Below are 57671 nucleotides of genomic sequence, written 5' to 3'. Positions count from 1 at the left end.
CTACAGCTCCTGCGCAAATCTGCCCTCAAGGCGGCGGAATACAGTTTGGCCCAAAATCAAGAAAACCACTGAAATAAGCAATCCGACCGGGAGCCACAAGGAAATAAGGTGCTCCGGAAGAGGAGCGCTTTCAGGGGCTTTCTGCACAGCGGCGGTGGGGAACCAAAAAGCCGCGTGGAAAAGCTCGACTGCGATCGTCATAGGATTCAGCTGATAAAAGAAATAGAATGTTTCGCCCAAGCTGTCCCTCACAAGGTACCAGGCATATAGGACAGGAGACAGCCACGTGGCCATCATCAGCATAAGATCAACGATGTTTTCCGAATCACGAAACATTACATTGGCTGCGGCAAACAGCAGACCCAAGCCGAGCCCGAGCGCAGTAACGATCACAAATGCTCCTACAGCACCAAGCAACTGCACCAAGGTCGGAGACCAACCAAAGAAGAGACAGGCGACTAATAGGATCAGCAGTTGCGGAAGAAAATGAACTATCGCCACCCAAACGGAAGCGACTGGAAACAGCTCACGCGGAAGGAATATCTTCTTGACTAACGCTCCATTGGCGACAATTGACCTGGTCGCCTGCCCGAATGCCTCAGAGAAAAAATTAACTAGAATAATTCCAGAAAACATGTAAATCACAAAGTTCGGTTGCTTGTTGAGGCCCAGGAAGACACCAAGAGCAAAGTAAAAGACTATGAATTGAACTGCGGGCTTGACATAGCTCCAAAGCAGTCCGAGAACCGAGCTTCGGTAGCGTACCTTCAATTCCTTGCGAACAATCAGCTGAAGGAGCTCCCGGCGCCGAAGGACATCGATAAGTCCGCCGCCCTTATCAGGAGGCGTCAAGGTTGTAGCGCTCAAGCGTCCACTCCCCCACTTTCAATCGCAGCGCCGCTTTCATAGTGCGGCCGGATCTTGTTGTCGAACATGCTCAGCGCAGCCCCGATGGCCATGTGCATGTCCAGGTACTTGTAGGTGCCCAGGCGTCCGCCAAACAGGACGGCTTTCTCTGCAGCGGCAAGGTCCCGGTACTTGAGCAGCCGCTCCCGGTCGGCGGAGGTGTTCACCGGGTAGTAGGGCTCGTCCCCCTTCTCGGCGAACCGGGAGAATTCGCGCATGATGACCGTCTTCTCGGTCTGGTAGTCACGCTCGGGGTGGAAATGGCGTGGTTCGATCACGCGGGTGTAGGGGATGTCGGCGTCGTTGTAGTTCACCACGGACGTGCCCTGGAAGTCACCAACGTCCAGAACCTCTTCCTCAAAATCGATGGTGCGCCAGGAGAGGTCGCCTTCGGCGTAGTCGAAGTAGCGGTCCACAGGGCCCGTGTAGACCACCGGGATGTTCCCCACAACCTTGTTTTTGCTGTATTCATGCGACTCGTCGAAGAAGTCGGTATTCAGCCGCACTTCGATATTGGGGTGCTCTGCCATCTTTTCGATCCAGGCGGTGTAGCCGTTCGTGGGCAGGCCTTCGTACTTGTCATTGAAGTACCGGTTGTCGTAGTTGTAGCGCACCGGGAGCCGCGAGATGATGCCCGCGGGCAGGTCCTTGGGGTCCGTCTGCCACTGCTTCCCGGTGTAGTGCTTGATGAAGGCCTCGTACAGGGGGCGGCCGATCAGCTGGATGCCCTTGTCATTGAGGTTCTGGGGATCAGTTCCTGCAAGCTCGCCCGCCTGCTCCTGGATAAGGTCCCTCGCCTGGCCAGGGGTGAGGTTGGCGCGGAAGAACTGGTTGATGGTCGCGAGGTTGATCGGCAGGGAATAGACCTCGCCCTTGTGGACACCGTAGACCTTGTGCACGTAGTTGGTGAAGGTGGTGAACCTGTTGACGTACTCCCACACCCGCTCGTTGGATGTGTGGAAAAGGTGGGCGCCGTACCGGTGGATTTCAATACCGGTCTGCTCTTCCTTTTCGCTGTAGGCATTACCGCCGATGTGGTGGCGGCGGTCGAGGACAACCACCTTCAAGTCGAGCTCAGTAGCGGCCTGTTCTGCGATTGTCAGGCCAAAAAAGCCGGACCCTACGATGACAAGGTCAGCGGTCACAAAATCTCCTGGTTTGAATGCGGGCAGCGCAATGGTGCGCATTGTCTGCTGCTCTAGCCTACCCGAGGCACTACAGCGCACGTCGAATCCGGCACCCCTGTACCCCAGGGAAACGGGTTGTTTTACCCCTCCGCCAGGATGCCATCCTGCTCAACGTACCGGGCTCCGGTCCGGGGGCACACCCATTCCCCGCCCTCGTGCTGCAGCGGGTGGCCCGCCTTCCCAACCCAGCCAACACGCCGGGCGGGTACGCCCGCCACAAGGGCGAAGTCGGGCACATTTTTGGTGACAACAGCACCAGCGGCGACTGTTGCCCAAGCACCGATAGTCACCGGCGCGATGCACACTGCCCGGGCCCCGATTGCGGCACCTTCGCGGATAGTGACGCCGACTTTGTCCCAGTCGTCCTCTGTCTTCAGCCCGCCGTCGGGAGTCACTGCACGGGGGAAAACATCGTTGGTCAGCACCACCGCAGGGCCAATAAATACGCCGGCTTCCAGCACCGCCGGCTCGTACACCAGGGCATAGTTCTGGACCTTGCAGTTGTCGCCCAGCAAGGCACCTGGACCTATATAGGCCCCGCGGCCGATCACACAGTTCTCCCCCACCTGCGCGGACTCCCGGACCTGTGCCAAATGCCACACTTTTGTTCCGGCCCCGATGATGGCTTCCTCGGACACATCAGCGCTGTCTGCAACAGTGCTCACAGTGCCTCCTTCATAGCCGGGACCGCGAGTGCGGTCGAGTCTGTAGCGATCCTAACCGAGCCCCGACAGAGTTTGTCCACATACAGCAACTCGCTGGGGCGGCTGTGGCCGTCCACTGGCTAGCGTGGATTCAAAGGCCGTAAGGATCTGTAGGCATGAAATTGCATTGCACCCTCGTCCGCAGCCAGGAGTCCGGGCTGCCGGGCACACCCCTGGAACTGACCATCCAGGCTCCCGAAGGCACTGCCGGTGCCTCCATCCAAGGCGAACTGACGCGCCAGTTCGGCACAGGGGGCGTCTCGGTCAGCAGCAGGGCGCTTCAGTCACTCACGGTGGGCGAGCCGCCCTTAGTTAATGGCGCAGTTCTGGTCGAGGGGGCCGCCCTTGCTGGCGCACGTAAATTACGACGGCGGGCGCCCGCTGATGAGGCTTACCTCGCCCTGGCCGTTCACAGCGGCGTGGGCGCCGGCATCGTCGTACCGTTACGCCGCGGCTCATACACCCTCGGCAGGAGCGGTACCCGCATCGAGATCCCCGATCCCGAGCTCTCCCGTGAACACGCACGCCTCGATGTCAGCGAAACAGACATCATGATCATCGATCTGGACAGCGCGAACGGCATCGACGTCGACGACGTGAGGGTCAGGAATGCAGTCATTTCCACGGACTCGGTCATCCGCTGCGGGAATACAACAATGTCGCTGGTTCTGCTGGACCCGCCGGAAAGAGCACTCGACCACGCCGGGATGTCCACCCAGGAACCCCTCACCGTCACCGGCCGAACGGAGACAAGCAACCGGACAGTGCTCGTCCTGACGGCAGCCCTTCCGCTGCTGATCGGGGTGGGACTTGCCGTAGTAACGGGAATGTGGATGTTCCTCGCCTTTTCGGCCGCTTCAGCAGTATCCGTCCTCGTTCCCCTCGCCGCCGGGCGCCGCCAGCGCCGGGACCTCGCCACTTCTATTGCGGCTGCCGTGGACGAAGACCGGAAACGACGGTGCCTGGCGGGTCCGTCGCTTGCATGCCTGATGCTGGCCGCCCGCCAGAAGCAAGGCAGCCCAAAACAGGGCGGCCAAGAACAGGTCGGCGAGACACAGACTGCCTCCTCCGACGATGGCGCTGAGGAGGCTGGTGTGTGGCTGCGGCTTGGCGAGGCTTCCCAACCGGCGAACGTGAAAGTGGAGCGGGGGGACCCTTCCGCCGGCATTCCATCCGCGGGCATTGTTCCCGTCGCTTTGGATCCGGACATCGCCAGGACCACCTTCCGGGGACCGAAGGCCGTAGCCGACGGCCTGGTCCGTTCACTCGTCATGCAACTCTCCGGCTACCCCAGGGCCCGCAGCACACGCGTTCTCATCGTGGCGGACGCGGAGCGTCTTCCTCTAGCCGCCCGGTACCTGCCCGGCAGCACTCTCACCGCTTCCTCACATGGCGCATGCAGAATTTTGGCGGAGGGCTTTGGTCCCGCCCATCAGCATGGTGTCCTCATCATGCTCGGAACTTCGAGTGCTCAGGACGACGACGCGACATCCGCCATGGCGGCAGGGCTTGGCTGGCAGGTCCTTCAGTTCCTCCCTGCTGCCGGGGGAGGTGACCCCACTTGGGAGGTGGAGATTTCTGAGCGGACATCCATCCTTCGGGGCCCGGCAGGTGGGGTTGCCTTCGTCCCGGATCTCGCCCCGGAGTCAGTGTTCACCGATTTCTGCCGGAACCTCGCTGGGCAACCGGCCCCGCCGGACAAAGGATCCAAGACTGTCCCGGGCTGCTGCGCGCTCAGTGATCTCCTGCCGCTTTCCCCAGCCGGGGTCGCGGCCCGGTGGAATCAGAGCGCGCAAGCCGATGGATTGCCTGTGGCCATGGGAATCAGCGCCGCTGGAACGCATGGCTTGGACCTCGTCTCAGACGGCCCGCATCTGCTGGTCGCGGGAACCACGGGCTCGGGCAAGTCAGAACTGCTCCGCACGTTCGCCCTGGCATTGGCCCTCAGCCATCCGCCAGACCGCGTGAATTTCCTCTTTGTTGATTTCAAGGGCGGGTCCGGGCTTGGCCCTTTAACGGAACTCGTCCACTGCGTCGGGATGCTGACCGACCTGTCCACCTACGAGCTCGAACGGACCATGGCCTCGCTCAGGGCTGAGATCAGGTTGCGGGAGGAAGCTCTGGCTGCCGCCCAGGTGCCGGATCTCGCCTCGTACCGTTCCACCGAGGCTTCCCCCAGCTTTCCACTCCCCCACCTGGTGATTGTGATCGATGAATTCAGGATGCTGGTTGATGATGCGCCGGAGGTGCTGCGGGAATTGATGCGGATCGCAGCGATCGGGCGGTCGCTGGGGATCCACCTGGTAATGGCTACCCAGCGGCCGCAGGGAGCCGTCACAGCGGACATCCGGGCCAATGTCACCTCCAGCATCGCCCTTCGAGTGCAATCCGATATGGAGTCCTGCGACATCATCAACACCAAGGATGCAGCACGTATCAGCGTGGGTACGCCGGGACGGGCTTTTATGGCGCGGGGTACTGAAGCGCCGCAGGAATTCCAGACAGCGACAATCGGGACAGCCCGTGCCGGGCCTGGCTGGGCAGACGCTATCAAGGTGCAACACGCCGTGGACTGTTTCACACGGGATGGAACCAGTGATGCAGACGGAGAAAGCAGCGGGGACCAGCCGCCCGGGCAACAGACACCCGCCCAAGCTGCCCAACCGTTGGTGGCGATGGTGCAGGACCTGTGGCACGGCCGGAACGGACCGGCACCCCGGCTTCCGGTGGCCGCTCCCCTGCCTTCGAATCTGCCGGTTCCTGGCAGCAGACAGTCTGCAGGCCACCCCGGCAGCGGGAAAAACGCAGGATGGGCAATCGAACTCGGACTGATGGATCTGCCGGAAGACCAGAAGGTGGTTCCCCTCGTGTGGAAGCCCCCGGAGCACAGTCATCTGGCGCTGGTCGGCGGCCCGTCTTCAGGTGCGCTGGAGGCCCTTGGATTCGCCGTCTCCCAGATTGTCCTCCATCCGGTGGAAGCACACTGCTACCTGCTGGGCGCAGGCGGCGCTTTCCGTGGCCTTGCCGGCTCCGGTCGAATTGGAGCGCACGTAGGCCCGCACGAGCTCCGGCGGGCGGTCCGTGTGCTGGAGCGCCTGAAACAGGAGATGGCCCGGCGGTTAAGCGACGGTGGGATGAAGAGCGAGGTGCCATTGGTACTGGCTATTTCCGGATGGGGATCATGGATATCGGCCCTGCGGGCAGGACCCCTGGCCTGGGCCGAAGACCTCGTACAGGATCTGGCCCGGGACGGCAGCCGGGCGGACATTGTGGTGATGCTTGAGGGCGACAGGGAACTTGTCAGTTCCCGGACGTTCGCTTTGCTCGCGAACCGGCTATATTTCCCCACCGGATCCAATGCGGACAGCCGGATAGCGTGGCCACGCATGCCCGCTACAGCCGAGAATAAAGGACGGGCCGTGGCGTTCGGCGCCATCGCCGGCGGCGGCCCTGCAGTGAGCCAGCTGTACAACCCGGACCTGGAAACCTTGAGCAAGTGGGCCATGGCCCCAGGAAAGGCGCCCACAAGACGTCCCTTCCGCATCGAACCACTTCCTGCGCTGGTGCAGGCCACCAAGATCAGTTCCAGCGCAACGAGCAATCTGAGCAGCACCCCGGAGTCTCCAAAGCCGGCCAATAGTGCGACAGGCAACAACAACGGGGCAGGCAGCAAGGGCCAACCCTTGGTGATTGGTATCGGCGGGGATGAGCTCGAGCCAGCATCCATCAGCCTGCCGTACGGAGGCGTGCTCACAGTCCTGGGCGGACCCGGATCGGGGAAAACGAACCTCCTGCGCGCGCTGCCTCTGATGAATCCGGCACGCGGGCCATGGCTTTGCTGCGAGGCAGGTAGCGACGCCGCTGAGTACTGGCAGCAGTCGCTGGCGACGGCAGCAGCGGGCCGTGCACAACCAGGGACCTTGGCGCTGGTGGACGATGCCGATCTCTTATCCACCGAAACCCTGCAGTACCTGTCGGAACTGAACGCATTGGGCTGCGCGGTGGTGCTGACGGCCAACTACAGCCCCCTGCTCCTGCAGCGTGTGCCGCTGGTCATGAAGTCCCGCGCGTCCGGAACCGGCGTGCTATTGGCACCCCGTTCACTACTGGATGGTGACCTCTTTGGAACCAGGTTTGAAGTGGAGGCCCACCCAGTTCCCGGGAGAGGAGTGCTGATCTCCCGCGACGGGGCACGGAACGTCCAAGTCGGCTGGTCCGGCTGGAACCAGACCCATATGTAGTGCCGACCGCCAGCGCACGAACGCGGCATGCAACCCACATAAGGAGTCGAGCCAGTCAGAGGGCCGGCGTGGAACCGCCCGTGCGGGAAGCGAAGGTGATGAGCTTGTTCTGGAACAACAGCACAACGGCAGTGACGGCCGGAATCAGCATCGCCAGTCCAGCCACGGGAAGGCCGGCGCTCATTGTTGGGAAGCCGATGGTGAGGACAAACAACTGGGCCACCAGGGCAGCAGCCCTGGTCCACCGGTATCCGCGGTAGAGAAAAAGTGCCACCGCGTACAGCCAGGCCGAGAACGCCAGCAACAGCCCCAGCGTAAAGACGGCACCCCAGAACGACAGCACGGGGCTGCCCGCTGCAAGCTGGTAGCCGTACCAGGCGGCCGCGGCCAACAGGGCGGTTGCTTCGGCAGCGACAATCACTGCCACCACGAGCACCGCAGGCGGACGGGCCCCGCCACTCGGCTGTTCTGGCCCGGACCCCCCTGTTGGAGCCTGCGGGTCTACGGGGTTTTCCGGAGGTCTTGACACACTGGCACCCTACCGGACATAGTCGGACAGTGGTGAGGCCCAGTACCGCCACTGTGATGTATCGCTCAGCGTTCCGGGGATTTCAAGCCTTATTACCCCTTGTTTACACAGCGTTAACATGACAGGCTTGATTCAGATGACCAACGGGGCCCTGCCGGGCCCCTTTCCTTTGTAGCTACTAGTGAATAATTTCACAAAGGGCACTTCCCAGAAATGGAGCAACTGATCAGCATGGATTGGCGTAACCGCGCAGCGTGCCTCGAAAAGGACCCGGAACTGTTTTTCCCCGTTGGAAACACAGGCCCGGCACTCCTGCAGATCGAGGAAGCCAAGAGCGTCTGCCGCCGGTGTCCCGTAGTGGACACATGCCTGCAGTGGGCTCTCGAGTCGGGCCAGGATGCCGGTGTATGGGGCGGCATGAGCGAAGACGAGCGCCGGGCCCTGAAGCGCCGTGCAGCACGCGCCCGCCGCGCCTCCTGATCCCTCCAGGCACAACGGCTGGCTGAAAAAGCTTAACAAGAAGGCCCTGGCCGCAACCCGCAAAGGTTGCCGCCAGGGCCTTCTGCTGTCTCCTGCTACTTGGCCGGAAGGATCAGCCGGATCTGCACGGCGGTGCCGCCGCCTTCACGGGGAAGCCACTGGATGCTCCCGCCCAGCTCGCTGGTGACCAGCGTCCGCACGATCTGCAAACCGAGGCCCTCAACATGGGGAGTATCAGGAAGTCCCACCCCGTCGTCGGCAATGGTCACGGTGAGTTCCTCGCCGTCGTCGCCTTCGGAACGGTCGGCCAGCAGCCAGACAGTCCCGGTCCGCCCCTCCAGGCCATGCTCCACAGCATTGGTGACGAGTTCATTGATCACCAGCGCCAGCGGCGTGGCAAAATCACTCGGCAGTTCACCGAACATGCCCGAACGCTCGGTCCGGACCTGCTGGGACGGCGACGCCACTTCCGCGGAAAGCCTGAACTGCCGCCCGATCAGCTCGTCAAAGTCGACACTCTGCGTCAGGCCCTGGGACAGGGTTTCGTGAACCAGTGCGATGGTTGCTACCCGGCGCATCGCCTGTTCGAGCCCCTGCTTCGCCTCATCGCTCACCATCCGGCGGGACTGCATGCGCAACAGCGCGGCCACCGTCTGCAGGTTGTTCTTGACCCGGTGGTGGATTTCGCGGATGGTGGCGTCCTTTGTCACCAGCTCCATCTCGCGCCGCCGAAGCTCGGACACGTCGCGGCAGAGGACCAGCGCGCCGAAGCGCTGCTGCTCATCACGCAGCGGGATGGCCCGCAGTGACAGGCTTACGCCGCGGGACTCGATCTCGCTGCGCCACGGCATCCGTCCGGTTACTACCAGGGGCAAGGTTTCGTCCACCATGCGGCGGTCCTTGAGCAGGCTGGCGGTGACCTCGGCCAGGGAGCGCCCCTCCAGGGACTCCCCGTCACCGAGACGCCGGAAAGCGGACACGCCGTTGGGGCTGGCGTACTGCACCATGCCCTCGGCGTCCAGCCTGATGAGCCCGTCTCCAACCCGTGGTGCGCCGCGGCGGGAACCCGTGGGCGAGGCGAAGTCCGGCCACAGCCCCAAGGTCCCCATCCGCAGCAGGTCGTAGGCGCACTGCCGGTAGGTCAGTTCAAGCCTGGAGGGCATGCGTGAACTGGAAAGGTCCATGTGCGTGGTGACAACGGCCAGGGTCCGCCCGTTCCGGACCATGGGAACGGCTTCCACCCGGAGCGCCATTTCGCTGCTCCAGTTGGTTTCGCTGGAGCGCTCGATGGAGCGGCTGTTCCAGGCCTTGTCCACCAGCGGCTGGAGGTCCGAGCGGATGGGTTCGCCCACGAAGTCGCCATGGAACACCGTATGTGTGGTGGAAGGCCGGACGTGAGCCAGCGCCACATACCCGTGGTCAGGGTGGGGGAACCAGAGCGCCAGGTCGGCGAACGCCAGGTCCGCGACCATCTGCCAGTCCCCCACCAGGAGGTGCAGCCATTCGGCATCGCCCGGCCCGAAATCAGCATGTTCCCTGATAGGGTCCGTAAAGATTGCCACTGCACCTCCATTTGCGACGCAGCACCGGCTAGCGTCGGACGATTGACCTCAAGAGCCTCAATGCTACCGACAGTGAGGCCATATCGTCGGCCTCGAGGGCATTGACCTCATCGAACATGCTCTTCGCGCGGCCCAACTGCTCGGCGTTCTGCGCCTCCCAGTCCTTGAGCCGCGCCTCCGGTGAATCGGCCGCAGCGGTGGCGTCCAGCACCGCCGTCGTAATGTCCGAGACTGTGGAATACAAATCATCGCGCAAGGCAGCCCTGGCCAGCGCCTGCCACCGGTCCTGCCGCGGCAGGCTGCTGATCCGCTCCAGGAGCGAGTCAGCGTGGAACCGGTTGAAAACGGTGTAGTAGACCGCCGCGATCTCCTCCACAGGATTCCTGCGAACCCTCGCGATCTTCGCGATGTCCAGCAGCACAAAGCTCTCGAACAGCTCCGCCCAGCGCAGTGCCAGCCCCTCGGGAAGCTCCCACTCGCGGGCCGTGGAAAGCCAGCCGGCCACCCTGTTCCGGTCGTCCCCGCGCAGGTAATCCAGCAGGCGGGCCCGCATCGGGTCGACAAGGGGCTTGAATTCCTCCACAACGTCGGCGATAGGCCTGGCCACGCTGCCCTGTCCCAGCAACCACCGCACTGCCCGGTCCAGCAGCCGCCGGATGTCCAGGTGGACTGCGCTCCAGTGCTCGGTGGGGAACGACGCCGGCAGGCTGTTCAACTCCTCCACCATCGCATCGAGTTCGTAGACCTCACGCAGGGCGACGAAGGCCTTGGCTACCGCAACTTCAGAGGCCGATGTTTCTTCCATGGTCCGGAACGCGAACGTGATGCCGCCAAGGTTGATCATGTCGTTGGCCACTATCGTGGCGATGATCTCGCGGCGCAGCGGATGGGTATCCAGCTCCGCATCGAAGCGGTCCCGCAGCTGCTCCGGGAAGTAGGCCCGCAGCGTCTTCCGGAACCACGGGTCGTCGGCCAGGTCGCTGTCCCGCAGCGCTGAGGCCAGCTCGATTTTGGCGTACGCGGCCAGCACCGACAGTTCCGGAGAGGTCAGGCCCTGGCCCTGCTGCAGCCGTTCGTGCAGCTCCGCCGTGGTGGGCAGTGCCTCCAGCTCCCGGTTCAGGTCGGCCTTCTTCTCCAGCCAGTCCATCAGGCGCTCGTAGCTCGGGCTCCACTCGGCCACCCGGGTACGGTCGTTCAGCAGCAGGATGTTCTGGTCGATGTTGTCCTCAAGGACGAGGCGGCCCACCTCATCGGTCATCGATGCAAGGAAACCGGCGCGCTCTTCGGCGGACAGCTTCCCTGCAGCGACCATGCGGTCCACGAAGATCTTGATGTTGACCTCGTGGTCCGAGCAGTCAACGCCGGCGGAGTTGTCGATGGCATCGGTGTTGAGGATAACTCCCTGCAGTGCGGCCTCAATTCGGCCGCGCTGCGTCATGCCGAGGTTTCCGCCTTCGCCCACCACCTTGACGCGCAGGTCCTTGCCGTCCACGCGGATGGCGTCGTTGGCTTTGTCCCCCACCGCGGCGTTGGATTCGGTGCTCGCCTTGACGTAGGTTCCGATTCCGCCGTTGTACAGCAGGTCGGCAGGTGCCAGCAGGATGGCGCGGAGGAGTTCGGGCGGGCTGAGTTCAGTGGTGTCCGCGGGAAGTCCCAGGGCAGCCCGCACCTGCGCTGACACCGGAATCGACTTCGCCTGGCGCGGGAACACCCCGCCGCCTTCGCTGATGAGGGACTTGTTGTAGTCATCCCACGAAGACCTGGGCAGCTCGAACAACCGCTGCCGCTCCACGAACGAGGTCTCCTCATCCGGATTGGGGTCGAGGAAGACGTGGCGGTGGTCAAATGCCGCGATGAGCCTGATGTGCCTTGAGAGGAGCATGCCGTTACCGAACACGTCACCGGACATATCTCCTACACCCACCACGCTGAAGGGCTGGGTCTGCGTGTCCAGGTCCAGCTCGCTGAAGTGGCGCTTCACTGATTCCCAGGCGCCGCGGGCAGTAATGCCCATAGCCTTGTGGTCGTAGCCCACCGAGCCGCCGGAGGCAAAAGCGTCTCCGAGCCAGAAGCCGTATTCGGCGGCCAGCCCGTTCGCGATGTCCGAGAAGGTCGCGGTTCCCTTGTCCGCCGCCACCACGAGGTAGGAATCGTCGCCGTCGTGCCGTACAAGGTCCGACGGCGGCACGAGCCGCTCGTCGCCGCCCTCCGTCAGGAGGTTGTCAGTGAGGTCGAGCAGGCCGCGGATGAACGTCTTGTAGCTTTCGATGCCTTCGGCCATCCACGCGGAGCGGTCCACCGTGGGATCCGGGAGCTGTTTGGCGAAGAAGCCGCCCTTGGCCCCGGTAGGCACGATGACGGCGTTCTTGACCGTCTGCGCTTTCACCAGGCCAAGGACTTCGGTGCGGAAGTCCTCGCGCCGGTCGGACCAGCGCAGGCCGCCGCGGGCCACCTTGCCGAATCGAAGGTGGACGCCCTCGACGCGGGGGGCGTAGACCCAGATTTCGAACATGGGGCGCGGGAAGGGCAGCCCCTTGATCTGTGAGGGATCAAGCTTGAAGCTCAGGTGCGGCTTGTACTGGTAGAAGTTGGTCCGGAGCGTCGATTCGATCAGGTTGAGGAAGGTCCGCAGGACGCGGTCCGCATCCAGCGTGGCCACCTTTTCGATGGCCTCCGCCAGTTCTGCACGCACGGATGCCTGGGCCTCAACCCGCTGCTCTTCGCTTAGCGATGGATCGAAGCGGGCGGCGAAGAGCGCGCTGAGGCCCCTGGTGACGTCCGGGTTGGCGAGCAGCGTGTCAGCCATGAATCCGAAGGAATTGCTGTTGCCCATCTGGCGCATGTACCGGGCGTAAGCGCGCAGCACAGTGATCTGGCGCCACTGCAGTCCCTCCCGGAGGACCAGCCTGTCAAACGCGTCAGACTCGGCAGCGCCGGTCACCGCGGCACCGAAGGAATCGGCAAGAAGCTCATTGGTGGCCACCGGATCCACACCCGCCGGGTATTTCAGGCCGAGGTCGTACAGGAAGAAGTCCCGCCGGTCCGCGGTTTCGATCTCGAACGGGCGCTCGTCGAGCACCTCCAGGCCAAGGTTGTGGAAGAAGGGCAGGATCTGGCTCAAACTCTTTGGCTCCAGCATGTAGAGCTTGACCCGGGCGTCCTCCTCAAGCGTTGCCCCTGCCCCTTCGGGAAGGTAGACATGGACGCCGGGGCGTTCCTGCTTGGCGCCTGCCGTACGTTCCGCGGCCGCACCGTATTTTTCGAAACGGGCGATGTCCTCGAGGGCGTCCTCAACTTCATAGTCCACCCGGTAGCTCGCAGGAAAGGCTTCCGACCAGATGGCCGCCAGCTCCTTGGCCTCACCGACGTCCCGGCCTTCGCGCAGGACTTCAGCGATGCCTTCGCTCCAGGAGCGGGCGGCCAGCACGAGCCGCTTTTCCAGTTCCTCCGTGTTGACATGGCTGACGTCTGCACCCTTGGGCAGGCGGATGCGGAAGAAGAGCCGGGCGAGGGCGGACTCCGTCATGCGCGCTTCGTAGTCGATGGAGACGGCCTGGAAGGTTTCGCGCAGTTCCTGCTCGATCCGGAGCCGGACGTTGGTGGTGTACCTGTCCCGGGGAAGGTAGACGACCGCGGACATGAAGCGGCCATAGATGTCGGGACGCAGGAAGAGCCGGGTGCGCCGGCGTTCCTGCAGTTTCTGGATGCCCAGGGCCGTGGAAGCGAGGTCCGGAACTTCGATCTGGAAGAGTTCGTCCCTCGGGTATGTTTCCAGGATGCCCAGGAGGTCTTTGCCGGAGTGCGAGTCCGGCGGGAAGCCGGCACTGCTTAGGACGTCGTCGACCTTTTCCCGGACGATGGGAATGTTGCGGACGGACCCCGTGTAGGCACTGGTAGCGAAGAGGCCGATGAAGCGCTGCTCGCCATTAACATTGCCTGCGGCATCAAAACTCTTAATCCCGATGTAGTCAAGGTATGCCGAACGGTGGACGGTGGAACGCGAATTGGCCTTTGTGATGACAAGGGCACGCTTTTCACGTGCCTTTTTCCTGCCGGTGTCGGTCAGGTGCTGGATGTGCGGTGAGTCGGCGGATGCGCGCAACAGCCCCAGGCCGCTGTCTTCGCGCAGTTCCAGCACATCTTCCCCGTCCACGTTGACGAGGTCGTATTCCCGGTAGCCGAGGAAAGTAAAGTTGCCGTCATCGAGCCAGTGCAGGAGGTCCTGGGCCTGGCGCAGCTCGGCGATCTGGGCCGGGTTGGCCACCTTGTCCAGGTTCTCTGCGATCTCCAGCGCCTTCTGGCGCATCTTGGGCCAGTCTTCAACCGCGGCCCGGACGTCGTTCAGTACACGCTGCAAGCCTTCCAGGAGTGAGGCTTTGACTTCATCGGAGACACGGTTGATCTCGACGGCGATCCACGACTCCATATAAGAGGCGCTCTCACCCTGTGCAATGAGGCGGGACAGGCTGGGCATGGCGGCGGTGTCACCGCTGGAAATGCCGATATGGGAGGGGACTTTGTTGACCTTCACCAGCGCGCCGGTTTCCCTGTTGCGGGCCGCAACGAACAGCGGGTGTACCACCAGCCTGATGGCCGCGTGCTGGCGGACGAGTTCCGCGTTGACGGAATCGACGAGGAACGGCATGTCATCGGTGACTACGAAGACCACGCTGCTGTCTTCCTCATCATGGATGGCGATGTTCGCCTGGCCCGGCTTCCTGATGGAAGCGACGTTGCGGTGCCCCTCCGCCCTGGCGGTCAGCAGATCCCCGGTGTAGCTCCGGGCGTCCTCGTCAGCCAGGTGCTCATAGTAGTCCCCGAGAAAGCCTTCATGGCCTTCAATGGAAAGGGGCTGATCCTCCACGCTGGATCCAGACGACATCGACAAACGCCTCCATCACAAGTCTTCGCTGCATCGTCGCAGCTCTTACGGCGAGCCTAGTCCTTTAGTTTCCGCCGTGCTGTGGAAGAAAATACAGAGGTTTTCGTTGTTTGCTGGACAGGTGCACAAACGAGTTCGGCGATGGCGCGACGAAGCGGAGAATCCGGCGCCACCTCCAGCAACAGCGAACCACCAAGCAGCGCGGAATCGGCCGCCGCGGCGTCGTGTGGCAGGAAGGCCTTGAGTTCCGACGCCGGGCCGTAGCGTGCCCAGGCGTCCCGCAGTTGGCGCTCAGGGCCCCGGCCCACCGAGGAGGGTCGGACTTTATTCATCACGACGATGGGCGCGGACTGCGGCACCGCCTCCTCAAGCTCGGCAAGGCCGCGCACAAGCCGTGGCACACCCACAGGATCCGCTGCACCGACCGCATAGACGGTGTCCGCGAGCTCAAGCGAACGCAGGGTGGCTGCGTTCCGCCGGGGAGCCATGGTGTCAAAACTCAATTCCTCATCGGCTTCCAAGCAGAAGCCAGTGTCCACCACAACAACCTCTGCGATCTGCCTGGCACGCTCCAGCACCAAGGCAAGGGCCGGTGCCCGCAGCTCCGTCCATCGGTCCGCGCGGGTAATGCCGGTCAGTACGCGAAAAGAGCCCAGTTTCGTGGCAACGGGAGTGGCCACCTTCTTCAAGGCCTGGCTGTCCAGCAAGCCTTGGTCGGCCAGCCGGCAGGCCTGGGCCAGGCCGGCCGATTCGTCCATCAGGCCCAGCACCGCAGCAACGCTCGCCCCATAACTGTCAGCGTCCACGAGGAGAACCGATTTTCCCTCAGCGGCCAGTTCACCGGCAATGTTTGCGGCAAGGGTTGTCCGGCCGGGCGATCCTGCCGGGCCCCAGACCGCGATGATCTCTCCCGGCCCCGGCTCGTCGGGACTCCTTTCTGTGTCCAGCTCAACGGGGGCGAGGGCAGCACCAGGATCGGCAGCGGCGCTGCGGTAGGCTCCAACGCGCCCGCCACCGGTCAGCAGCGCCACCGCCTCGGCGATCCGTTCCGACAGCACCGCCGATTCCACCCCGGTCAGGGCTGAGGCCACTCCTATCCCCCGCAGCCTGGCGGCTTCCTCGGCCGAGTCGGTCAGGGCAATGACGGCTACGCCCACAGCGCCCAGCCGGTCCACGAGAGAGGCGGTGAGATCCTCCGAGCCGTCCGCTACTACCGCAGCGCGCGCCAGTCCGCTCTGGCACGCTGCCAGCAGTTCGGTGAGTTCAGTACACCTGCGCACTACCGTCACGGGTCCATGCAGGCGTTCCAGCCCGCCGACCAGGTCCTCGCGGCTCTGGCCAACAGTGACGACGGGAATGCTCATCGAGTGCCGCCCCCTGGATTCCAGACAACGGAAATTTTCGCTTCGTTGGCCTGCGCACCGAGCAGGGCGGGCATCTGGGTGTCTTCGACGAGAACCATCAACACCGTGGTCCGGGAGGATCCCAGGGTTGTAGTGCCCTCCGTGACCTCAGCAATCTCAGCGCCGGGCAACAAAAGCTTCGGCTCACTGAACCCATTCCGCGCATCAGGCTGGGCCACCCAGACATCCACCCTGGCGCCCGGGACCGCCTGGGCGGGCAACGTTTCTTCAATGGTGAGGGCAACCGGCTTGCGGTCAAGCTCATCCACTGCGCCCAGGCTTGCCCTGGGCACAAGTTGGTCCTTGCCGATCCGTTGGACGGCAACAACGCCTTCCGGCAACCCCGACTCGGCGGTGATGTACTGGGATTCAGTCTCACCCAGCCTCACCTTGGCCCGGACGACATTCTCCGACGTCAGCTTTTCACCCACGGCAATGCCGTCCCTGGCAGCGTAGACCTCCGTGGTCCGGTCCGCGCTGTCCACGAGAAAAACGACGCCTGCCACGGACGCCAGCACCAGGAGGACACCTGCCAGCAGGCGGGGGTCCTTCCAGGAAGGTCGTTTCAGCCTGGCAGCCGCAGCAGATGACTCAGGAACCATTACCTTTTCTCCCCCCAATGTGCACCGGGACTGCGCGGTGTGCCCGGACTCCCCATTGTTACCGCAGGGGCCCGGGAACGAAAGTCATAAATTCAAACAAGATCAAATTGTGGATAACGCCAGCAAAATGCACCTTGCGGTGGCAAAATAGGTCCATGCCCAGGTTTCTTACGCTCGCAGATGTCGCGGAACAGCTCCAGATCAATTCCCCGGCTGCGTACGCCCTGGTGCGCAGCGGCGAGCTCAAAGCCATCCAGGTGGGCGGCCGCGGCCAGTGGCGCGTCGAGGAAAAAATGCTTGAGCAGTACATCGAGGAACGCTATGCCGAGGCGAGCCGCATGATCCAGGAGTCCAAGTCCAAGTCGGTTTGACGTGGCCGGCGGCCGTTGCCGTCCGGGACATCTGGCACTCAGTCGGCTGTACGGGGCGACGTAATGGCTGCCAGGGCAGCAAAGGGAATGGTGGCAACGTGGCTGACCTGATGGCTGCGCCGCACCTCACCGGGGTTAACAACGGCAAGGTCGAGATAGTCCTTGCCGACACGGTCGATAACCCCAGCCAGCCGCGCAGACCCGGAAGTACTCCCGACGAGGACCGAGAGTACCGCACGGTCCCTGGCCATGCTGCGCAGGGCATGGGAAAGCCCCAATTTTCGCCGGACCGATGACGTTTCCGTGGTCGAGAACCTGCCCAGCCCCATGTACCGTGCAGCCGCTGCGTACGGAATAAGAGTTTGGTGCTGTCCTTCATTAAGAACCAGGGCATCGCCGCCAGCGTGCACGAGCATGCCTGAAAACGACTCCCCTGACGCCAGGTAAACCGTAAGCCGGCAACCCAACACCCCGCGCAGACGGTCCGCGAGTTCCAGGCTGACCATCTCTGCCCTGGCCCGCTCATTAATTTCCGCGTCGAGCGCCAGCCTGTCCGCCTCGGTGAATTGGCTTTCCAGGTCATTGAAGAGTGCATCCCAGCGCATTCGGCAAGCGTAGGGCCGCTCCACCGCCCGGTCAACGCAGGAACTTTTTTTCTCTCCAACGTCTGGACAAAGGAAGAATAGCCGGGGCAAACTAAGGCTTGTTGCATCAAACAACACCAAACTGCATCAAACAAGGACAGACATGCCAAAGCAAGCAGAAGCTACTAGTTGGACGGATACCCTTTGCGCGGCAGCAATACTCCTGCTGGGTGGCCTGCTGTGCTTGGTGGGGGCCGGCCTGCTGGAGCACTGGCAGGATTCCTCGGCACAGCGCCAGGAACTCCACGCGGAGGACCTGCTGGGCGCGGCGGCAGCTGCCGGCGGAGCCATTCTTGTGGGTTGGTGGATTCTGTCCCTGCTCCTGGCCGGAGCCACTGCGGTCCTTGACCGGGGCGGAAAAATCCGCGCTGCTGCGGTCACGCGCCGGCTGTCGCCTGCGTTTATGCAACGGCTTGTACTTGCTGCGCTGTCGGTCCAGCTGATGGCCGGCCCATCGGCGAACGCGGCTGCGACGGTTCCGGGACCGGAATGGGCTCCCACGCAGGACCTCGTTTCGTCCGCTCCGGCGGGTTCCGGAAACGTCACCGACCCGTCAACCTTTGCCGGAAGCGGAGCCGACGGGGCTCTGGAGCTTGCGCCGCTTGAAGAAGCTGTGAGGGACAAGGCATTACCTCCGTCCGATTTCGAGCCGGGCTGGCAGCCTGCAGCCCCTGTGGTCAGCCCAGGGCTGCTGGCGGCGCCGGCTGCGCGCAACTCCAGTGATGCCGGTACGGAGACCGTTGCAGTGCTGGCCGGCGACACCCTGTGGGACATCGCCGCATTGGCGATGGGGCCGGAGGCAACCGACGTGGAGATCGCCATGGCATGGCCCCGATGGTACGAGGCCAACCGTTCAGTTATCGGCCTGAATCCGGATGTGCTGCTTCCGGGACAAATCCTTCAGCCGCCAACCGCGGCATAACTACGGGCTGGGCTCTGAAGGATCCCGGCCGCCAATTAAGGGGAAAGCAATGACTGCAGTGACTCCGATCAGAGCCGGCCAGCAATCTGGAAGGGCTGAGAATATCCCGGGCCGCACTCGGGACTTAACGCCAAACCAAGCCGGAGCTCCTTCCGGATTGCGGGCCGTTGATGACCTGTCCGAGGTCCGCGCAGTCACCCGCGGGACGGTGCAGGCAGCCATGGAAGTGCTGGCGGGAATCCGCCCCATACACCAGCTGGCCCGTCGCCTCGATCCGCGGTGCCTGTCAGCGCTGCAACACCGTGCCTGCCTGATAAGACGCGAAGTCGCCCGGACGAACAATCCTGCGTTGGCGCGGCTGCACAGAAATTCCGTGGTCCGTTCGGTACGCGTTTGCGAAGTGGCTGAGGGGATTTATGAAGCGAGCGCCGTGGTGGTGGACGACGTCCGTGCCCGGGCTGTCGCTGTCCGCCTGGAACGGAGCAAGCAGGTATGGCGGGTCACTGAGCTTGTCATTGGCTGAGGGCATCATGCCTCTGAGCGAAACCGAACTGGGCTGGAACTGGAGCAGGGCCGGGAATCGCATTCCCGGCCCTGCTCCCTATTTCTCATTGCCCGCCGGCTCACACAGCCCGCGGCTAACGCTTCTTCTTCTTTGCGGGACGCTTGGCTGCATCCTGCGCAGCTGCCTTGGCCGGGTTTCCAGAACGGCCGGACTGCCGCGTCTCCACGCGGGTCTGCGTTCCGCCGCTTTCGCTCGGTGCGGTGTACTGCAGCTGGGCCGGCTGCGCCGGCGCTTCCAGGCCGGCGGCGCGCACCTGCGGCTCGACGTGCTCGGTGTGCCCGCCCTCGGCGTCGGCAACCACCACATCCTGGGCGGGGGTGACTTCCACTTCCAGGTTGAACAGGAAACCCACGCTTTCCTCGCGGATGGCCTCCATCATGCTCTGGAACATGGCGAAGCCCTCACGCTGGTACTCAACGAGCGGATCGCGCTGGGCCATGGCCCGCAGTCCGATTCCCTCCTTGAGGTAGTCCATCTCATAAAGGTGTTCCTGCCACTTACGGCCGATAACTGACAGCACCACCCGGCGCTCCAGCTCGCGCATGCTTTCGGAGCCAAGCGCCTCTTCCCGGGCCTGGTAGACCAGGCGAGCGTCGGACAGCAGCTCTTCCTTCAGCATCTCAACAGTGAGCCTGGACTTTCCGCCGGCTTCCTCGATGATCTCCTCCGGGGTGACACTGACCGGGTAGAGCGTCTTGAGGTTGGTCCAGAGCTGGTGGAAATCCCAGTCGTCGCCGTTGCCTTCGGCAGTCGCAGCGTCAATGAGCGCCGTGATGGTGTCCTCCACGAAGTACTGCACCTTTTCGTGCAGATCATCGCCTTCAAGGATGCGGCGGCGGTCGCCGTAGATGGCTTCGCGCTGGCGGTTGAGGACGTCGTCGTACTTCAGGACGTTTTTGCGCTGCTCAGCATTGCGGCCCTCCACCTGGCCCTGCGCGGAGGCGATGGCCCGCGAGACAAGCTTGGATTCCAGGGCGACGTCGTCCGGCACCGAGCTGTTCATCAGCCGTTCCGCAGCACCGGAGTTGAAGAGGCGCATCAGGTCGTCCGTCAGCGAGAGGTAGAACCTGGACTCGCCGGGGTCACCCTGGCGGCCGGAACGGCCGCGGAGCTGGTTGTCGATGCGGCGTGATTCGTGCCGCTCGGTACCCAGAACGTACAGGCCGCCGAGGTTCAGCACTTCCTCGTGTTCGTCCTTGACGGACTGCTTTGCAGCTTCCAGTGCCTCTGGCCAGGCGGACTCGTAGTCCTCAGAGTTCTCTTCCGGATCAAGCCCGCGCTTCGCCAACTCGGCCACTGCAGTGAATTCGGCGTTGCCGCCGAGCATGATGTCGGTACCGCGGCCGGCCATGTTCGTTGCCACGGTGACGGCGCCTTTGCGTCCGGCCTGGGCCACGATGGCAGCTTCGCGTGCGTGGTTCTTCGCGTTCAGGACCTCGTGGCGGATGCCTTCCTTGCCGAGGAGCCGGGACAGATATTCGCTCTTCTCGACGCTGGTGGTTCCCACGAGCACAGGCTGGCCCTTTTCGTGCCGCTCCGCGATGTCCTTAACGACGGCGTCGAACTTGACGGTCTCGTTCTTGAATACCAGGTCCGGCTGGTCGATCCGCTGCATGTCCCGGTTGGTGGGGATGGGCACCACGCCAAGCTTGTAGGTGCCCATGAATTCCGCGGCCTCGGTCTCGGCAGTACCGGTCATGCCCGAGAGCTTGTGGTACATACGGAAGTAGTTCTGCAGCGTCACCGTCGCCAGGGTCTGGTTTTCGGCCTTGATCTCGACACCTTCTTTGGCCTCGATGGCCTGGTGCATGCCCTCGTTGTAGCGGCGGCCTGCAAGGATACGGCCGGTGTGCTCGTCCACGATCAGGACCTCGCCGTCGAGGATGACGTAATCCTTGTCCCGCTTGAACAGTTCCTTGGCCTTGATGGCGTTGTTGAGGAACCCGATCAGGGGCGTGTTGGCGGACTCGTAGAGGTTCTCGACCCCGAGGTAGTCCTCGACTTTCTCGATGCCGCTTTCCAGGACGCCGACCGTGCGCTTCTTTTCGTCGACCTCGTAGTCCTTCTCCGGCTGCAGCCGCAGGACCACCTTGGCGAATTCGCTGTACCAGCGGTTGGTGTCGCCCTGCGCCGGACCGGAGATGATCAGCGGTGTCCTGGCCTCGTCAATGAGGATGGAGTCCACTTCGTCAACGATGGCGAAATGGTGCCCGCGCTGGACCAGTTCGGCTTTGTCCCACGCCATGTTGTCGCGGAGGTAGTCGAAGCCGAATTCGTTGTTGGTGCCGTACGTGATGTCGGCGGCGTACTGCTGGCGCCGGACCGAGGGATCCTGGTTCGACAGGATGCAGCCGCTGGTGAGGCCAAGGAAACGGTACACGCGGCCCATAAGGTCGGACTGGTATTCGGCCAGGTAGTCGTTCACAGTGACCACGTGGACACCCTTGCCGGTGAGGGCATTGAGGTAGGCGGGAGCAGTTGCCACCAGGGTCTTGCCTTCACCGGTTTTCATTTCCGCGATGTTGCCCAGGTGCAGCGCGGCGCCGCCCATCAGCTGGACATCGAAGTGGCGCATGCCCAAGGTTCGTGAGGACGCTTCCCGGACCGCGGCGAAGGCCTCCGGAAGCAGGTCGTCAAGCTTCTCGCCGTCCTGGTGGCGTTCGCGCAGGCGGTCCGTTTCCTCGCGGAGTTCGGCATCCGTGAACGTCTTGAATGAGTCTTCCAGGGCATTGATGGAGTCGGCATAGTTCCGCAGTTGCCGCAGGGTTTTTTTGTCACCCGTGCGGAGAAGTTTTTCGATAAGTGATGCCACGTGAAGATGCTCCCAGTCGTTGCCGCCGAATTCTGGCGTTTTTAGTCTACGGGAGAGACACCGGGCCGCTGGGTGTTTTCCCTCAGAGCGGAGCAACCAATCCGCCGGCCACGGAGTCGGCGAGTTCGCCGGCAAGGTCGCCCCGCGGGCAGATCTCCATGCCCGGCAGTCCCAGCCAGTCCGCCATCAAGCGAAGCTCTGCAGCGAGTTCGACGACGGTATCCGGCGGGGCACCAGGCTCGGCATAAGCGGATCGAACCAGCAGTTTGCCGCCTGCGCGGTCAGCCTTGAGGTCCACCCGTGCCACGATCCTGTCGCGCAGGAGGAAGGGCAGGACGTAGTATCCATACCGCCTTTTGGGTTCGGGAGTGTAGATCTCTATGCGGTAGTGGAAGCCGAACAGCTCCTCAAGCCGGCGCCGTTCAAAGACCAGGGAATCGAACGGGCTCAACAGTGCCCGGCCTGTCGCACGCCGCGGCAGCCTGGCCTCGGTGTGAAGGAACACTTCACGGTTCCAGCCGGCCACCGTCACAGGCACCAGCCTGCCCGAGTCCACGAGATGGTTTACTGCTGCCGCTGCGGCCTTGACCGGCGTGCGGAAATAATCAGCGAAACACCGCACGGTGCCGATGCCGTGGGCTTGCGCGGCGGCATCGATCAGCCGGTGCAGGGCCGGTTCGAGGTCGCGTTCCCCCGGTTCCCTGCCAGGAAGATTGGGCAGCACCTTCGCAGTGAGCGTGTACCTCCGCTCGAATTGCTCCGTCCTGGAGGCGGCTGAAACAACGCCCTCCTCAAACAGGTGCTCCAGTACCCTCTTGACCGCGCTCCAGTTCCAGCCCCAGTTGGCGTTCTGTTTTTCCTCCACGTGGCCGATGCGGTCGGCGATCTGGGCGGCAGTCAGCGGCCTCGCCGTTGCGAGCGTTGCCAGGATCCTGCCGGAGATAGTGGCGAGCAGGGCCGGATCCATGCTGTGGGCCCCCACCCAGGAACGTTTCTGCCACAGTCGCAGGTCGGCGAAGCGCTCCGGCCGGATGTAGCTGGCTTCGTGTGCCCAGTACTCCACCATGCGCCGCGGATGTGTGGCTGACATCCGCTGGAGGATGGTGCGGTCGTAATTCCCCAGCCGGGAGAAGAAAGGAAGGAAGTGGCTCCGGGCAAGGACATTGACGGAATCGATCTGGACCAGCTGGAGCCGGGCAAAAGTCCGGCCCACCGTCCGTGATGTCACGGGGCCGGCGGGCCGTCCTTTGTCGAGTCCCTGTGCTGCCAATGCGATCCGCCGGGCCTGGTCCAGGCTCAGCGTCGGCACATCAGTCCTCTCTGTGGATGGTGATTACCACCCTAGGCGTTGGCTGCAGCGTCGTCAGAACGGTACGCGAGGATTTTTTCTTCAACCACAGTGTCGCCCGGTTCGCATTCGTGGTCCAGGGTGATAACCCCGTAAGTCCAGCCGCGGCGCCGGTACACAACAGAGGGTGTATTCGTGGCCTTATCCACGAAAAGGTAGAAATCGTGGCCCACAAGTTCCATGTTGTCCACGGCATCATCGAGCGAAAGCGACGCGGCAGGGAAAACCTTGCGCCTGATCAGGACCGGCGAATCGCCGGCCGGAATGTCATTATCGACATCGTAGGGAGATTTCTCTGCGGGGGCCGGCGCGGTTTCGGTCCGGTGGCTCGCCTCGACATAAATCGGTTCGTGGGCGCTGGCGGGTTCCAGCGTGGCGGTGGCTTCACGGACCGCTTTGGGGGTGTGGCGTCCGTGGTGGACCTTCTTGCGGTCCTTGGCGCGGCGGAGCCGCTCGAGCAGCTTGTTGTATGCGAGGTCGAATGCAGCGAATTTATCAGCGGCACTTGCTTCGGCACGGATCACCGGCCCCCTGCCCAATACTGTCACTTCAACAGTCAGCTGGTCGCCGGTCTGCCGTGAGCTGGTCTCCTTTGAAACTTTGGCATCAACCCGCTGGACCTTGTCACCCAGCGACTCGATCTTTGAGATCTTCTCTCCGGCATATTCGCGGAACCGGTCTGAGACTGTCAGATTTCGTCCGCTGATCATAAACTCCATGGTGCCCTCCAAATGACTTCGGTGACACGACGGCAGCACTTCGCTGGGCCGATCTGATTGACAGTCGAGCCCCTTTCCGAGCCGCCATCGACAGGTACATTCTGTTCTTGGTACCCACCACCGACGTTAGTTCATAGCCATCGGTTATTCATCCTTTCGTGGTTTATTTTTTTCTAAGTCATGCCCCTCCCTGCGGGGTTCAGCGGATGCGGCGCCAGGTGCTGCGGAGTCCGGCGGGCGTGTCGCGGCGAGGACCACCGCGCCTGCCACTACGGCGCCTGCAGAGTGCAGCGCCCGCGCAGCTTCCGAAAGGGTTGCACCTGTGGTCAGGACGTCGTCGACAATAATGCAGCGGCGTCCGGCCAGCTGCGCCAGGGCGCGCCGGCGGACACGCATGGACCCCCGCACCCGCCTGGCACGGCCGCCGCGGTCCAGGCCTTTTTGGCCTCCGGGCAGCTGAAAAATTCCGGCACCGCTTTTTTCCAGCACGTTCAGCACGGGAAGCTCCGGGAGCTGCCGTGGCACCCTCCGCAGGAGCAGGTGGACCGGGCTGAAGCCGCGCTTCATGAAGGCAGCGTTGCTGGTGGGCACTGGCACCAGGCAGGTCTCCTGCATACCAGCCGCAGCTGTCCGGACAGCCCCACCGAGCGCCCGGCCCAGGCTGTTCCCGAGCCCATGCTGGCCGTGCCGTTTGAAAGACAGGAGGGCCTGCGCCAGCTCCTCCCTGTACACGCCGGCAGCCACCACCGGCAGCAGCACCGTCCCGCCGACGTCCATCAGGGCGGGAGCTCCTTGTTCAGCCCGGAAGGGCTGGTGTGTCAGTCGGCGGATGTTGCGGTCGCACGAAACACACAGCGCCCGGTCTTCGGCTCCGCAGCACACGCAGTCCACTGGAACCAACAGCGCCAGGAGATCGCCAAAAGCGCTTTCAGCCTGGTCCACCAGGCGCAGCAACGCGCTCCGGTGGTCCGACCGGTGCCTGGCGGGCCGCTCGGCGGACGGCATGAGGTCCGGATCGGTGCGGACGTTCCATGGTGGGCAGGCTGGGCCCGTGACGTTGCGACTCACCCGCCAAGCTTCTGACGCCAGGCCCCTGCACCACCACACGGTTAACAGGCTATGTGGACAGGGCCGGAAGGAAGGCGGGGATCAGCCGGGGAACGCTGGATCCACCGGGCCCTTGATCTGCGGCGACCAGCCGTTGCCCAGCCGCTGGAACACGCCCTCTCCGGACTGTGCGTAGATTTCCTCCGGGCCGTTTCCGGCACTGAGGGCAACCAGCCCCGGCCATGGTGCCAGCTGCTGCGGCTGCCCCGACGTCAGCGAGAGCAGTTCCGGCGTAACGTTCGAGCCGGCAGCCCCCTTCATCACGGCAACGGTGGTATCGGTGACCCAGACGCCCTGGTCCGGCCCGCTTTCGGTGGCCAAAGTAACAGGTGGCGTCAGCTCCCGGGGCGCCCCGTCACCGCCCCGGATGATGCCGGCAACCTGCACCCGGGTCTTGCCGTTCTGTTCGGAAATCACCAGCGCCCGGACCCCCTCGCGCGAAATCCGGACGTCCTTGACCGTCCGCCCTGCCAGCCAGGCCGGCGTCAGCGTGACTGAAGGCACGCTGGCGCCCTCAGCCACTCCTGTAGGCCGGAACGCCACAATTTCCGTTTCCCCCGAGGCGCCCGGTCCTGCCGACCACAGCCAGTCGTTCAGCCCGAAGGACGGCCGGGTCAGTGTGCTTCGCGTGGTCAGCGCCCTTGCAGGCTGGCCGGGACTGATGCTGTACAGGGTGGTGCGGCTCTCGTTGAGGAAGGCCGCCATCTGCGATGCGGGCGACTCGGCGGGGAACCGCGGAGTAAGGGAGGACACCGGCTGGATATCCGGCAGCGGCGATATTCTGTTGTTTTCGTAGCGGACCAGCTCGTTACCGCTGACCGCAATCTGTCGTGACGGCACACTCTTGTCCACTACCGGCGGCAGGACCGAGCCGTTGTCCTCCACCCGGACCAGGTCCTGGTTTGCGCGGAGCTCAACGTTGACTACGTCCGGCTGGCTGCGGAAGGTCAATGTCAGCTGCATCTGCATCCGCAGCCGGTCCTCGGGCGAGGTTTCCGTCAGTTCCTTGGCCGTCAGGTCCACCTGGGCTGCACCGGAGACAACGGGTACTGACTCCCGGGCCAGCTTGATCCCTGAGGGGAAGGCGCTGGCCACGGCGCCCCGCAGGTACGGCGCCGGCCCCGCGAGCAGCGCACTGGTCATCGCTTTGACGGTCTTGTTCTTGATAAACCAGCGCACGTCCGGTACCGCATACGTGAACGTGGGGTCATAGAAGTAGATGGGATACGCGCCGTAGATCACCTTAAAGGTTTCTTCGGCGATGGCTGTCCCGTCCGGCAGTGCCGAAATCCGCCACTGCCCGTCCACCAGGGTGACGGTGACGGGGATTTTTTCGATGGTTCCTTCCGGTGACTGCGTTGCTATCCCATCGGAATCCACGGTGTAAGCGACATCCAGCTCGTAGTTGTAGACGTTTTCCGCCTCGCCCGGCACTACCTTCGCTTCCCGGTAAACGAGGGCGCGCTGGTCCGGCTTCCACGAGACGGAGGAAGCCTGGGTCAGATACTGGCGCGCGACCGCGTAGTCGTCCTCGTAGCCGCTGCCGGCGCGGTAAAAGTAGTCAATGATGGTCTCCGGTGACGCGCCGGGTTGCGGCGCTGCCGGCAGGAACACCGGTGCGCTGAGGTTCCCGGCGCTGCCCTCGCTGCTTTTGCCCACCGGGCCGGACGTGGGAATCCGCGCGCAACCGGCCAACAGTGCCAGCAGGACCACCAGCAGCGAAGCGGCCAGCCTGGCCCTGGGCGGGGTACGGCCCGTCATGGAGTGTCCTTTGAGGCCGCCGGAGCAAGCGGAGTGCCGGCCTCAAGGACCAGCATGTTCCTGTTGTCTGTTTCGCCAGGGATGGTGATGTCCTCCGGTTCCAGCTGCACGGGCGACTTGTCGATTTCTTCCCCCTGGCGCAGCGGCAGTGTCAGCCTGAAGTTCGCACCGCTCCCCTTCTTGCCCCATGCCTGCAGCCACCCGTTATGGAGCTTGGTGTCCTCCATCGCGATGGAAAGCCCGAGGCCGCTGCCGCCGGTGGTGCGGGCACGGGCAGGGTCTGCGCGCCAGAACCTGTCAAAAACGCGCGCGGCTTCCGCGGGCGCCATGCCGATCCCGTGGTCGCGTACGGCAATGCCGACGGCGGTCTGGCTGGCTCCCACTGAGACCGTCACCGGCTTCCCTTCTCCATGTTCCACGGCGTTGAGTATGAGGTTTCGCAGGATGCGGTCGATCCGGCGGGCGTCCATTTCGACGATGATCGCGCCTGCCGGGGCGCTGAGGATGATCTTGGAGCCATATTCGGCCGCGACGGGGGTTGCACCTTCAATCACGTGGGCCACCACCTGCAGGATGTCTTCCGGCTCGGCATCGAGCATGGCCACGCCGGCGTCGAAGCGGGAAATTTCCAGCAGGTCCGAAAGGAGGGACTGGAACCGCTCCACCTGGTTGTACAGGAGTTCCGCCGAGCGCTTGTTGATGGGGTCGAAATCGTCCCGTGCGTCGTAGAGCACTTCCGCGGCCATCCGGACAGTGGTCAACGGTGTCCTCAGTTCATGCGAAACGTCGGAGACGAAGCGCTGCTGCATCTGGGACAGGGTAGCCAGCTGGGTGATCTGTTCCTGGAGGCTGGCAGCCATGTGGTTAAAGGAGGCACCAAGGCGTGCCACCTCGTCCTCGCCCCGGACCACCATCCGTTCCTGCAGCTGGCCGGCGGCGAGTTTTTCGGAGACCATCGCGGCATGGCTGACCGGGCTGACCACATTGCGTGTCACATACCAGGCGATGGCGCCGATCATCAGGACCAGCACCGCCCCGCCGGCCCACAGTACGCTCTGGATTTCATTCAGGGTCTGCTGGGCGGTGTTGAGGTCGTAGATCAGGTACAGCTCGTAGACGGTGCCATTAAAGGTCACCTTGTTTCCCACGGCGATGCCGGGGCGGTCCTCGGTGCCTACCGGGATAACGGTTGAGGCCCAGTACTGGTCTTTCCCGGATTCCTGGACGGCCTTGCGCAGTTCCGGCGGGATGACGCTGACGGTCAGCTGGTCCGATGCCCGTGATTCCACCCAGCGGTTCCGCGGCTTGGTCTGTTCGGGCATGGCCTCGAACACGTACCTCCGCTGGATCACCGAGCCCCGGCCCTCCACGGCGTTCAGTGTGTCGTACACCAGGGTGATCACGCTGGACTGGTCGGTGACCTGGGCGCCGTCGAACGTGTCCTGCACCTGCTTGACGTTGTAGCGCGTCTCGGACTCCGCCTGGGTCAGCCGCTCCTGGAAGAGGTTGTTGGCGATCTGGTTCGAAAGATAAGCGCCCACCACGGCAAAGGACGTGATGGCCAGGAGCAGGGTGGTCAGGACCGTGCGGAACTGCAGCGACCGGCGCCAGCGCCGGTGCAGCGCGCGCCCCATATACCTCAGGGCCGGGAGGAACTTCCGGAATCCGGTCCGCACCAGCCGGGCGACGCGCAGGCTGACAATCAGGGCACGGCGTTGCCAGATCCTGGCCAGGAAGGACAGCCGCTGGAAGCCTGCGGTGCGGGCATCGGTGTGTTCCGGAGCGTTGTGGTGCTCAGGGCGGTGGTTCCCGCCAGGCTGTTCGGGAAAACTTTCCGTGGCGGGTTCGTGTGCAGGTCCCCCGGGGGGAACTGCGGGGTCAGGCCCCTGCTTTGTAGCCGACACCACGCACCGTTAACACAACTTCCGGAGCTTCCGGATCCTGCTCGATTTTGGACCGGAGGCGCTGGACATGGACATTGACCAGCCGCGTGTCGGCGGCGTGGCGGTAGCCCCAGACCTGCTCGAGCAGCAGTTCGCGGGTGAACACCTGCCACGGTTTGCGGGCGAGGGCCACCAGGAGGTCGAACTCCAGAGGCGTCAGGGAAATCCGCTCATTGCCCCGGCTGACGGTGTGACCTGCGACGTCGATGGTGATGTCGGCGATTTTGAGGGTTTCCGGGGCCTTCTGGTCGCCTGGACGCAGCCGGGCGCGGACGCGCGCCACGAGCTCGGCCGGTTTGAAGGGCTTGGGCACGTAGTCGTCGGCGCCTGATTCAAGCCCGCGGACGACGTCGGAGGTGTCCGATTTGGCGGTCAGCATCACGATGGGCACGTCCGACTCCGAGCGGATCTGCCGGCAGACCTCGATACCGTCGACGCCGGGAAGCATCAGGTCCAGAAGGACAAGGTCAGGCCTGGATGAACGGAAAACGTCGAGTGCTTTGGCGCCGTCAGCGCAGAAGACTGGTTCGAAGCCGTCATTGCGAAGAACAATTCCAATCATCTCGGCCAGTGCTTCGTCGTCGTCTACCACCAGAATGCGTGCCTTCATAGTTATATATTCCCTTATCAGACAGGCTTTGTCCTGTTCAGGGCGTTGCGGCATGGCGGAATGCTAGGTAGCCGTGCCCACGGAACTATAGGCTGGGAGCATTGCCGGAGGTTCCCGGTGCCCACCGTTCTATCGCGGACCGGGCCTGGCGCTTCAGGCACTGCTGCAGGGGGAAGGAACACGGGTGTCAGAACAGGATCCGGGCGCGGAGCGGCCGCAGGGCTCCGGCGGGCAGCAGCCCGCATGGGGGCAGCCGCCCGAACAGGGTCAGCAGCCCCCGTGGGGCCAGCAACCGGGCTGGGGCGCGCCGCCGGCCTGGGGACAGCCGCAGGGGCAGCAGCACTGGGGTTCGCCCCGGCCGCCATACCCTGGCTCCGCCTACGGCCAGCCTGCTTATGGCCAGCCTCCCGCCAACCCCTACGGCCAGCCCCGCTACGTGGCGCCGCCCAAACCGGGGATCGTCCCGCTCCGCCCCCTGATGTTCGGTGAGATCCTGGATGGCTCATTCCAGACGATCAGACGGAACGCCAAGGCCATGCTCGGCGCTTCCCTCATTGCCCAGTCGTTCGCTGCGATCCTTGCCGCAGTGATTACTGCCGTCACCGCAACGTCCATGGTGTCCGTCGAAGCATGGGCGGAGAGCGCCAGCCCCGCCGACGTCGCCTCGTTGGGCCTGGGGTTCCTGGCCGCCGTCCTGCTGGTGTCTGTCCTGACCATGTTTATCTCGGCTGTCCTCCAGGGGGCCATGGTGGTGCCGGTGGCACGGTCCATCCTTAACCGCCCCACGGGTTTCCGGCAAATGTGGGTCCTGGCACGTTCGCGGGCCTGGGCCCTGATCCGCCTGGCGGCGCTGATGATGCTGGCCGGCATGCTGGCGCTGCTGCTGCCCGCAGCCCTTATGGTGGCGGTGATCGCCAGCGGGGAACGGGCCGGGATTTTCCTCCTCATTCCTATGATTCCTGCTGTTTTTGCCTTGCTTCTGTGGATCTATATCAAGCTGATGGTGGCGCCCGCCGCCGTCGTCATCGAAGAGCTGGGCGCGCTGGACGCCCTGCGGCGTTCGTGGTCGCTGACCCGCGCCAACTGGTGGCGGATCCTGGGTATCACCCTGGTGGTGGGCATCATGGTGGGCGTCATCGGGCAGGTGGTCATGATCCCGGTGGGCCTGCTGCCCTCGATGCTCTCCGGTTTCCTGTCCCCGCATGCCGGCAGCGAGCAGGAGATTACTATTGCAGTCGCCGTAGGGGTGGCCACTGCCGTCGTGGGCGCCCTGGTGGGGGCTGTGGGGTATGCCTTCCAGACGTCGGTGATGGCCTTGCTCTACATGGATCTGCGGATGCGCAAGGACGGCCTGGACATCGCGCTGCTCCGGCAGTTGGAAACCGGAGCAGATCCGGACGGCATACCGGGCCGCGGAATCCAGGCCATCAGGCCGGGACCGGTTCCCGGAACCGGACAGCCCGGGGTTTGGCCGGATGTCCGCTGAACCTCCTGTCCTGCCCTCGGCGGAGGAAGCCCGACGCTGGGCCGCGGAGGAGCTGGCCAAATCCGAATACCGGGAGGCCGAGCCCGGCTGGCTCGACTCGCTGTGGCGCAGCTTCCTGGACTGGTTGCAGTCCCTGGACGGACCGGCGGGTGCCGATGCACCCGTGCCCAGCCCCGTTATTGGGATTGTGATCGCCGCGGTCATCGCCGTCGCCGTGATCCTCGCCCGGCCCCGCCTGAACCCCAAGGCCCGGCAGGCCAAGGAAGTTTTCGAGCCGGACAGCGCACTCACTGCCGCGGACTACCGGCAGCGCGCTGACGCCGCGGCCGCGGCAGGAAACTGGGGGGACGCCGTCGTCGACCGCTTCCGTGCAGTGGTCCGCTCAGCGGAAGACCGCGTGCTGCTGGAACCCCAGCCGGGCCGGACCGCGGATGAAGCCGCCTTCGCCCTGTCCCGGCCCTTCCCGGCGGAGGCTGCGCGCCTGGACCAGGCCGCCAGGATCTTCGACGCAGTCCGCTACGGAAACTGGACACCGGGCAGTCCTGATTATGAGGCAATGACAAGACTGGACACAGATCTGCAGGCAGCCCGGCCTGCACGCGACGCAGCGCAGGACACGGCGGCGCTGCCATGACAGAAGCGCTGCCGGACGTCGGCGGACAACAACACGCTGTAGATCGAAGCACCAGCCAGGATTCCCGGTCCGCGGTGCGCAGGAACCCATTCCGCTGGCTCCGGCAGCACCGCGGCCTGGCCGCCCTGGCAGCCGTTGTGGCTGCTGCACTGGGCATGGTGATCTGGGGGCAGCTTGCGCCAAAGGGGGACGGTGTTTCCCTCTCCGTCCATAACCCGGGACCGTCGGGGGCGCGTGCCGTCAGCGAGATCCTCGGCCGGCACGGCGTGAACGTCAACGACGTCGACCGCTTCGAAGAGGCCATGGCGGCGTTGGCGGACAGCGACTTCCCCACCCTCCTGCTCTACGACAGGAACGGGTACCTGGATGACCAGCGGCTCTCTGAGCTGACCGGCGCCGCCCGGCGGGTGGTAGTGATTTCACCCCGCCTCCAGACGCTGGGAGCGCTGGACAGCGGCATCAGGCAGGCCGGTGTTGTGCCCGAATCGGCACCGGTACTTGAGCCGGATTGTTCCCTGCCTGATGCCGGGGCCGCCGGCCAGGTCACCGGAGCATCGGGCTTCGTGTACGACGGCGGGACGTCCTGTTACCGGCCCGCCGGCACCAGCGCCGGGCTACTGGCGGTCAGCGGCGATGGCCGCGTCACCGTCCTGGGCAGTACGGCTATCCTCAGCAACGAGAAGCTCGACGAACTGGGCAACGCCGCCCTGGCTCTCCGCACGCTCGGCAGCTCCGCGGACCTGGTGTGGTATCTCCCGTCCCTTGAGGATCTGGACACCACGGGTTCGCCGCAGACACTCAGTGAACTCGCTCCGGACTGGTCGCGCTTCATCGGGCTGTGGCTTGCCCTGGTGGCACTGGCGGCCATCGTGTGGCGGGGCCGGCGGCACGGACCGCTGGTATTCGAACCGCTGCCCGTGGTGGTCAAGGCAGTGGAAACAGCCGAAGGAAGGGCCCGGCTTTACCAGGATGCACGCGCCATCGAGCAGGCCAGGGATAACCTCCGTGCCGGCACACTGGTGCGGTTGGCCAGGAAGCTCCGCCTGGGTCCGGAAGCCACCGCTGATGAGGCCGCGGAGGCGGTGGCCCGGTTCCTGTCCCGGCCCTCCCCCGGCATCAAGGAGCTCCTGAATGAACGTCCGCGCACCGAGGCACGGCTTGTGGCCTGGGCGCAGGAACTGAACACCCTAGAGAAAGAGGTCAGTGACCGATGAGCGAACAAGGCATCGGGCCCCGGGTCCTTGATTCCACCGGGCAGGATTCTGCTGGAAACGATTCAGCCCGGCATGCTTCAGCCGGGCATGCCTCGGCTGGGCAGGATCCAGCGCGGCAGGCCCTCCTGGACGTACGCCATGAGGTGGCAAAGGCTGTGGTGGGGCAGGACGCGACCGTGACGGGCCTGCTGATCGCCCTGCTGTCACAGGGGCACGTGCTGCTGGAGGGTGTGCCCGGCGTGGCCAAGACCCTGTTGGTCCGTGCATTGTCCGCAGCCCTGAGCCTGGACACCAAGAGGGTACAGTTCACCCCCGATCTCATGCCCGGCGACGTCACCGGGTCCCTGGTCTACGACTCGCACACCTCAGAGTTCTCGTTCCGCGAGGGTCCCGTGTTCACCAACCTCCTGCTCGCCGACGAAATCAACCGTACGCCGCCTAAAACGCAGGCGTCACTGCTCGAGGCCATGGAGGAGCGGCAGGTCTCCGTGGACGGTGCCGCCCGCCCGCTGCCCGCACCGTTCCTGGTGGCAGCCACCCAAAATCCGGTGGAATACGAGGGAACCTATCCGCTCCCCGAGGCACAACTGGACCGGTTCCTGCTCAAGCTCACCATGCCGCTTCCGGAGCGCCGCGACGAGATGGAGGTCATCCGGCGGCATGCGGCGGGCTTTGATCCCCGCGACCTGGCGGCCGCCGGCGTCCGTGCCGTGGCGGGCGCCGCGGATCTGGAGCGGGCCCGGCAGGCGGTGGCCACCGTGGCAGTGGAACCCGAAATCATCGGCTATATCGTGGACCTGGTCCGGGCCACCCGTTCCGCGCCCTCGTTCCAGCTTGGCGTTTCGCCCCGGGGTGCCACGGCGCTGCTGAACACCTCCCGCGCCTGGGCCTGGCTCTCCGGACGGAGCTACGTCACCCCGGATGACGTCAAGGCCCTGGCCTTGCCCTGCTTGCGCCACCGGGTGGCACTGCAGCCGGAAGCGCAGATGGACGGGGTCCGCGTGGACGACGTGCTGGGCAGCATCCTGGCTTCCGTTCCCGTCCCCCGCTGATGGCCATCTCCGGACGCTTTGTCCTCCTGGTGCTGGTGGGACTGGTGCCGGTCCTGCTGCTTCCCGGCTGGGGAACGTTTCTACTAGTGGCCGGCAGCCTTTTAGCCCTGGCCGCCGTAGACCTGGTCCTGGCCGGTTCGCCGCGCCGGACCCGCATTGTTCGCCGGGACCCTGGCAATGTGACGTTGCATGGGACGGCGGAATCGGTACTTACTGTCTCGAACGACGGCGGGCGCCGGCTGCGCGGGAGCCTCCGGGATGCTTGGCAGCCATCGGCAGGGGCCCAAAATTCGTTGCAGGGTCTTGATGTTCCGGCGGGTGAGAGCCGACAGGTTACGGTACGCCTGCGGCCGGTCCGTCGCGGAGACCTCAAAGCCCCTCATGTCACCGTCCGCAGCTTAGGGCCGCTGCTGCTCGCAGCCCGCCAGCGGACCATCGAATGCCCGGGTCTGTTGCGGGTCCTGCCGCCCTTCCATTCACGGCGGCACCTGCCCTCCAAGCTGCGGAAGTTGCGCGAACTGGACGGCAAGGCTGCCGTGCAGATCAGGGGCGCGGGCACGGAGTTCGATTCCCTCCGCGATTATGTGCGCGGCGATGATGTGCGGTCCATCGACTGGCGTGCAACAGCCCGCCGGTCTGCCGTGGTGGTGCGCACTTGGCGGCCTGAACGCGACCGCCGCGTGGTGATGGTGCTGGATACCTCCCGGACGTCGGCGGCCCGGATCGGCGATGAGCCCCGGCTGGACACCGGCATGGAAGCAGCCCTCCTGCTGGGTGTCCTCGCCGAGCGGGGCGGAGACCGCGTGGACTTCCTGGCCTTCGACCGGCGGACCCGGGCACGGGCCGGATCAGCGGGGCAGGGGAACCTCCTGGGCCAACTGGTCCAGGCCATGGCCCCGCTGGAGGCTGAGCTCATCGAGCTGGACTGGCAGGCCATCCCGGCGCAGGTCCGGGCCGTGTCAGCGCACCGGTCCCTGGTGGTGCTGCTGACGTCGCTGGAAGGCGGCGCACCTGAAGAAGGCCTGATCCCCACCGCGATGCAACTCTCCCGTCAGCATGTTGTGGTGGTGGCAGCGGTGCGGGACCCGCAGCTCGGCCTGATGCTGCAGGAGCGTGACAATGCCGCCGGTGTCTTTCGGGCGGCCGCCGCCGAACGGTCGCTCCTGCAGCGGGCAGCAGTCACGGCCGAGCTTCGCCAGCACGGCGTGGAGGTGGTGGACGCAGAGCCGCTGGAGCTGCCGCCCCGGCTGGCCGACATGTACATCAGGCTTAAGGCGGCAGGTAGATTGTGAAAATCCAGCAGGCCGTTGTCCGGCCCCGTCACGAGGAGGTCCCTCTATGAGCGTTCCCATTTACCAGCAGGCCCTCGGTGCGGACTACGGCCGGCTGCAGCCCGAACTCCAGGAGTACTTTGCGCTCGCGCCGGGCTCCGGCCGGTACGGCGTGGGCGAAGGGATTTTCGATGTGGTGGGCTGCCGGCAGGACTGGCTGCGCCCGCTGCTTCGGCTCACCGGCAGTGAGGAAGCATTCTTTCCGGAGTACGGAGAGGGTATCCCCTTCAGGATCGAGAACCACGCCCATCAGGATCCTTTTGGCCGCTCCAGCCTGACGGCCCGCCGGGAAATCCGGTTTCCCGGGCGCACGCGGATCTTCCAGGACACCACCAGCGTGACCCGCCGGGCCGGCGCGCCCCAGCTGGTTGACTATGTGGGCCGGCTCCGGCGCTTGGTGACCGACCTGAACCTGAGCGTCACGCCGGAGGGACGGCTGCGGGGTGTGTCGGAATCCTCGCGGCTGTTTCTTGGCCCCCTGCGCATTCCCCTTCCCGCTGCACTGGATGCCAAGGCCTACGCGGAGCAGTGGTGGGACCCGGCAGAAGGCAGCAGCGGCAAGCACCGCATCCAGGTCAAGGTGATCCAGCCACAGATCGGACTGGTCCTGGTCTACGCCGGCAGCTTCGACTACAGGCTTCGCCCCTACACGGGCGGAAGCTCAGCGCAAAGCTTCCTGCCGCGCTATGCACAGCCGGACCGGTGGGAAAACCGGGTCTGACGCCCTAGCCCTGCGCCAGCTGGTTCAGACCGTCCGCCACCTGGGTCAGCCGGCCGAGGACCGATGTCGCGTCGGCCGGACTCCGGCTGGCAAGTCCGGACGAGGGTGTGACGCGGAGGGTGCTGATCCCCGCAGGGGACAGACCGAGCTGCCGCCACGGGCGCCACACTGCATCAACACAGTCAGCCACCCGGGGCAGCGACTTCCCCGAGACGTCCAATGCCCCGATCCACAAACGCTTGCCTGCTTCTGCCGCTCCGGCCAGCTGCTCCCACTGGCGCGACGTCAGTGCCCTTAGCGGAACGGCGATGCCGTCTGCTCCGGCGGCCAGGATCTGTTCGAACGGGGCCTCGACCTCGGGCACGGATATCACCACCTCCGCGGCGCCGGCATCCCGCAACGCGTCCAGCACCACGCGCCATGATTCCCGGGCCTCGGAGGACGGAACCGCCCGCAATGTGCGGTAGCCGCTGGAGGTGGGGATGGTGCCGGCCAGTACCGCCGCAATATCCGGCTCATCGATCTGGACCACCATCCGGGCACCGGGAACAGCCGCCGCCACGCGGGAGAGGTATTGTCCAACGCCGGCCGCAAGTGAGGCGGCAAGATCACGCCGGGCACCATAGTCGATGAGGGCGCGCTCGCCGTTATGCAGGTGAAGTCCGGCCGCCAGGCTGAGCGGCCCTACCACCTGCACTTTGATCTCGGCAGCCGCCTTGTCCTCAGCACCGGCCACATCGGCGAGGACGTTGATATCGGTAGCGAGGGCAGAAGCAGCGCGGCGGAAGTCCTTGCCGGGCCGGTCCACGAGGCGCCAACCGTAGGGCTGGACGTCGACAGCGAGTTCTTCCAGCAGGGTGGCCGTCCGCCCCAGGGCATCTGAACCGACACCCCGGTCCGGGAGTTCGGCCAGGAATGGAAGGTGCGGGCTGCCCAGTTCACCGCGGATGATCCTGGCTGCTTCCACCGGGTCCTCGCCCGGCCAGGGGCCCAGCCCGGTGGCCGTCACCTCCTGCGGCGGTGCCGCATCCGAGCCGGTTAACGTGCCGGATTCGTGCCGTTGCCCTGTCACGCGAGCGCTGATGCCTGCGGGTGCTGTCCGGAGGCGGCCTCGTGGTCTTCGGCGATCGCCTCGTGATGCCGGATGACCTCACCGATGATGAAGTTCAGGAACTTTTCCGCAAACGCGGGGTCCAGGTGCGCGTCTTCGGCCAGCCGGCGCAGCCTGGCGATCTGCGCCGCCTCGCGGCCGGGATCACCGGCGGGCAGCCGGTGGGCAGCCTTCAGGAAACCCACCTTCTGGGTTGCCTTGAAGCGCTCGGCCAGCAGGTAGACCAGCGTGGCGTCGATATTGTCGATGCTGGAACGGATGGACAGCAGTTCAGCCATCACCGACTTGTCCACCTGGCCGGCCAATGAGCTGGCTGAGGGATCGTAGTCGTCGGAGTCAGGAGCGTGAGGGTTGTGCTGCGTCATGGTTCAAGTCTATGGGCAGCCGAAGCAATCAACCGGGTGGCGCCGGTGCCGGCATTGCGCCGGCACCGGCACTTTCAGCTGATGAGGTCTCAGATGCCGAGCAGCGCCCTGTTTTCTTCGCGCCGCCTCGCCTGTTCCTGGGGGTCGGGAACCGGCAGGGATGCGATGAGCCGCCGCGTGTAGTCGTGCTGCGGGTTCCCCATCACCTGGCTGCCGATGCCCTGTTCCACCAGCCTGCCCTTATACAGCACGCCCACCCACTGGGACAGGATGTCCACTACCGCCAGGTCGTGGCTGATGAACAGGCAGGCAAAGCCGAACTCCTGCTGGATGTCCCGGAACAGCTCCAGAACCTTCGCCTGCACCGAAACGTCCAGGGCCGACGTCGGCTCATCAGCGATGAGCAGCCGCGGGTTGAGGCTCAGCGCCCGCGCCAGTGACGCCCGCTGGCGCTGGCCGCCCGAGAGTTCGTGCGGATACCGTCCCGCGTACGACGCCGGCAACTGGACTGATTCCAGCAGCTCGCCAACGCGTTTGCGCGCCTGCGCCGGGCTTGGCCTGGTGTGGATGACCATCGGTTCTGCGATGCACTCGCCGATAGTCAGTTGCGGGTTGAACGATGCGGCGGGGTCCTGGAACACGAAGCCGATGTCCTTGCGGAGCGGTTTGAAGGTCCGCTCCCGGAGGTTGAGCATTTCGTATCCGAGAACTTTCAGGCTGCCGCCCGTGGTCCGGTTCAGCCCGGCAATGGCCCGGCCGATGGTGGTTTTTCCGGAGCCGGATTCCCCCACCAGCCCGAAAACCTCGCCCCGGGACAGGGTGAAGCTGACACCATCCACGGCCTTGAATGCCGGTGTTCCCAACCGGCCCGGATACTCGATGGTCAGGTCGGTGGCTTCCACGAGGATTTCCTCATCCTGGTGGGCCCGGGTGGCCAGTCCCTCCGACGCCGAATTGTGCCCCAGGTGCGGCACCGCGGCCAGGAGCTTCCGGGTGTAATCCTCCCGGGGTTTGGCAAACAGGGTGCGGGCCGGAGCTTCCTCAACCACGTCACCCTGGTACATGACCACCACACGGTCGGCGAGGTCCGCCACCACTCCCATGTTGTGCGTGATCAGCACGATGGATGTACCGTACTTGTCGCGCAGGTCCCGCAGGAGCTCCAGGATCTCGGCCTGGACCGTGACATCCAGGGCAGTGGTGGGTTCATCAGCCACGATCAGGCCAGGGTTCAATGCCAGTGCCGCAGCTATGACCACCCGCTGCTTCTGCCCGCCGGAGAACTGGTGGGGGTAGTAGTTGACGCGGTGTTCGGGATCGGGGATACCTACCTTGCGCAGGGCGTCGATGGCGCGGGCCTTCGCGTCCTTGGCCGAAACCCGCTTTCCGCCGCCGCTGCCCGCATGGGCCCTGATGCCTTCGGCGATCTGCCAGCCCACGGTGAACACCGGATTCAGCGCGGTGGACGGCTCCTGGAAAACCATGGCAACGTCGCGGCCGCGGATCTGGCGCAGGCGCGCCGCGCTGACGCTGATCACGTTGGCCCCGTTGATGAGCACCGTGCCGGAGCTGGTGGCGGTCTCGGGGAGCAGGCCCAGGATCGTTTTGGCGGTGACCGTTTTGCCGGAGCCCGACTCTCCCACGATCGCCAGCACTTCGCCCTTCCTGACTTCGAGGCTGACGTCCTTGACTGCCTGGACATCGCCGGCATCGGTGGCGAAGGTAACTTTAAGGTGGTCGATGTCGAGAACGGGATGGCCGGCGCCGGCCTGATGGTCCGGGGACGGATTGATGTTGATGGTCATGAACTCCTCACTTCTGCCGCGAGGGCGGCATTCGCTCCGGTCACCGAGGAGGTGCCGCTGGCGCGTTTACGGCCCCGAAGCCGCGGATCGTTCAGGTCGTTGATGCTCTCACCCACCAGGGTCAGTCCCACCACTGTCAGCACGATGGCCAGGCCGGGGAATACGCCCGTCCACCAGATACCTGAAGATGCATCAGCAAGTGCCTTGTTGAGGTCGAATCCCCATTCGGCAGCGGAGCTCGGCTCGATGCCGAAGCCCAGGAAGCCCAGGCCGGCCAGGGTGAGGATAGCCTCGGAGGCGTTGAGGGTGAAGATCAGGGGCAGGGTCCTGGTGGCATTGGCCAAAATGTGCCGGCCGATGATCCTTGCACTGGATGCACCCACCACCTGGGCCGATTCAACGAACGGTTCAGCCTTGAGCCGGATGGTTTCGGCACGGATCACCCGGAAATACTGCGGGACGAACACTGCCGTGATCGCTAGCCCGCAGGCGAGGATTCCGCCCCAGAATCCGGACTGGCCCTTGTTGATCGCAATGGACATAACGATCGCCACAAGGAGGGTGGGGAAAGCGTAGATGGCGTCGGCGATGACCACCAGGACACGGTCCAGCCAGCCGCCAACGTAGCCGCTGACGAGTCCAAGAAACACTCCCAGGAAAATGGACATCAACACGGCAGCGACAAGTACTGCTGCTGCCGTCTGCGATCCCCAGATAACGCGGGACAGGACGTCGTAGCCGCCCACAGTTGTTCCCAGGAGATGCTTGCCGCCGGGTGCGGCCTGGGCCGGGAAAGAGCCGGCATCATCGGAAATCTGCGAAAATCCGAAGGGCGCCAGCAGCGGCGCAAAAACGGCCGTCAGCACAAAAGCGGCACAAAGCACAACGCCGATGAGCAGCATCGTGCGCTGCAGGCCAACGCTTTGGCGGATGTGGGATGCAACGGGAATGCGGTCAAGTATCGGTTTCTTGGGATGGGGCAAGCCGTCGATGCTCATCAGTACCTCACCCGCGGATCGATCAGGGCGGCGGCAATGTCCACCACAAAATTGGTGACCGCCACAATGACAGCCAGGAGCATAACGATGCCCTGGACGGCGACGAAATCACGCGCCGTAAGGTACTGCGCCAGCTGGTATCCGAGGCCCTTCCACTCAAAAGTTGTCTCCGTCAGCACTGCGCCGCCGAGCATCAGGGCGATCTGCAGACCCATGACCGTGATGATGGGGATCAGGGCCGGCTTGTAGGCGTGCTTCGTCACCAGCCGGTATTCGCTGACCCCACGGGAACGGCCGGCCTCAACATAATCCTTTCCGAGGGTGCCGATCACGTTAGTGCGGACCAGGCGGAGGAAGACGCCGGCTGTCAGCAGGCCCAGGGCGACGGCGGGCAGGACGGCGTGATGGACGATGTCGCCAAAAGCTGCCAGATCGCTGCTGCGCAGGGCGTCCAGCCAGTAGATGCCGGTGGGTGCTCCGAGCCTTCCCATCGCCAGCTCGGTTGTGGTGGAGGCACGGCCGGCGACCGGAAACCAGCCCAGGCCGACCGAAAAAACCAGTTTCAGAAGCAGGCCTGCAAAGAAGACCGGGGTGGCATAACAAAGGATGGCGAACAAGCGCAGGAAGGCGTCCGGGACCTTGTCGCGTTTGTGGGCGGCGAACATTCCAAGGGGAATCCCCACGAGCAAAGCCACCAGCAGGGCGTTGATGCTCAGTTCCAGCGTGGCGGCGCCGAAGGTGGTGAGCATCTCAATGACTGGCCGTCCATCTGAAATGGTCCGGCCGAAGTTGCCTGTGGCGATGTTGCCGAGGTACTCGATGTACTGGATGAAAAGGTTCCGGTCGTAACCGGCCTGGTGAATCAGCGCGTCAATCTGCTCCTGGGGCAGGCGTCCGCCTTGGGCTGCGGTGATGGGATCGCCGGTGATCCGCATCAAAAAGAAGACCAGGGTGACGAGGATGAAGATCGTCGGGAAGATGAGCAGGAAGCGGATCAGGATGTATCTCCCGAGGCCACCTCCCGCGGATTTGGATTTGGGCGGCGCAACCGTTGGCGGCGGCGCATCGATCATTGTGGCCATGCTGTCCCTGCTTGGTATAAAAAACGACGGGTGGGTGGGCCAACAGTTAGGAGGCAGGACCGCCAGGGCCCCGCCTCCTAAGCTGGCATACCGGGAATTACTTGGAAACTTGTCCCAGCCGGAATTTGAACGATGCATCCAGGGTGGAATCCACACCCTTGACACTCTTCCCGGAGACAGCCACCTGCGCGCCTTGCAGCAACGGCAGGGTGGAGATGTCCTTGGCCAGCTGGTTCTGGATGTCCTTGATGGTCTTCTCACGCTCGGCTTTGTCCGGGGTGACAAGCTGCTTTGCAATCAGCGCTTCGACGTCAGTGTTGGAGTAGTGGTTGTTGATGTATCCGCCCTTCGGGAAGAACGGTGTCAGGTAGTTGTCCGCGTCGCTGAAGTCCGGGAACCAGCCGAGCTGGTACACCGGATAGCTGTCCTTCTTCGACGCCGCGTTGTACGTGACCCACTCGGTGGACTGCAGGTCCACCGTGAACAGACCGCTCTTTTCCAGCTGGTCTTTAACCATGGCGTACTCGTCACCGGAGGACTTGCCGTAGTGGTCCGGGTTGTACTGCAGCTTGATGTTCACTGGACCGCTGATACCGGCGTCGGACATAACCTTCTTGGCCTTGTCCAGGCTTGGTTTGCCGGAACCATCGCCGTAGGCCTCCTTGAAGGATTCGTTGGCGCCGAGGAAGCCGGACGGAACGTTGGACCACATGGGAAGGTAGGTGCCCTTGTAGACCTGGTCAGAAATGGCCTGGCGGTCAACAAGGTTGGCTACCGCTTGGCGGACAGCAAGCGCCTTCTTCGGATCTGCTTCCGGAGTCTTCGCGCCAAACGGCATGGTGTCGAAGTTGAAAACGATGTACCGCATCTCGCCGCCGGGTCCAACATTGACCGTGACGTTGGAGTCCTTCTTGAGGTCGTCGATGTCCGTGGCGCTCAGGCTGCGGTTGGCCACGTCAATCTGCCCGCCCTTGACTTCCAGCTTCATGTTGGTCTGGTCGGTGTAGTACTTGATGGTGGCCCCGCCGTTTGCCGGCTTGCCCAGGACGCCTTTGTAGTCGGGCCAGGCCGTCAGGCTGATCAGCGTGTTTTTGTTGTAGGAATCGATGACGTACTGGCCGTAGAACGGCTTCGCCTTGACGATTTCCTCGTCGCTGAGGACTTTGTCTGCCGGGAAGACCTCATCGTCGACGATGGGGGCCGCCGGGCTTTGGAGGATCTGCGCGAAGGTTTGGTCGTTGGCCTGCTTGAGCGTGAAGACCACTGTGGTGGCATCGGGGGTGGCAATGGACTCGATGTTGGTCAGCAGGGTTGCAGGGCCGTTGGGATCGGCGATCTTAGTTTGACGGTCAAACGAGAACTTCACGTCCTTGGAGTCCAGCACGTGCCCATTGGCCCATTTAAGATCGCTCTTCATCTTGACCGTGAACTCGGTGGGTTTGGTGAACGATGCCGATTCAGCGAGGTCCGGGGCGGGTTCCGCCCCGCCGGGCTTGGAGTTCATCAGGAAGGAGTAGATCTGGTTCATCACCATAAATGAGCCGTTGTCGTACGAGCCCGCGGGGTCAAGAGCGGTCACCTTGTCAGTGGTGCCGTACGCGATAGTGCTTCCTGCATTCCCGGATGCCGTGCTGCCTCCGCCACCGCCCGACGGGCCCGTGCAGGCAGTCAGTGCGAGCGCGGATATGCCTGCCAGCGCGATAGCGCCGTGCAGTGCTTTGTTGCTCTTGGTCATCTGTGAACTTTCTGTTCGATGAGTACGTGCCCGCCGGCCGTTGCTGGATATCTGTGGACAGGCGGGAGCACGCTGTGCTGATGCCTAGATTCAATCAGAGAGTGAACCCTCACGGCGGACCATTTAGTGAGTTGAGACACAAAATTTACCTGATCGCTGAGGGACTCCCCTGCACCGCCGGCAGCACAAACAAAACCGCCCCGGCAGGACCGGGGCGGTGACGGAGATTCGGCAGGTTAGAGCGCGGCGCGCTGCAGGGAACGGGCGGCGTCGATGGTTGCCTGGCCCAGCACTCTGCTGCCCTGGTAGAGGACAACAGTCTGCCCGGGCGCAACGCCGCGCAGCGGGTTGGTCAAGGTGACCACCAGCTGGCCTGCGCCGTCGGATTCGCCGCGTTCCATCCGGGCAGTGGCAGGAACGGGGTCGCCGTGTGCACGGACCTGCGCGTAGCAATCGAACTCCTCGCCGGTAGCCACTTCGGCGATGGGCAGGCCCGCCCAGGACACCTTGATGCCGCGGATTTCATCAATCGCGAGCAGGGCTTCTGGCCCTACCACCACTTTGTTTTCCTTGGGCCGGATTTCCAGGACAAAACGCGGCTTACCGTCAGCGGCCGGCGTGCCGAGCTTCAGCCCGCGCCGCTGCCCCACTGTGAACGCGTTGGCGCCGGGATGCTCGCCCACTTTCGCTCCGGTCTCATCCACGATGTCGCCGGTGGCCATATCAATTTTCTCGGCGAGCCAGCCGGCGGTGTCGCCGTCGGGGATGAAGCAGATGTCGTGGCTGTCGGGCTTGTTGGCCACGGAGAGGCCGCGCCGCTCAGCTTCTGCCCGCACTTCGGCTTTGGAGGGCGTGTCGGCCAGCGGGAACATGGAGTGCTTGAGCTGCTCGTGGGTCAGGACGCCCAGGACGTAGCTTTGGTCCTTCGCCCAGTCAGCGGCCCGGTGGAGTTCGCGGTTGCCGTCTGCGTCCTCGATGACCTTGGCATAGTGCCCCGTGCAGACGGCGTCGAAGCCCAGCGCAATGGCCTTTTCCAGCAGTGCGGCAAACTTGATCCGCTCATTGCAGCGCATGCAGGGGTTGGGTGTCCGGCCGGCGGCATATTCGTCGATGAAGTCCTGGACGACGTCTTCCTTGAAGCGCTCGGAGAAGTCCCACACGTAGTAGGGAATGCCCAGGACGTCGCAGGCGCGCCACGCATCGCGGGAGTCCTCGATGGTGCAACAGCCCCGGCTTCCGGTGCGGAGGGTGCCGGGCATGCGGGACAGCGCCAGGTGGACGCCGACGACGTCGTGACCCGCCTCGACGGCGCGGGCGGCGGCAACGGCGGAATCAACGCCGCCGCTCATGGCTGCAAGAACTCGCATGGTTGCTTTCTGTTGGTGGTTCCGGCTTGTGGCCGATGCTGGGTGCCGGTGCTGGCTGACGGTGCCTCATGGGAGACAGGAGCCTCCGTCGAAACGATCTTCGCCTATCTATTCTACGCACCTGCCGCAAAGGCAGTCTTAGCGGCCGCCCAAGCCCTGCCGCGCTACCGTACCGGCAGTCTGGATGGAGGACTCGTGGCCGGCCATGCCGGCCTGCCGGGCGCGGGCGTAAGCATCCGGAAGGGCAGCGAGCAAAGCGTCGACGTCCGCATCCTTGGAGGAGTGCCCCAGGGTGAAGCGCTGGGCTCCGCGCGCAGTTTCCTCGTCCAGGCCCATGGCGAGCAGCACATGCGAAGGCCGCGGAACACCAGCGGTACACGCTGATCCAGTGGATGATTCGACACCGGCCAGATCCAGCAGGAACAGCAGGGAGTCCCCCTCGCAGCCGGGGAAGGTGAAGTGCGCGTTGCCGGGAAGCCGGCCGTTCCCTGGCGCCCCGCGCAGGACGGCTTCGGGCACCCGGTCCCGGACGCCGTCGATCAACCGGTCGCGGAGGGCGGCGATCCGGGCAGACTCAGTGCCCAGGTGGACTGCGGCATTCTCTGCCGCCGCAGCGAACGCCGCAATCGAGGCGGTATCCAGGGTGCCCGAGCGGACGTCGCGCTCCTGCCCGCCACCGTGCTGGACCGGAGTAAGTTTTACCGACCTGCCCAACAGCAGGGCACCCACTCCCACGGGCCCGCCGATCTTGTGTCCGGAAATTGACATGGCGTCAAGACCGGACGCTTTGAAGTCCACCGGCAGCGAACCGAAGGCCTGCACGGCGTCGGAGTGGACCGGGACACCAGCTGCGTGCGCGAGTTCCACAACGCGGTGGATGGGCTGGATGGTCCCCACCTCATTATTGGCCCACATCACGGTGACCAGAGCGATGGAGTCCGGATCGCGGGCAAGTTCCGCTTCCAGGACCGCGAGGTCCACCGCCCCGTCGCTGTCCACGGGCAGCCAGGTGACATCGGCCCCTTCGTGGCGTTCCAGCCACTCCACAGTGTCCATCACTGCATGATGCTCGACGGCGGAGCACAGGATGCGCCGCCGCTCCGGCTTTTCGCCCGCGCGGGCCCAGTACAGTCCCTTGACCGCGAGGTTGTCGGACTCAGTGCCGCCGGAGGTAAAGATCACTTCCGAAGGATGCGCCCCTGCCGCTGCGGCGAGTGCCTCGCGGGCGTCTTCCACCGCCCGCCGGGCGCGCCGGCCCGAACCATGCAGGGATGACGGGTTGCCGGTGCGGGCGAGTTCACGCGTCAGGGCAGCCAGTGCCTCGGGAGAAAGCGGGGTGGTGGCGGCATGGTCAAGGTAAACGGGCACCCTGTAATTCTAGCCGTCATGCCCCGGCGGTTCAGGGGCGGGCGTGATCCTGGCGCAGCAGTGGCCGGGCAGATCGGAGGGCACCACCCTGCCGCCGGATTCTTCCAGGCAGGCCGCCGCGCCCTGCAGGAACGCCCCGTTCATGGCGCACACCACCCCCGGATGTTTGTCCGAGAGTCGGTGGAAAGGGCAGTTGGGCAGGACGAAGCCGCCGTCGCCGTCCGGTTGGGGCCGGTAGCCCGCCTGGACCAGGAATTCCTGGAGGGTCGCGGATGCCTCCGCCATCGCGTTGCCCCTGCGGTACGACTCCGCAGGCAGGGTCTGTTCGATGGGCTCCCCCGCGGTGGTGGATTTTTCAATGGCCGCGGCCATCAGTTCCCCCGCGAGATCGTAGTTCCGGTCCGGCACGGAGGCCCCGATTTCGCCGGCCACAGGACGGTACATCTTCGCCGGACGGCCCGAGCCGGGGCCCGTTTTCCCGGCCGGCTTGTGGAACTCGACCGCCAGCAGGCCGTCCTGCACCAGGCGGTCCAGGTGGAAGGACACCGTACTGCGGGGAATTCCTGTCCGCTGCGCGACGTCGTCGCGGCCCAGTGCGCCGGGGGACGACGCCACGAGTTCAAAAAGCTGGCGCCGCTTTTCATCACCGAGGGAAGCGAGCGCAGCCATGCGGTTCGCCCAGGGAAGTCTGGCCATTGCTCCACCAATCCAAAGTCAAGATGTATTGATTATAGACCCGCACCGTTTCTAAAATAGGAGAACCTACTTTTAGAAGGAGTCAGTTGTGAAAACCACATCAGCATTGCGTGCCAACACCAGCACCACGATGGATCCCGCCCGGCAGGCCTTCCTGTTGCTGAGGACTGTTTTTACGGTTGCGCCCATCATTTTCGGGCTCGATAAGTTCACGAACATCCTTGCCGACTGGACCGTCTATCTTGCGCCGCAGGCCACGGCGCTGGTGCCCTTGCCTGCCCAGACCATCATGTACGTGGTGGGAGTCGTGGAGATCCTCGCGGGCATTGCGGTTGCCGTCCGGCCCAGGTTCGGCTCGCTCCTGGTGGCTGCGTGGCTGGCCGGAATCATCGTCAACCTGCTGTTGCTCGGAAGCTTCTTCGATGTGGCACTGCGGGACTTTGGATTGCTCGTTGCCGCCCTCGCGCTGAACCGGCTCTCCCAGCGGGCTGCCCTGCAGTCCGGGATTTAGGCCGGCGGAGGCAGGACCGGCAGGAACCGGACGGCGTCTGCCCTGGCCGCGGCCAGGGCAGACGCATCCGGGCAGGCAATAGAAAGGTAGACCGACGATCCGGATGTGCCGAAGAGCCTGGCCAGGACCGCTGTGGCTTTGCCGCCTTGCGGCGCCGCCTCTTCCAGGGCCAGCACTTCAAGCGTGTGGCCAGGGTTGGACTCATCACCACCCCACCGCAGCGTGGCGGGTTTCAGGTACCCGGGCAGGATGGTGGGATCAAGATAGTGAAAGAGTGCGACCGTCGATTCCCGGTCATCACCGCGTGCCAGCACCGCCTGGTTGGTCCGGACTTTGGCAGCAACAAGGCACCCGTCGGACTTGAGGTACTGGCTTTCGCCCGCCACCCTGTCCTTCACCATCTTCCAGCCAGGGGCGTCCTTCAGCCCGTCCGACATGCCCACGGGTACTCCCGGTGCAAGGATGCCGCCGGACGCGAAAGGCAAATCCTGCGCGGCCACCGCCTCAGCGTCGTGGCCCGGCGTGATGGTGGGGGTGGCAAGTACTGAGGCAGTTTCAACTGGCCGCGGGGCCGAGGGATCCGGAATGCCAACGCTGCAGCCGGCCGTCGTGATGCAGGCGAGGACTGCTGCCGCCAGCGTCAACCGTCCCGGCCCGGGCATCCCGGCCGGTGCCGCCGTCGTCGGCTTTTCCATGTCTGCCCCCACTGTGTTTCCTGACCTGCAGCTGCTGCCTGCATTCCTTGCCTGCTGCCGCGGCAGCCATCCTTGTCGAGTCTAAACTCCGCCGGATCCCGCCGGTGCCGGGAACCCGAAGCCCAGGCACGGACGTTGACAGATCAGGGGCCGATAAGCTGGCCCCACAGGGCTGCCCGCCGCGGACCGGCCGTATCAACACGAAGGATGAGTGCTTGACCGAGAGCAGCTCCCACTACCAGGTGCTTCGCGTGGCAGTTACCGCCACCGAAAAGGAAATTAAGGTTGCGTACCGCCGTGCCGCCCGCAAGGCCCACCCCGACCACGGCGGGGATCCTGCCGCTTTCCGCCGGGTCACCAGCGCCTACGAAACGTTGATCGACCCACAGCGCAGGAAAGCGTACGACCGCTCCTACGCAGCAGGTACCGCCAACAAAGCCGACGCCCAACCCCACTTTGATGCACCGGCGGCGGGCAGCAGGGCCTCGGCCACCGTGCACAAGGCCGGCGGCGCCCGGAACACCGCGGGTGATCCGCCGGTTTACGTCCCGCCCTACGGCCCGGGAGTGGAGGACGTGCCCCTGGTTCCGTTGGCACAGGCCAGCCAGCAGGTCCATGGCATGCCTCGGAAGCGCGGGATTTTTGGGGCCGAAGCGCGGATCCAGCGGGAGATGCGTACGGTCCAGCTCCTGACCCGGCAGGTACTGCCGGCCATTCCGGCGGCGCGCCTGATCAACGGGCTCCAGTCCCCGGCCGACAACAGCCACATCGACCACGCAGTGCTGTCCGGATACCGCCTGGCGCTCATCGGCTCCATGCTGCTGCCCAAGGGCGCCTACGCCTGGGACGGCAGGACCCTGAACCACGGCGGCCGTTCGATTGCCCCTCCGCAGCTGGCGCACGTAGTCCGGGCCATGCAGGACATCTTCCCCGAGCTGAACGTCACGGGCTGGACGGTGGTGCTGAGCCCGGGCGGCAACCTGCATGAACCGGTGATCGACAACCACCGCCGGTCTCCGGGCGAACTCGAGCCGGTCCGGATCGTCAACGCTGCCGGGATGGTCCGGGGCGTCAAGGAGTTCCTGGCGACAGGACCGGCTCCCAACACTGTCAATGTCCCGATACTGGCCCGGCTGCTGCGGGGCATGCACTGAGCCGCATGCACTGAGCGGCATTGCACTGACCGGCATTGCACTGACCGGTGGTGACTAGGATGGGATGGTGTTCCGCATCCTCTTCCATGAACCCGAAATCCCCGGCAATACCGGCAACGCCATCAGGCTGGCGGCCATTACGGGCGCTGAACTGCACCTGGTGGAACCCCTGGGGTTCGACTTCTCGGACGCGAAGCTCCGCCGCGCCGGCCTGGATTACCATGACCTCGCCGTCGTCACCGTGCACCGCAACATCGAGGACGCCTGGCAGCATCTGCAGCCCGAGCGTGTCTACGCCTTCACCTCCGACGGGGCAGCCAGTTACACGGACATCGCCTACCAGCCCGGTGACGTCCTGATGTTCGGACGGGAATCGGTGGGCCTGCCGCCGGAAATGAAGACGGATCCGCACGTGACCGCCACCGTACGGCTGCCCATGCTGCCGGCACTGCGCTCGCTTAACCTGGCCAATGCGGCCTCCATCGCCGTCTACGAGGCCTGGCGGCAACAGGGTTTCGCCGGCGCCCGCATCTAAGGCCCGCCCGTTATGGCCCGCCCGTGAGCGGTGCAATCCGCCGGCAACCGCCCGGGGCCTCGAAACCCGCGCGGCCCTCAAGCTGACGAAGCAATTTCCCGCCCTGCCCCATCCGCACGCGGCCGTGCACCGAATCCCTCCTGAGAACAGTCCATTAGCGATCAAGGAGCGGCAGGTGACACTTCTCCGGGCAGGTTCCAGAACCAGCCGGGGCATCCCCGGCACCATTGACCAGGATTCACCACCTGGAGACTTATGCTTGGTAGTGATGGATACTCCCGATGCTCCCGCGGTCACGGACACGCCGGCCGAGCTCAGCCAACGGCTCACAGTCCTGCTGGGACAGATCTCCCAGGGTGACCGCGCTGCCTTTGCGGAGTTCTACCGGCTGACCTCGCGCCGGGTTTACGGTATGGCGCGCAGGGTCCTGATTGATGCCGAGCTCAGCGAGGACACCACCCAGGAGGTCTTCCTCCAGGTCTGGCAAAACGCGGGCAGATTCGATCCCGCCGCAGGCAGCCCGCTCTCCTGGCTCATGACGATTTCCCACCGGCGTGCCGTGGACAGGGTCAGATCCGCGCAGTCCGCCACTGACCGGGAGGCCCGTTACGGTGCCAGCAGCCAGGACATAGACCACGACACCGTGTCGGACGAAGTGGGCAGCAGACTCGAAGCCGAAGCCGTGGTGCGGTGCCTGGGAACGTTGACCGAAACGCAACAGGAATCTGTCCGCCTTGCCTACTACGGCGGCCTGACCTACCGGGAAGTCGCCGAGCGGCTGAACGCTGCAGTTCCCACCATAAAGTCCCGCATCCGCGACGGACTGATCCGCTTGAAGACCTGTTTGGGGGTGAGTTGAAATGACAGAAATGAACCATGGACCAGCTGGCCGTTCAGGCGGCTTCGGCGATACCGTCGCAGCTGACCTCGCCTCGGGCCGCGTCATTGACCTGGCCGAGCTGTATGCCCTCGATGCCGTAACGGACGATGAACGCCGCGCGATCGAGGAGTACATTTCAGCCGCTCCTGCTGCCGAACGGACGTCATTCTTCGAACGGGTCCGCCAGTCCCGGGAAACCCTCACCCGCACGTTCAAGGCGGAGGAAGAGCCGCCCGCAGATCTCTTCGACCGGATCGTCGCCCAACTTCCGGCCCAGCTGCCCGCGCAGTTGCCGGCTCCGGGGCCGTCCCCGGCGCCAGAGCAGGAGGGCAACGGCCCTGAAGGTCCCGCCGATGAGCTCGCCAAAGCCCGGCAACGCCGGGAGGAACGGCGGCGTCCGGCCGGAACCCGCCGCTGGCTGGCGGGCATTGCGGCCGCGGCGGCCATTGCCCTGGGCGGCGTCGGCGTCGGGTCCTATATCGCGGACCAGAACGACCCCCTGAACCAGGTGGTCCGGGCTGATGACGTCCGCGAAGCCTCTGTACCCGTGGCCGCGGGTGGAACCGCAACGGTTCTGGTCTCGTCTTCCAAAGACGCCTTGGTGGTCAAGATGAATGGTGTTCCTGCCCCGCCCGAAGGCAAGGTCTACCAGATGTGGCTGATTCCAAAGGACGGGTCGGCGCCGGTGTCCCAGGGCCTGATGGATGAGGCCGCCTTATCCAAGCCCGCGGTAGTGGAGGGCATCGCCTCAGCCGCGGCGCTCGGAATCACGGTTGAGCCCGTCGGTGGATCCAAGTCCCCCACGCTGCCCACGGTGGCTGCAGCTCCGCTCGGCGCGTAGCAGCCTCGCCCACGCTGAGCATGGGAACGCCCCGTGATCATCCTGAAGGATGGTCACGGGGCGTTTTTTATGCCGTCCGGCTCAGAAACCCGCGATGGTTCCCGGCCCATTGACGGCTACTACATGGAACGCTTCGGCGCTGTGTCCTGCCGCCAGCCCGGCGCGTTCGGCATTGACGTGCATGCCCTGGCGGACCGCGGCTTCCATGGCCTCCACGTCGGGATGCTGGCTGACGTGGACGTGGATGGCCTGCAGTTTGGCCTCCACATGCTCAGTCACGTCAACAAAATGGTTTTCCCGCTCTTCAGGGCCTGCATACAGCCATAGCCACGGAAGCTTGTAAGCCGCCAGCCCGGCTTCTGCCAGTTCCGGGTAGGCGAAAGGATTTTCCACCGCAGGGTAGACGGCCCGCGTGACAGCCTCCCCCACTGCGAGATGGTCCGGATGGCTCTTCTGGATCCGCCGCCAGTTCCGTTCCGGATGCATGGCCAGTACGACGTCGGGACGCAGTTCGCGGATGAGCTTCACCACCCCGCGCATCACCTCATGCGAGGGCTCGAGGTAGCCGTCGCGTTGATGGAGATAGTGGATGTCCGAGACCCCGACCAGTTCGGCAGCACGGCGCTGTTCGGCGTCGCGCATGGCGATGATGTTGGCCCGGTGGGCGGGATCGAAGCCGCCGGCATCGCCGTCGGTCATGATGCAGTAGCTGACCTGGACACCGGCCGCCGTCCAGGCGGCAATGGTTCCTGCAGCGCCGAAGTCGATGTCGTCAGGGTGGGCCGCAAAACAGAGCACCCGCCCAATCCGGTGCGTGGCCGGGTTGAACGGGCTCTGTGCCTGGCTGGCTGATGCAGTCAATAATCAGCCTTTGCGCTTCTTGATCTCGGCCGTGGCCTGCGGCAGGACGTCGAAGAGGTCCCCGACGATGCCGAAGTCCGCAATCTCGAAGACCGGCGATTCGGCATCCTTGTTGACCGCCACGATGACCTTTGCGGTCTGCATGCCGGCCTTTTGCTGGATGGCGCCGGAAATGCCGGCAGAGATGTAGAGCTGCGGGGACACGGTCTTGCCCGTCTGGCCCACCTGGGCATCGTGGCTGATCCAGCCTGCGTCGGTAGCCGCACGTGATGCTCCCACCGCCGCTCCGAGGGCGTCGGCAAGCTCCTCCACAGGTCCGAAGTCGCCGTCCACGCCGCGGCCGCCGGCTACCACGATGCGGGCGTCGGTAAGGTCCGGGCGGCCGCTGGCCACCTTCTGCTCGCGGGCCGTGATCCGTGCCGCCGCCGCAGTGCTGCCGGCGGGAACCTCCACCGTGACGGTTTCGGGTGTGCCGGCTGCGGCAGCCGGCTCGGGCACCACGTTGTTGGCTTTGACCGTCAGCACCGAGACGGGGGTGCTGGCCTTGCAGGCTGTGTTGTAGGAACCGGCGAGTACGGACTTGTGTGCCGTGCCGTCCGCTTCCACGGCCACAACGTCGGTGATGACGCCGGCGTTGAGGCGGATACCGAGCCGGGCAGCGATTTCCTTGCCCTCCGGTGAGTTGTCGAGCAGGACGATGGCCGCCCCGGTGTTCTCTGCTGCAGCGGCGAGGTAGGCAGCCTTGGGCGCCACCAGGTAGTCGTCCAGGTCCTGTGCCGAGGGGCGCAGGATGGTGCTGACGCCGTACTCGGCGAAAGTGGAGGAGACGTCGCTGTGCAGTTCGCCGTTGAGGGCCACCACGCTCTCACCGAGGGTGCGGGCCAGGGTCAGCAGCTCGAGGCTGCTCTTCTTCAGCGCGGCGCCGGGGTTGTCAATAAAAACGAGTACTTTTGCCATGTCGGTGATCCCTCTTAGAGCAGCTTCTGGGCGGCCAGGAAGTCAACCAGCTGGATGCCGGCGTCGCCTTCGTCGGTGATGATGGTGCCGGCGCTGCGCGGCGGCCGCTCTTCAGCGTTGGCCACGGTGGTCCAGGAACCGGAGTGTCCCACCTGGGCAGCATCCACCCCGATGTCCGCAAGGGACAAGGTGGTGATGCTCTTGCGCTTGGCGGCAATGATGCCCTTGAAGTTGGGGTACCGGGGCTCGTTGATCTGGTCGGTCACAGACACCACTGCCGGAAGGGTGGCTTCCACCGTTTCGGAGGTGGTGTCCGCATCCCGGCGTGCCACAAGCCGTCCGCCCTCCACGTCCAGGGAGGACGCGAACGTGACCTGGGGAAGGCCAAGGCGCTCGGCCAGCTGCGCTGGCACCAGGGAGGTTTCGCCGTCGGTGGAGGCCATGCCGGTGATGATGAGGTCCACGGGGCCGTCCTGGCCGAGCCGCTGGACGGCAGCCGCCAGAGCAAGGGAAGTGGCCGCGGCGTCCGAGCCCGCCAGTGCGTCGTCCGTCAGGTGTACGCCTTCGGTGGCACCCATCTGGAGGGATTTCTTCACGGCGTTGACGGCACCGGCAGGCCCCATGCTCAGGGCGATGACCTGGTTGCCTGCCTTGCTGCCGCCCCGCGCCTCGGCCAGCTGCAGTGCAGCCTCCAGCGCGTACTCGTCCAGCTCGGACAGGATGCTTTCGTCACGGTCCGTCGTGTAGCGCTCCCCGTTGAGGTGACGGTCGAACTGGGCGTCCGGTACATGCTTGACCAGGACGATGATCTTCAATGTCTTCTCCACTGTATCGACAGCAGCCTTCCATGCTTGTGGACAGCCAGCCGGGTAAGGTCATGGCCGCGGGATGCCCGGCGTACGGGTAGCTCCTAGCTAACCATATCGACGTTGGGCGCCGCCCTCTTCCATTACGCCAGTGTCAGCACTTTTACGACGACGGCGGGAATGTTCGACGGCGGTGTCCCCACCTGGGGTGGGAATCACCGCCGTCGAACATTCCTAAAGGTGCCGCCGCACCGTATGGCCGGTGCCGGGGTGCCGCTGCTAGCTTGCGGTGCCGAGGGCGACGTCGAGGGTTTGTTCTGAGCCGTTGCGCAGCACAGTGATCTTTACGCTGGAACCCGCGGGCTGTTCCCGGACCGCGGCGGTCAGCTGCTCGGGCTCGCCGATGGCGAGGTCGTTGAATTTGGTGATGACGTCGCCCACCTTGATCCCTGCCTTGCCGGCAGCCGAGCTTGCTTCCACTGTGGCGACCTCTGCTCCCACCGAGAACTCGGAGGCGGCGCTGGAGGCGGCCTTCTTCTTGACGCTGACACCGAGCTGGCCATGCGAGGCCTTGCCCGTGTCGATGATTTCCTTGGCCACCCGCTTGGCGTGGTTGATGGGGATGCTGAAGCCCACACCGATGTTGCCGCTGGACGAGGACGAGGACCCTGATCCGGCAGAGGCAATCGCCACGTTGACCCCGATGATCTCACCGCTGCTGTTCACCAGGGCGCCGCCGGAGTTGCCGGGGTTGATGGCGGCATCGGTCTGGATGACGTTGATGGAAATCTCGCCTTGCCCGGTGGTCTGCTGGCTCTGTCCGCCACCCGGTGGGGCGAACTGGAATCCGCCTCCGTCATTACCCTCTGCGTTGTCGCCCTCTTTCGGGGCCGCCGCGGAGGCCACGCTGATGGTCCTGTTCAGCGTGGAGACGATGCCATCCGTGACGGTGCCGGTGAGGCCGAGGGGGGAGCCGATGGCAATCGCGGTATCGCCTACGTTGAGCTTGCCGGAGTCACCCAGAGTGGCCGGTGTGAGGCCGGACGTGTTGTCCACTTTGATGACTGCGAGGTCGGACAACGGGTCCGTGCCCACGAGCTTGGCACTGAGCACCTTGCCCTCGCTGGTCCGGACTTCGAGGGACGCATTGGCTGTCTGGCCGTCCAGCGTGACCACGTGGGTGTTGGTCAGGATGTGCCCCTGGTCGTCCAGGACGATACCGGAACCCGTCCCGCCGGAGCCGCCGCTCGTGGCGCTGATGGTCACCACGCTGGGCGAGGCCTTGACGGCAGCTGCGGTGATTGCGTTGACGTTGTCCTTGTTGTTGACGATGACCGTGCCGGGCTGGCTGTTGCTGCTGGTGATGGCGGTGGAGCCGTCGTTATCAAACAGTCCCCCGGAGCCGACGGTGGCCACTCCCCCGCCCACCAGGCCGGCGGCGAGGATGCTGGCTACCAGGGTGCCGACGCCGAACGAGGCCTTTTTGCGTGGGGCGTCCTTAGGGTTCGGGGCCAGGCCAACAGGAGCGCCGGCCGCTGCGTGCTGGCTGTTCTGCTGGCCTTGGCCGTAGTAGCCGTAGTGGCCCTGGGCGGCGTGCGGTCCGCCATATCCCTGCGACTGGCCATGGCCCGGCTCGCCTCCCTGGCCGTCCGGAGCGCTTTGTCCATAGAACGGCTGGCGCTGCGGGTACGGCTGGCGCTGCGGGTACGCCGGGTGTGCTCCGGGCAGTTCCCGGGTGGGGTTCTCCGGGTCAAGCCGTTCAGTGTCCTGCTGACGTGGCTCCGCTGCTTCGTTGGCCGCCGCAGGGTTCGAGGCTCCCATGCCCTCACCGTCCTGATGATCCGGGTTGTTACCGGGCTGTGCGGACTGCTGCTGCCACGGATCCTGCCGGCCCGGACCGCGGTTCCCGGAAGGGTCACCGGGGGTTTGGTTCTCAGTCATGGGACTTCCTTTCATCCTCGTCTGAATTAACTATGGACTCCCTGCCTGTAACAAGTTCGGATGTTTGCTGAGAGCTTGCTGAATCCGTTCATGGACTGGATTTCGCTGGCCATGCATCGTTTCGCTGGTGGCATATTCACCTCAATGGACGGGCTGTGGGGTGCACCATAGAATCAAGATGATTGCCACAGCGACCTGCGGCTTTACACCATGCGTGGGGGCGCTGCTGCATTCTGAGACGACCGGTTCGTCCCGAATCGGTGTCAGGCGTGCTGAAGGGTTGCACATGCGGTCAAAGTTCAAACGTATTCTCGCCGTGATCGGCCTTACCGGGCTGCTGGCGGTACCCGCCGGTGCGGCCTGGGCGGAGGATCCGGTCACTTTGAATCCCTCAACCAAGGTTGTGGATTCAGCCGGGGTCCTGGGCGGAAAAACGGCTGAGGTGCAGGAAGCCATCAAGAAGCTGGGCACCGACCACGCCATGGTGCTTCACGTCGTCACCGTCAAGAAATTCGAAAACCCTGCCGACCGGGAGGCCTGGACAGACGAGGTGGCCAAAAAGGCAAACCTTGGTTCGAATGCCCTGATCCTCGCGGTGGCTACCGATACCCGGCAGTACATCCTGAACAAGGGCGGCAGCAAGATCACCAACGCCCAGGTCGAAAACATCAAGAGCAAGGCCATCGGGCCCCAGCTGGCAAACGACAACTATGCCCAGGCTGCCATTAACGCTGCCGGCGCCATCGGTGACGCTGCGGGAGGGGGAAGCGGCAACGTCCCTTCTGATGGAAATGCCGGCGCCGCTGTTTTGGTGGGGACCGGCGTAGTGGCGGCTGGTGGTGCAGGTGCCTACCTCTACTTCCGGAACCGGCGGAAGAAGGCTGCCGAAGCCCAGTCGTCGAGCGCAAGCTACGGTCCGCAGGGTGGCCAGGTGGACCCGCTGGCGTCTCTCAGCGTGGAGGAACTGCGCCGCAAGAGCGGTTCGCTGCTCATCGAGGCGGACGACGCCATCAAGTCCAGCGAGCAGGAACTGATGTTCGCCCAGGCACAGTACGGCGATTCCGCCGTCGGCAACTTCACCAAGGCGCTGGATGAAGCCAAAGCCCACATGACGGAGTCGTTCAAGCTGCAGCAGCAGCTGGACGATCATATTCCCGATACTGAAGAGCAGCAGCGCACCTGGCTGGGCGAAATCATCCGCCGCTCGGAGGCTGCGCTGGCATCCCTGCAGGAGCAGAAGGCCGACTTCGATTCCCTGCGTGAACTGGAGAAGAACGCACCGCAGGCCCTGGCACGAGTCAACGCCGGCGCGCGCGAAGCAGACGCCAAGATCTCCAGCGCGGAACAGTCCCTCACCGCCCTGCGGGCCAAGTATGCCGAGAGCGCGCTTGCGCAGGTCTCGGACAACATCCTGCAGGCCAAGGAGCGCCTTGCTTTCGTCCAGAACGCAACAGCGACTGCCGAGCAGAAACTGGGTGAGGGTGAAGGAAGCATGGCTGCAGTGGCCGTCCGGGCAGCCGAGGAGAGCCTCCACCAGACGAACGTGCTCCTGGACGCCATCTCCAAGGTTTCGTCGAGCCTTGACGAGGCCCGCAACGGCCTGGAGTCAGCGGTGGTGGACACCTCGCAGGACCTTGCCCAGGCACGTGCAATCATCCAGTCCGGCGCCCATCCGGAGCTGGCTGGCCCCGTCGCTGGCGTGGAAGCGACGCTGGCCCAGGTCAAATCAGACATCCAGGGCGGGAAGATCGATCCGATCGCTACCCTGCAAAGGGTGGAGACTGCCCATCAGTCCCTGGACCAGGCGTTAAGCGGAATCCGGGACCAGCAGGAGCAGGCACGCCGGGCGCAAGCCTCACTGCAGCAGACCATCATGTCTGCCCAGGCCCAAATCAGCGCCACCTCCGACTACATCACCGCCCGGCGCGGCGGCGTGGGAACCGAGGCCCGTACCCGCCTGGCGGAGTCGCAGCGGAACCTGGACTACTCGCTGTCCATTGCACGGACGGATCCCGTGACCGCCCTGACTTACGCGCAGCAGGCACACGCTCTCGCTGCCCAGGCAGCCCAGCTGGCCCAGGCTGACGTTGACCACTTCGACGGCTACGCCAACCAGGGCTACGGCCGCGGTGGGATGTTCGGCGGAGGTGGCGGCGGCGGACTCGGCGGGGCCATCCTTGGCGGCATCCTGATCAACTCCATCCTCAACGGCGGCGGTGGTGGCGGC

General features: G+C 64.6%; 48 protein-coding genes (1 of these 48 running past the window's edge). 17 read left to right on the top strand and 31 right to left on the bottom strand.

What is annotated here, in order from left to right:
* Nucleotide 1, bottom strand: partial view of an ABC transporter ATP-binding protein gene (locus FNL14_RS06350; protein ID WP_142058580.1) — a 1-nt sliver only. 731 nt of this gene lie to the left of the window's left edge; just 1 of its 732 coding nucleotides falls inside the window; only part of the start codon is in view: it crosses the left edge, with 1 base visible at nucleotide 1; the stop codon falls past the left edge of the window.
* Nucleotides 1–867 carry an ABC transporter permease gene (locus FNL14_RS06345; RefSeq protein ID WP_142058578.1) on the bottom strand — a complete coding sequence of 289 codons (867 nt, stop codon included), beginning with the start codon at nucleotides 865–867 and terminating at the stop codon, nucleotides 1–3. The genes FNL14_RS06350 and FNL14_RS06345 overlap by 1 nt, the downstream gene beginning before the upstream one ends.
* Nucleotides 864–2051 carry a UDP-galactopyranose mutase gene (glf, locus tag FNL14_RS06340; protein WP_142058576.1) on the bottom strand — a complete coding sequence of 396 codons (1188 nt, stop codon included), beginning with the start codon at nucleotides 2049–2051 and terminating at the stop codon, nucleotides 864–866. The genes FNL14_RS06345 and glf overlap by 4 nt, the downstream gene beginning before the upstream one ends.
* A gap of 122 nt (nucleotides 2052–2173) precedes the next feature.
* Nucleotides 2174–2758: an acyltransferase gene (locus FNL14_RS06335; protein WP_142058574.1), complete on the bottom strand. Its 585-nt coding sequence runs from the start codon at nucleotides 2756–2758 to the stop codon at nucleotides 2174–2176.
* 155 nt (nucleotides 2759–2913) lie between these two features.
* Between FNL14_RS06335 and FNL14_RS06330 the strand changes: the two genes are divergently transcribed.
* Nucleotides 2914–7038 (top strand): FtsK/SpoIIIE domain-containing protein, encoded by a 4125-nt coding sequence (locus FNL14_RS06330; protein WP_142058572.1) that lies wholly within the window; start codon nucleotides 2914–2916, stop codon nucleotides 7036–7038.
* 55 nt (nucleotides 7039–7093) lie between these two features.
* Here FNL14_RS06330 and FNL14_RS06325 read toward each other — a convergent pair whose 3' ends face one another.
* Nucleotides 7094–7567 (bottom strand): hypothetical protein, encoded by a 474-nt coding sequence (locus FNL14_RS06325; protein WP_370455803.1) that lies wholly within the window; start codon nucleotides 7565–7567, stop codon nucleotides 7094–7096.
* A 231-nt stretch (nucleotides 7568–7798) separates the two neighbouring features.
* On the opposite strand from FNL14_RS06325, the gene FNL14_RS06320 reads away from it, so the two are divergent.
* Nucleotides 7799–8047 (top strand): WhiB family transcriptional regulator, encoded by a 249-nt coding sequence (locus FNL14_RS06320; RefSeq protein ID WP_015937605.1) that lies wholly within the window; start codon nucleotides 7799–7801, stop codon nucleotides 8045–8047.
* A 95-nt stretch (nucleotides 8048–8142) separates the two neighbouring features.
* Here the strand turns inward: FNL14_RS06320 and FNL14_RS06315 are convergent, their stop codons facing one another.
* Genes FNL14_RS06315 through FNL14_RS06300 form a run of 4 tightly spaced genes read right to left on the bottom strand, consistent with a single transcriptional unit; the run spans nucleotide 8143 to nucleotide 16496 of the window.
* The gene (locus tag FNL14_RS06315; RefSeq protein ID WP_091415555.1) at nucleotides 8143–9609 is read right to left on the bottom strand and encodes a sensor histidine kinase; all 1467 of its coding nucleotides are present in this window, start codon (nucleotides 9607–9609) and stop codon (nucleotides 8143–8145) included.
* A 28-nt stretch (nucleotides 9610–9637) separates the two neighbouring features.
* Nucleotides 9638–14491 (bottom strand): NAD-glutamate dehydrogenase, encoded by a 4854-nt coding sequence (locus FNL14_RS06310; RefSeq protein ID WP_142058570.1) that lies wholly within the window; start codon nucleotides 14489–14491, stop codon nucleotides 9638–9640.
* Between the two features lie 56 nt (nucleotides 14492–14547).
* Nucleotides 14548–15855, bottom strand: coding sequence for a P-loop NTPase (locus tag FNL14_RS06305; RefSeq protein ID WP_142058568.1), 1308 nt, complete (start codon nucleotides 15853–15855; stop codon nucleotides 14548–14550).
* Nucleotides 15852–16496: a hypothetical protein gene (locus FNL14_RS06300; RefSeq protein ID WP_091415548.1), complete on the bottom strand. Its 645-nt coding sequence runs from the start codon at nucleotides 16494–16496 to the stop codon at nucleotides 15852–15854. The genes FNL14_RS06305 and FNL14_RS06300 overlap by 4 nt, the downstream gene beginning before the upstream one ends.
* A gap of 155 nt (nucleotides 16497–16651) precedes the next feature.
* Here FNL14_RS06300 and FNL14_RS06295 point away from each other — a divergent pair, with 155 nt between their 5' ends.
* Nucleotides 16652–16867, top strand: a complete 216-nt coding sequence (locus FNL14_RS06295) for a helix-turn-helix domain-containing protein (RefSeq protein WP_045729765.1) — start codon at nucleotides 16652–16654, stop codon at nucleotides 16865–16867.
* Nucleotides 16868–16905: 38 nt separating this feature from the next.
* Here FNL14_RS06295 and FNL14_RS06290 read toward each other — a convergent pair whose 3' ends face one another.
* Nucleotides 16906–17472, bottom strand: a complete 567-nt coding sequence (locus tag FNL14_RS06290; RefSeq protein ID WP_142058566.1) for a hypothetical protein — start codon at nucleotides 17470–17472, stop codon at nucleotides 16906–16908.
* Between the two features lie 142 nt (nucleotides 17473–17614).
* Between FNL14_RS06290 and FNL14_RS06285 the strand changes: the two genes are divergently transcribed.
* Together FNL14_RS06285 and FNL14_RS06280 are read left to right on the top strand one after the other, a co-directional pair.
* The gene (locus FNL14_RS06285; RefSeq protein ID WP_142058564.1) at nucleotides 17615–18433 is read left to right on the top strand and encodes a LysM peptidoglycan-binding domain-containing protein; all 819 of its coding nucleotides are present in this window, start codon (nucleotides 17615–17617) and stop codon (nucleotides 18431–18433) included.
* Nucleotides 18434–18590: 157 nt separating this feature from the next.
* Entirely contained in the window at nucleotides 18591–18956 is a 366-nt protein-coding gene (locus tag FNL14_RS06280; RefSeq protein ID WP_220126153.1) for an Rv3235 family protein, read from the top strand.
* Between the two features lie 115 nt (nucleotides 18957–19071).
* On the opposite strand, the gene secA is transcribed toward FNL14_RS06280, so the two are convergent.
* From secA to mtrA, 7 genes are all read right to left on the bottom strand, one after another.
* Entirely contained in the window at nucleotides 19072–21810 is a 2739-nt protein-coding gene (gene secA, locus FNL14_RS06275) for a preprotein translocase subunit SecA (RefSeq protein WP_142058562.1), read from the bottom strand.
* A gap of 82 nt (nucleotides 21811–21892) precedes the next feature.
* Nucleotides 21893–23119 (bottom strand): winged helix-turn-helix domain-containing protein, encoded by a 1227-nt coding sequence (locus tag FNL14_RS06270; protein ID WP_142058560.1) that lies wholly within the window; start codon nucleotides 23117–23119, stop codon nucleotides 21893–21895.
* Between the two features lie 32 nt (nucleotides 23120–23151).
* Nucleotides 23152–23877, bottom strand: coding sequence for a ribosome hibernation-promoting factor, HPF/YfiA family (gene hpf / locus FNL14_RS06265; protein ID WP_091415531.1), 726 nt, complete (start codon nucleotides 23875–23877; stop codon nucleotides 23152–23154).
* Nucleotides 23878–24021: 144 nt separating this feature from the next.
* On the bottom strand, nucleotides 24022–24945 hold the full coding sequence (locus tag FNL14_RS06260; protein WP_370455802.1) for a ComF family protein: 924 nt from the start codon (nucleotides 24943–24945) through the stop codon (nucleotides 24022–24024).
* An 81-nt stretch (nucleotides 24946–25026) separates the two neighbouring features.
* Complete coding sequence (locus tag FNL14_RS06255) at nucleotides 25027–26745, bottom strand: LpqB family beta-propeller domain-containing protein (protein ID WP_142058558.1); 1719 nt, start codon at nucleotides 26743–26745, stop codon at nucleotides 25027–25029.
* Nucleotides 26742–28379: an MtrAB system histidine kinase MtrB gene (gene mtrB, locus FNL14_RS06250; protein ID WP_370455805.1), complete on the bottom strand. Its 1638-nt coding sequence runs from the start codon at nucleotides 28377–28379 to the stop codon at nucleotides 26742–26744. Before mtrB ends, FNL14_RS06255 begins: the two co-directional genes overlap by 4 nt.
* 244 nt (nucleotides 28380–28623) lie before the next feature.
* Nucleotides 28624–29298, bottom strand: coding sequence for an MtrAB system response regulator MtrA (mtrA, locus tag FNL14_RS06245; RefSeq protein WP_091415523.1), 675 nt, complete (start codon nucleotides 29296–29298; stop codon nucleotides 28624–28626).
* Between the two features lie 184 nt (nucleotides 29299–29482).
* Here mtrA and FNL14_RS06240 point away from each other — a divergent pair, with 184 nt between their 5' ends.
* Genes FNL14_RS06240 through FNL14_RS06215 form a run of 6 tightly spaced genes read left to right on the top strand, consistent with a single transcriptional unit; the run spans nucleotide 29483 to nucleotide 35736 of the window.
* Entirely contained in the window at nucleotides 29483–30784 is a 1302-nt protein-coding gene (locus tag FNL14_RS06240; protein WP_255470723.1) for a hypothetical protein, read from the top strand.
* Nucleotides 30774–31418, top strand: a complete 645-nt coding sequence (locus FNL14_RS06235; RefSeq protein ID WP_142058556.1) for a DUF4129 domain-containing protein — start codon at nucleotides 30774–30776, stop codon at nucleotides 31416–31418. The genes FNL14_RS06240 and FNL14_RS06235 overlap by 11 nt, the downstream gene beginning before the upstream one ends.
* Nucleotides 31415–32632, top strand: a complete 1218-nt coding sequence (locus FNL14_RS06230) for a DUF4350 domain-containing protein (protein WP_255470722.1) — start codon at nucleotides 31415–31417, stop codon at nucleotides 32630–32632. The genes FNL14_RS06235 and FNL14_RS06230 overlap by 4 nt, the downstream gene beginning before the upstream one ends.
* A complete protein-coding gene (locus tag FNL14_RS06225; protein WP_142058554.1) occupies nucleotides 32629–33684 on the top strand; it encodes a MoxR family ATPase in 1056 nt (351 codons plus the stop codon). The genes FNL14_RS06230 and FNL14_RS06225 overlap by 4 nt, the downstream gene beginning before the upstream one ends.
* A complete protein-coding gene (locus FNL14_RS06220; protein WP_142058552.1) occupies nucleotides 33684–34976 on the top strand; it encodes a DUF58 domain-containing protein in 1293 nt (430 codons plus the stop codon). The genes FNL14_RS06225 and FNL14_RS06220 overlap by 1 nt, the downstream gene beginning before the upstream one ends.
* Before the next feature lie 46 nt (nucleotides 34977–35022).
* The gene (locus tag FNL14_RS06215; protein ID WP_142058550.1) at nucleotides 35023–35736 is read left to right on the top strand and encodes a DUF4166 domain-containing protein; all 714 of its coding nucleotides are present in this window, start codon (nucleotides 35023–35025) and stop codon (nucleotides 35734–35736) included.
* A gap of 4 nt (nucleotides 35737–35740) precedes the next feature.
* Here FNL14_RS06215 and FNL14_RS06210 read toward each other — a convergent pair whose 3' ends face one another.
* The 9 genes from FNL14_RS06210 to FNL14_RS06170 all read right to left on the bottom strand — a co-directional run bounded on the left by FNL14_RS06210 (nucleotide 35741) and on the right by FNL14_RS06170 (nucleotide 46263).
* Nucleotides 35741–36745, bottom strand: a complete 1005-nt coding sequence (locus FNL14_RS06210; RefSeq protein ID WP_142058616.1) for a hypothetical protein — start codon at nucleotides 36743–36745, stop codon at nucleotides 35741–35743.
* Nucleotides 36746–36804: 59 nt separating this feature from the next.
* Nucleotides 36805–37212 (bottom strand): chorismate mutase, encoded by a 408-nt coding sequence (locus FNL14_RS06205; protein WP_091415510.1) that lies wholly within the window; start codon nucleotides 37210–37212, stop codon nucleotides 36805–36807.
* Between the two features lie 89 nt (nucleotides 37213–37301).
* Complete coding sequence (locus FNL14_RS06200; protein WP_142058548.1) at nucleotides 37302–39017, bottom strand: ABC transporter ATP-binding protein; 1716 nt, start codon at nucleotides 39015–39017, stop codon at nucleotides 37302–37304.
* On the bottom strand, nucleotides 39014–40015 hold the full coding sequence (locus FNL14_RS06195) for an ABC transporter permease (protein ID WP_091415504.1): 1002 nt from the start codon (nucleotides 40013–40015) through the stop codon (nucleotides 39014–39016). The genes FNL14_RS06200 and FNL14_RS06195 overlap by 4 nt, the downstream gene beginning before the upstream one ends.
* The gene (locus FNL14_RS06190; protein ID WP_091415501.1) at nucleotides 40015–41097 is read right to left on the bottom strand and encodes an ABC transporter permease; all 1083 of its coding nucleotides are present in this window, start codon (nucleotides 41095–41097) and stop codon (nucleotides 40015–40017) included. Before FNL14_RS06190 ends, FNL14_RS06195 begins: the two co-directional genes overlap by 1 nt.
* A 97-nt stretch (nucleotides 41098–41194) precedes the next feature.
* Nucleotides 41195–42832: an ABC transporter substrate-binding protein gene (locus FNL14_RS06185; RefSeq protein ID WP_142058546.1), complete on the bottom strand. Its 1638-nt coding sequence runs from the start codon at nucleotides 42830–42832 to the stop codon at nucleotides 41195–41197.
* A 236-nt stretch (nucleotides 42833–43068) separates the two neighbouring features.
* Nucleotides 43069–44199, bottom strand: a complete 1131-nt coding sequence (mnmA, locus tag FNL14_RS06180) for a tRNA 2-thiouridine(34) synthase MnmA (RefSeq protein ID WP_142058544.1) — start codon at nucleotides 44197–44199, stop codon at nucleotides 43069–43071.
* Nucleotides 44200–44337: 138 nt separating this feature from the next.
* Nucleotides 44338–45567: a cysteine desulfurase family protein gene (locus tag FNL14_RS06175; RefSeq protein ID WP_142058542.1), complete on the bottom strand. Its 1230-nt coding sequence runs from the start codon at nucleotides 45565–45567 to the stop codon at nucleotides 44338–44340.
* A 9-nt stretch (nucleotides 45568–45576) separates the two neighbouring features.
* The gene (locus tag FNL14_RS06170) at nucleotides 45577–46263 is read right to left on the bottom strand and encodes a metalloregulator ArsR/SmtB family transcription factor (RefSeq protein WP_142058540.1); all 687 of its coding nucleotides are present in this window, start codon (nucleotides 46261–46263) and stop codon (nucleotides 45577–45579) included.
* Between the two features lie 130 nt (nucleotides 46264–46393).
* On the opposite strand from FNL14_RS06170, the gene FNL14_RS06165 reads away from it, so the two are divergent.
* The gene (locus FNL14_RS06165) at nucleotides 46394–46774 is read left to right on the top strand and encodes a hypothetical protein (RefSeq protein ID WP_091416019.1); all 381 of its coding nucleotides are present in this window, start codon (nucleotides 46394–46396) and stop codon (nucleotides 46772–46774) included.
* Here the strand turns inward: FNL14_RS06165 and FNL14_RS06160 are convergent.
* Nucleotides 46771–47481, bottom strand: coding sequence for a hypothetical protein (locus FNL14_RS06160; RefSeq protein WP_370455801.1), 711 nt, complete (start codon nucleotides 47479–47481; stop codon nucleotides 46771–46773). The genes FNL14_RS06165 and FNL14_RS06160 overlap by 4 nt on opposite strands.
* 203 nt (nucleotides 47482–47684) lie before the next feature.
* On the opposite strand from FNL14_RS06160, the gene FNL14_RS06155 reads away from it, so the two are divergent.
* The 4 genes from FNL14_RS06155 to FNL14_RS06140 all read left to right on the top strand — a co-directional run bounded on the left by FNL14_RS06155 (nucleotide 47685) and on the right by FNL14_RS06140 (nucleotide 50879).
* Nucleotides 47685–48623, top strand: a complete 939-nt coding sequence (locus FNL14_RS06155) for a J domain-containing protein (protein WP_142058538.1) — start codon at nucleotides 47685–47687, stop codon at nucleotides 48621–48623.
* Between the two features lie 67 nt (nucleotides 48624–48690).
* On the top strand, nucleotides 48691–49158 hold the full coding sequence (locus FNL14_RS06150) for a tRNA (cytidine(34)-2'-O)-methyltransferase (RefSeq protein WP_091416013.1): 468 nt from the start codon (nucleotides 48691–48693) through the stop codon (nucleotides 49156–49158).
* Nucleotides 49159–49426: 268 nt separating this feature from the next.
* Nucleotides 49427–50017, top strand: coding sequence for an ECF RNA polymerase sigma factor SigK (gene sigK, locus FNL14_RS06145; protein WP_091415486.1), 591 nt, complete (start codon nucleotides 49427–49429; stop codon nucleotides 50015–50017).
* Between the two features lie 10 nt (nucleotides 50018–50027).
* Nucleotides 50028–50879, top strand: coding sequence for an anti-sigma factor (locus FNL14_RS06140; RefSeq protein WP_142058612.1), 852 nt, complete (start codon nucleotides 50028–50030; stop codon nucleotides 50877–50879).
* Nucleotides 50880–50960: 81 nt separating this feature from the next.
* Here the strand turns inward: FNL14_RS06140 and FNL14_RS06135 are convergent, their stop codons facing one another.
* From FNL14_RS06135 to FNL14_RS06120, 4 genes are all read right to left on the bottom strand, one after another.
* A complete protein-coding gene (locus FNL14_RS06135; protein ID WP_091415484.1) occupies nucleotides 50961–51740 on the bottom strand; it encodes a PIG-L deacetylase family protein in 780 nt (259 codons plus the stop codon).
* A gap of 3 nt (nucleotides 51741–51743) precedes the next feature.
* On the bottom strand, nucleotides 51744–52697 hold the full coding sequence (locus FNL14_RS06130; protein WP_142058536.1) for an electron transfer flavoprotein subunit alpha/FixB family protein: 954 nt from the start codon (nucleotides 52695–52697) through the stop codon (nucleotides 51744–51746).
* Between the two features lie 14 nt (nucleotides 52698–52711).
* Nucleotides 52712–53512: an electron transfer flavoprotein subunit beta/FixA family protein gene (locus FNL14_RS06125; protein ID WP_142058610.1), complete on the bottom strand. Its 801-nt coding sequence runs from the start codon at nucleotides 53510–53512 to the stop codon at nucleotides 52712–52714.
* A 270-nt stretch (nucleotides 53513–53782) separates the two neighbouring features.
* Nucleotides 53783–55444: a trypsin-like peptidase domain-containing protein gene (locus tag FNL14_RS06120; protein WP_142058534.1), complete on the bottom strand. Its 1662-nt coding sequence runs from the start codon at nucleotides 55442–55444 to the stop codon at nucleotides 53783–53785.
* Nucleotides 55445–55730: 286 nt separating this feature from the next.
* Between FNL14_RS06120 and FNL14_RS06115 the strand changes: the two genes are divergently transcribed.
* The coding region (locus FNL14_RS06115; protein ID WP_142058532.1) for a TPM domain-containing protein at nucleotides 55731–57671 on the top strand (1941 nt) is incomplete at its 3' end.

Source organism: Pseudarthrobacter sp. B4EP4b (genome assembly GCF_006680095.1).
Taxonomy (GTDB): Bacteria; Actinomycetota; Actinomycetes; order Actinomycetales; family Micrococcaceae; genus Arthrobacter.
The sequence above is the reverse complement of the archived record's forward strand: the minus strand, read 5'-3'. Positions and strand labels throughout refer to the sequence as shown.

Bases quoted from the DNA above. Each gene is read 5' to 3' on its own strand.
- FNL14_RS06255 (WP_142058558.1), bottom strand. From the start codon at position 26,745: ATGACGGGCCGTACCCCGCCCAGGGCCAGGCTGGCCGCTTCGCTGCTG.
- mnmA (WP_142058544.1), bottom strand. From the start codon at position 44,199: ATGCGAGTTCTTGCAGCCATGAGCGGCGGCGTTGATTCCGCCGTTGCC.
- FNL14_RS06285 (WP_142058564.1), top strand. From the start codon at position 17,615: ATGCCAAAGCAAGCAGAAGCTACTAGTTGGACGGATACCCTTTGCGCG.
- FNL14_RS06165 (WP_091416019.1), top strand. From the start codon at position 46,394: ATGGATCCCGCCCGGCAGGCCTTCCTGTTGCTGAGGACTGTTTTTACG.
- FNL14_RS06205 (WP_091415510.1), bottom strand. From the start codon at position 37,212: ATGACGCAGCACAACCCTCACGCTCCTGACTCCGACGACTACGATCCC.
- FNL14_RS06230 (WP_255470722.1), top strand. From the start codon at position 31,415: ATGACAGAAGCGCTGCCGGACGTCGGCGGACAACAACACGCTGTAGAT.
- FNL14_RS06120 (WP_142058534.1), bottom strand. From the start codon at position 55,444: ATGACTGAGAACCAAACCCCCGGTGACCCTTCCGGGAACCGCGGTCCG.
- FNL14_RS06330 (WP_142058572.1), top strand. From the start codon at position 2,914: ATGAAATTGCATTGCACCCTCGTCCGCAGCCAGGAGTCCGGGCTGCCG.
- FNL14_RS06190 (WP_091415501.1), bottom strand. From the start codon at position 41,097: ATGGCCACAATGATCGATGCGCCGCCGCCAACGGTTGCGCCGCCCAAA.
- FNL14_RS06185 (WP_142058546.1), bottom strand. From the start codon at position 42,832: ATGACCAAGAGCAACAAAGCACTGCACGGCGCTATCGCGCTGGCAGGC.
- FNL14_RS06305 (WP_142058568.1), bottom strand. From the start codon at position 15,855: ATGAGCATTCCCGTCGTCACTGTTGGCCAGAGCCGCGAGGACCTGGTC.
- FNL14_RS06290 (WP_142058566.1), bottom strand. From the start codon at position 17,472: ATGCGCTGGGATGCACTCTTCAATGACCTGGAAAGCCAATTCACCGAG.
- FNL14_RS06300 (WP_091415548.1), bottom strand. From the start codon at position 16,496: ATGGTTCCTGAGTCATCTGCTGCGGCTGCCAGGCTGAAACGACCTTCC.
- FNL14_RS06200 (WP_142058548.1), bottom strand. From the start codon at position 39,017: ATGACCATCAACATCAATCCGTCCCCGGACCATCAGGCCGGCGCCGGC.
- FNL14_RS06170 (WP_142058540.1), bottom strand. From the start codon at position 46,263: ATGGCCAGACTTCCCTGGGCGAACCGCATGGCTGCGCTCGCTTCCCTC.
- FNL14_RS06140 (WP_142058612.1), top strand. From the start codon at position 50,028: ATGAACCATGGACCAGCTGGCCGTTCAGGCGGCTTCGGCGATACCGTC.
- FNL14_RS06225 (WP_142058554.1), top strand. From the start codon at position 32,629: ATGAGCGAACAAGGCATCGGGCCCCGGGTCCTTGATTCCACCGGGCAG.
- FNL14_RS06130 (WP_142058536.1), bottom strand. From the start codon at position 52,697: ATGGCAAAAGTACTCGTTTTTATTGACAACCCCGGCGCCGCGCTGAAG.
- FNL14_RS06320 (WP_015937605.1), top strand. From the start codon at position 7,799: ATGGATTGGCGTAACCGCGCAGCGTGCCTCGAAAAGGACCCGGAACTG.
- FNL14_RS06235 (WP_142058556.1), top strand. From the start codon at position 30,774: ATGTCCGCTGAACCTCCTGTCCTGCCCTCGGCGGAGGAAGCCCGACGC.
- mtrB (WP_370455805.1), bottom strand. From the start codon at position 28,379: ATGGGGCGCGCGCTGCACCGGCGCTGGCGCCGGTCGCTGCAGTTCCGC.
- FNL14_RS06215 (WP_142058550.1), top strand. From the start codon at position 35,023: ATGAGCGTTCCCATTTACCAGCAGGCCCTCGGTGCGGACTACGGCCGG.
- FNL14_RS06310 (WP_142058570.1), bottom strand. From the start codon at position 14,491: ATGTCGTCTGGATCCAGCGTGGAGGATCAGCCCCTTTCCATTGAAGGC.
- FNL14_RS06220 (WP_142058552.1), top strand. From the start codon at position 33,684: ATGGCCATCTCCGGACGCTTTGTCCTCCTGGTGCTGGTGGGACTGGTG.
- mtrA (WP_091415523.1), bottom strand. From the start codon at position 29,298: ATGAAGGCACGCATTCTGGTGGTAGACGACGACGAAGCACTGGCCGAG.
- FNL14_RS06295 (WP_045729765.1), top strand. From the start codon at position 16,652: ATGCCCAGGTTTCTTACGCTCGCAGATGTCGCGGAACAGCTCCAGATC.
- FNL14_RS06195 (WP_091415504.1), bottom strand. From the start codon at position 40,015: ATGAGCATCGACGGCTTGCCCCATCCCAAGAAACCGATACTTGACCGC.
- hpf (WP_091415531.1), bottom strand. From the start codon at position 23,877: ATGGAGTTTATGATCAGCGGACGAAATCTGACAGTCTCAGACCGGTTC.
- sigK (WP_091415486.1), top strand. From the start codon at position 49,427: ATGGATACTCCCGATGCTCCCGCGGTCACGGACACGCCGGCCGAGCTC.